Here is a 56,071-nt window from a genome sequence, read left to right as displayed (position 1 = left end):
CCTTGGTCCGACGCTCGGGTGCAATAGGCTGCGTAGATTTCTTCGCGCAGGGCGCGGTCCTGGGCGTAGGTCATCACCGCGTAGTAGCTGGGGAATTCCAGGGTGATCAGCCAACCGTCGAGGCCTTTGGCCTGGGCCGCGGCGGCCATTTGCGCCTTGGCCGAGTCGGTCAGGCCGGCGAGGGTGGCTTCATCGGTGACGTGTTTGGTCCAGGCCTGGGTCGCGTCCAGCAACTGGTTGGAGAACTTGCTGCCCAGTTCGGAAAGCTTGCTTTGCACTTCGGCGTAGCGTTTTTGCTGTTCGGGCGGCAGGTCGATACCCGACAGGCGGAAATCGCGCAGCGAGTGTTCCAGGATGGTTTTTTGCGCCACGTCGAAACCGCCGGCTTCCGGGCTGCTGGCCAGGGCTTCGAAGGCCTGGAACAGTTCGCGGTTCTGGCCCATCTCGGTGGAATAAGCGCTCAACGCCGGCAGACATGCCTCGTAGGCTTCGCGCAGTTCGGCGCTGTTGCACACGGCATTGAGGTGGCTGACTGGGCTCCAGGCGGCGCCCAGGCGATCATTCAGCTCATCCATGGCGAGGACCAGGCCGGCCCACGTCGGATTTTTCCCCTGGCTTTGCAGGATGCCTTCGATGGCAAGCCGGTTGTCGGCGAGGATCTGTTCGATGGCCGGCTGAACGTGCTCGGCACGGATCGCCGAGAACGGCGGCAGGTCGTAGGGCTGCAGAAGAGGGTTGTTCGCGCTCACGGTTGGCACCTTGGCTGAAGAAACATGTAAGAACAAAGATGGGGCCATCTTAATTACAATCAACGTCCACCGCAGCTATCAGCAGAAGAGAGAGAGGCTATCGTGACCCTTCGCACCTATCAGAACCACACGCCAACCCTGGGCGCCGGGGCTTTTGTCGATATTTCGGCGGTGGTGATCGGCGATGTCGAAATCGGCGACGACAGCTCGGTTTGGCCGCTGACGGTGATCCGCGGCGACATGCACCGCATCCGCATCGGCGCGCGCACCAGCGTGCAGGACGGCTGCGTGCTGCACATTACCCACGCCGGGCCGTTCAATCCCGATGGTTTTGCGCTGCTGATCGGCGACGACGTGACCATCGCCCACAAAGTCATGCTGCACGGCTGCACCGTCGGCAATCGCATCCTGATCGGCATGGGCAGCATCGTGATGGACGGCGCCGTGGTCGAAGACGACGTGATCATTGGTGCCGGCAGCCTGGTGCCGCCGGGCAAGAGACTTGAAAGCGGCTTCTTGTACGTCGGCAGCCCGGTTAAACAGATCCGCGAACTGACTGACAAGGAACGCGCGTTTTTCACCTACAGCGCAGCGAACTACGTGAAGCTCAAGGACCTGCACCTGGCCGAGGGATTCGATCAATGACTCTGCACCATCAAACCGTACTGTTCGATCTGGACGGCACCCTGACCGACCCGCGCGAGGGCATTACCCGTTCGATCCAGTACGCCCTGGGCAAACTCGGTATCGATGAGCCGGACATCACCCAACTGGAACATTTCATCGGCCCGCCGTTGCTGCAAGCCTTCATGCAGTTCTACGACTTCGACGAAGCCAAGGCCTGGGAAGCGGTGAATTTCTACCGTGAACGCTTCAAAGTCACCGGTTTGTATGAAAACCGCGTGTTCGACGGGGTGATGCCGCTGCTCGAAGCCCTCAACAGCCAAGGGCGCCAGCTGTACGTGGCCACCTCCAAGCCGTGGGAATTTGCCCGCGAGATCGCCCGTCATTTCGATTTTGCCAAGCACTTCAAGGTGATCTACGGCAGCGAACTGGACGGCACGCGCACCAACAAGGTCGAGCTGATCGCTCACTTGATGCGCGAAGAACGCCTGGACCCGGCCACCACCTTGATGATCGGCGACCGCAAGCATGACTTGATCGGGGCGCGCAGCAATGGGCTGGATTCGGCGGCGGTCGGGTATGGGTTCGGCAGTTTCGAAGAGCTGAGTGCCGAAGCGCCGACCTGGCATTTCGAGACGTTGGCGCAGATGCATCAGGCGTTTTTGCAGCGGCCTTGAGGGCGCTATCGGGAGCAAGCTCCCTCCCACATTTTGATCCGTGTACGCAGGCCAAATGTGGGAGGGGGCCTGCTCCCGATGAGGCCCTACCGGCCAACACCTTCCAACTGCCTCAACGCCGCCTTACGCTGTGCCACCGGCAGTTGGCCCATCCGCTCCACTGCCGCATAGAACTTCAGCCAATCCCCGCCTTCCTGCCGGAACAACGCCGCAAACGCCGGCACCCACTGGTCATACAGCCCGAACGGTAAAAGCCGCGCATTGTTCATCGGCAGGTTCATCCAGGCGTCATAACGCTTGTCGCCGCCCCACTGACTGTCCCGCACCCGCCGGTAGTCGCTGCGCAAACGCTCGAATTCAGCCGCCTTGGCCCGCCGCATCGCATCGGCCGCCAAGGGCTGGGCGTAGAGTGTTTCCAGACGTTTGCGAGTATCGAGGAGCAACTGGGTAAATTGGTCACGCTGCTGCAGCGCCGCGCTGCCGATCGGCGCCAGGCCCCGGGCGGCGCGCCATTGGCGCGTGCCTTCCTGCTCGACAAAGGTGGCAAAGGACTCGTTGAACTCGGTGTCGTCCTTCACGTAAAAGCGTTGGTGCGCCAGCTCGTGAAAAATCAACGTGGCCAGCCGCTCGTCGCCCCAGCCCAGCATCGAACTCATGATCGGGTCATTGAACCAACCCAAGGTGGAATAGGCCTCGACGCCGCCAATCGACACATCCATGCCTTGTTGCTTGAGCAACGCCGCCTCACCCCGCGCCGCGCCCTGGCTGTAATAACCGCGATAGGCGACACAGCCAGCGATGGGAAAGCAGTGATTTTGCGCCGACAAGGAAAATTCCTGCGTGGCAAAAACATTCCAGACCACATAAGGCCGGCCAATATCGGCGTACAACCGGTAACTCTGATTGTCAGGCAGGTGCAACTGCTCGCTGGCGAACGTGCGCGCCTTTTGCGATCGCACCAAGTGCTCACGTAACTGTTGCGGCCGCGCCGGGTCGGCAATCACCTTGGCCACCGGCTCCCGAGCCTGCAGCAACTGCCACTGGCCGCTGGCCAATTGGCCGTAGTAATCGACGCTGGAACAACCGCTGAGCAGCACCCACCACAACCCTGGAAGAAAACGCCTGATCATGCCGCGACTGCTCCTGGGTAATTGGCTCGCCAGCCTATCGTGACTGCCCGGCGTTTTTCCATGGCGTAGCGCGTTTATACTCAAGGCTCTCCTTGTGTTGAGTGCCCGCCATGCGCCAGCTAGTGCTTTCCATCGCCGCCCTGTTGCTCAGCGCCTGTGCTTTACCACCCATCCCGCCGATGGACGCGCAACAGGCCTGGGTCGATTTCGCCACCCCGACACCGGGGGCCAAGCTGGTGATGGCCCAACGTCTGGATGGGAAAAACCTCAACGACGGGCGCTTCTTCCAGGTCCCGCCGGGCAGTCACGAGTTGATGGTGCGGTTTGATTTCGAAGTGCCGACCGGCGGCAGCTTTGGCGGGTTGTCGCAGACCCAGGACCGGACCTGCTTCATGACCTTGCAGTACGACCACTTCGAGGCAGGCCAGCGTTATCGCCTGGAGGGGCGCTCGTTGTCCTACACACCGAATATCCGGCTGTACAACGCCGCGCGTCAGTTATTGGCGCAGGAGCGCAGCGTGAACTGCATCTGATCAGTCATTGTTCTTCTGGTAGATGATTGCCTTGGTACCGTTCTCACACGTGCCTACGACCATGGCGACATCGTGCTTGTCGGCTTCTTCCTTGCTGACGATTTCCAGGGTGTAGGACGGAATCGCCTTGGCCTGGATCTTCACTTCGATCTCTTTCCTGAGTTCTTCGCAGTCTTTGGGCGCGGCCACAGCCGATGTGGCCAATACACCGCAGATGATCGCCAAGACAAAACGTTTCATGTGTGAAGCTCCCTGAATGCACGCGCACGAATGTGCGCCTATGGCTGCATAGGCTATAGGACCACATCGGGGAAACACGAGTTCTGATTTAACGCACAACTGAATGTGGGAGGGAGCAAGCCCCCTCTCACCTAAGGCTGTGTCAGTCGACGAGGGTGGCGTCCAGGCTGATTTTCGCGTTCAGCACCTTGGACACTGGGCACCCTTCCTTGGCCTTTTTGCTCAGCTCATCGAACTGCGCCTGGCTCGCGCCGGGAATCTTGGCGTTGAGGATCAGGTGTACAGCGGTGATCGCAAAACCACCGTCGACCTGGTCCAGGGTCACTTCGGCCTGGGTGTCGATGCTGTCAGCCTTGAGCCCGGCGTCGCCGAGAATCATGGAAAACGCCATGGAGAAACAGCCAGCGTGGGCCGCACCGATCAACTCTTCAGGGTTGGTGCCCTTGCCGCCCTCGAAACGGGCCTTGAAGCCGTAGGGCGCTTCGCGCAGCACGCCGGTTTCCGTGGAGATGGAACCCAGGCCTGTCTTCAGATCACCTTCCCAATGCGCGGATGCTTTTTTAACGATACTCATAGCAGTCTCCTCAAACGATGGTTTTGCGTCAGTAAGGGTTCTGAGGATAGATGCTTTGGCAAAGTTCACTTGTAAGAGAAACCTAGCAACAAAGTAGGAAATTTCGCACGACCTATTGAATCTCGGGTATATGCCCTCATTGCATAGAACATGCACATGAAGCGGCAGGTTTTGGTTCGTCTAAGAAACCTGCGCCCTTATTGGAGAAGCAGGCTTATGAAATCGCTGTCCGACGTGAAGTTCTCGACCCTCGACCTGGTGCCCGTGCGGGCCAACGGCAGCGCCGCGCAGTCGTTGCGCAATTCCCTGGACCTGGCCCAGCATGTGGAAAAGTTTGGCTACAACCGCTTCTGGGTGGCGGAACACCACAACATGGACGGCATCGCCAGCTCGGCCACCTCGGTATTGCTCGGTTACCTGGCCGGCGGCACTTCGACCATCCGCGTCGGCTCCGGCGGCGTGATGCTGCCCAACCATGCACCGCTGGTGATCGCCGAACAATTCGGCACTCTGGAAAGCCTGTACCCCGGCCGGATCGACCTGGGCCTGGGCCGTGCGCCCGGTTCCGACCAGATGACCGCCCGCGCCCTGCGCCGTGAGCGCTCCGGCAGCGCCGACGACTTCCCCGAAGACGTGGCCGAATTGATGGCCTACCTCGGCCCGCGCACGCCCGACCAGCGGGTGATCGCGGTTCCCGGCACCGGCACCAACGTCCCGGTGTGGCTGCTCGGGTCCAGCCTGTTCAGCGCACAGTTGGCGGGGGAGCGCGGCTTGCCCTACGCCTTTGCCTCGCATTTCGCACCGCGCTTGATGCATGAGGCGATTCGCGTGTACCGCAATCACTTCAAGCCTTCGGCCGTTCTGGACAAGCCTTACGTAATGCTCGGCCTTCCGTTGGTCGCGGCGGATACCGACGAACAGGCCGATTACCTGGCCACTTCCGTCTACCAACGCATCCTGGCGCTGATGCGCGGGCAGAGCCTGGTGCAGCGTCCGCCGGTGGAAAGCATGGACGGCCTGTGGCTGCCCCATGAAAAAGACGCGGTGGGCAGCTTCCTCGGCCTGGCGATGGTCGGCAGCCCGGCGAAGATCCGCGCCAAACTGGAAGTACTGGTCGAACAGACCGGCGCCGACGAGCTGATCTTTACCTGCGACCTGTACGAACACGCCGACCGGATTCATTCCTACGAACTGCTCGCGCAGTTGATGAAGGGCTAAATCTGGCAGGCGAAAAAAAACCGACGCGCGCGTCGGTTTTTTATGTCTGCAACGCGCGATTAACCGCGCTTGTAGACGATTTCCTTGGTGCCGCCTTCACAGGTGCCAACCACCTTGCCGTCAGCCGCAGCGCCTTTAGCCACCACTTCCAGCGAATAACCCGAAGCACCCTTGGCGTCGATTTTCGCGGCAATTTCGCTTTTCAGCTCTTCACACGGCTTGCCCGCCGCCAGCACGGTGCCCGCCATGCTCAACAAACCTACTGCTAACAAGAACTTCTTCATCCGTCACTTCCCTTGCGCTGATCGAAACGAGCGTGCCGACGCTGGTCGCATCGGCCCCCATTGGTTGTAGCGCAGGTTATGGCAATCGGCCAGCCGGCAAGTTCAACGGTTTCGATCAACTACTGGCAATTCGGAACCCCACCTTCAACGTAACCTGGAAGTGCGCAGCCTTGCCGTCCTTGATATGGCCACGGGTTTCGGTCACCTCGAACCACTCCAAATGCTTGATGCTCTTGCTGGCTTCAGCCAGGGCGTTGTTGATCGCCTCTTCGATGCTGGTGGTGGACGAACCCACCAATTCGACTTTCTTGTAAGTGTGATGATCAGACATGGCGTTTCTCCTGAGGGTCGTCAATAAAGCCTAGCAGTCAAAGCTCATACTGCTTCTGGCGACCGTTCCTACTCGAAAGTTCAGATTTACTGCACTTTCTGAAATGGCCGTAGTCGGTATCTACACACGCCACCTAATCACTTCAGGAGAGTCCACATGGCCAACACCTCTTTACGCAAAGCGTCGCTGGAAAGCATGGAAGCCGAGATTTCGAGCCTGCTCAAGTCTCTTGAGAGCCTCAAGGACGACGCATCCGATGAGTCGCTCAAGACTCTGAAGGCCCTGAAAAGCAATGCCGAGAACGCGCTCAAGCATTCTCGTCACCTGATCAGCGACGCCTACGAAGAAAGCAAAGTCAAAATCCGCGAAACCGGCGTGGCGACCCGGGACTACGCACAAGAACACCCATGGACTACCGCCGGCGTTGCCGTTGGCGCGCTGGGCCTGCTGGCGGCTTACCTTTTGTGCAAACGCGGTAACTGATCTGCCGGCTATACCGGCTGGCGCGACAGCTCAGCCTTGAGCCATTGCGCCAATTGCCGAGCGCGCCCGTCCGCGGCGCGCTTGGGTAGCCACAACGCCAGGTGCGCCGGGGTTTGCGTGAAACCCCACGGCGCCACCAGGCGACCGGCGCGCACATCCTCCGCCACCAGCGGCTCCGGCGCGATCGCCACACCCAGCCCCGCAACCGCCGCTTCCAGCAAGTAATACAAATGCTCAAACCCCTGGCCGAGTTTTAACGCACCGGGTTCGATCCCGTGTTGCTGCGCCCAGCTGGGCCAGGCCTGCGGGCGAGACGTGGTGTGCAACAGCGCTTCGTCGCACAGCGCCGTGGCCGGGGCGTCGCGCAGACGTTCGTAACCGGCGAAACGCGGGCTCATGACCGGGCCGATGCGTTCGCTGGCCAGCTCGTACACCTGCATATCCGCCGGCCACGGCGGTTCGGCGAACAACAGCAGGGCATCCAGGCCGGGACGGCGCGGGTCCAGATCACCTTCACCCGCCGACAGGTGCAAGCGCAGATCGGGCAGGTCGGCATTCAAGCGGCCCAGGCGCGGAATGAACCAGCGCGCCAGCAAACTGCCCGAACAGCCGAGGACGAACGGTGCATCGGCGCTGCTTTGGGTAATTTGCGCGCACACCTCCCTTAACCGCTCGAACGCCTCGGCACTCGCATCGCGCAGACGCACGCCGGCATCTGTGAGTTTGAGGCCGCGCCCTTCCTTGACGAACAGGCTGACCCCCAAATGTTCTTCCAGCACTTTAAGCTGGCGGCTCACGGCGCCATGGGTGACGTGCAACTGCTCAGCCGCCTGGCTCACGCTGTTGAGGCGGGCCGTGGCTTCGAAGGCGCGCAGGGCGTTAAGGGGCGGGAGGTCTCGGCTCATCTGTGAGTTTTCCTGACAGGTTGTAGCGATCTTATCGGTTTTCAGCCCTGAGCGTCAGGGGTAGAGTGAGCGTCATTGCTTCCCACCCGAATTCTTTTCCTGGAGCGTCCCATGACTCAGTCCCAGACCGATCTACGCAACGGCCCTGACGCCAACGGCCTGTTCGGCGCATTCGGCGGCCGCTACGTCGCCGAAACCCTGATGCCGTTGATCCTCGACCTGGCCCGCGAGTACGAAGCGGCCAAGATTGATCCTGCGTTCAACGAGGAATTAGCCTACTTCCAGCGCGACTACGTCGGTCGACCAAGCCCGCTGTATTTCGCTGAGCGCCTGACGGAGTTCTGCGGCGGCGCCAAGATTTACCTCAAGCGCGAAGAGCTGAACCACACCGGCGCGCACAAGATCAACAACTGCATCGGTCAGATCCTGCTGGCGCGGCGCATGGGCAAGAAACGCATCATCGCCGAGACCGGCGCCGGCATGCACGGTGTGGCCACCGCCACCGTGGCCGCGCGTTTCGGCCTGCAATGCGTGATCTACATGGGCACCACTGACATCGAGCGCCAACAGGCCAACGTATTTCGCATGAAGCTGCTGGGCGCTGAAGTGATCCCGGTGGTCGCCGGCACCGGCACCCTCAAAGACGCGATGAACGAAGCTCTGCGCGACTGGGTGACCAACGTCGACGACACGTTCTACCTGATCGGCACCGTTGCCGGCCCGCACCCTTATCCTGCGATGGTGCGCGACTTCCAGTCCGTGATCGGCAAGGAAACCCGCACCCAGCTGCAAGCCCAGGAAGGCCGTCTGCCGGACAGCCTGGTGGCGTGCATCGGCGGAGGGTCCAACGCCATGGGCCTGTTCCACCCGTTCCTGGATGACAGCAGCGTCGAGATCATCGGCGTCGAAGCCGCAGGCTTTGGCATCGAAACCGGCAAGCACGCCGCCAGCCTCAACGGCGGCGTACCGGGCGTACTGCACGGCAACCGCACCTTCCTGCTGCAGGACGACGATGGCCAGATCATCGACGCCCACTCGATTTCCGCCGGCCTCGACTACCCCGGCATCGGCCCTGAGCACGCCTGGTTGCACGATATCGGCCGCGTCCAGTACACCTCGGTGACCGACCACGAAGCGCTCGACGCCTTTCACAAATGCTGCCGCCTGGAAGGGATTATTCCTGCACTGGAAAGCGCCCACGCCCTGGCCGAAGTGTTCAAACGCGCGCCGACCCTGCCGAAGGAACACCTGATGGTGGTCAACCTGTCCGGCCGTGGCGACAAAGACATGCAGACCGTGATGCACCACATGGAACAGTCCCAGCAGGAGAAACACTAAATGAGCCGCCTGCAAACCCGCTTTGCGCAACTCAAGCAACAAAACCGCGCCGCCCTGGTGACCTTCGTCACCGCCGGCGACCCCGGTTACGACACCTCGCTGGCGATCCTCAAGGGCTTGCCCGCTGCCGGTGCCGACGTGATCGAGCTGGGCATGCCCTTCACCGACCCGATGGCCGACGGCCCGGCCATTCAACTGGCCAACATCCGCGCGCTGAGCGCCAAGCAGAACCTGGCGAAAACCCTGCAGATGGTGCGCGAGTTCCGCAAGGACAACAGCGACACCCCGCTGGTGCTGATGGGTTACTTCAACCCGATCCACAAATACGGCGTGCCGGCCTTTATTGCCGACGCCAAGCAAGCCGGGGTCGACGGCCTGATCGTGGTCGACCTGCCGCCCGAACATAACGGCGAGCTGTGCGACCCGGCCCAGGCGGCAGGCATCGACTTTATCCGCCTGACCACGCCGACCACCGACGACGTGCGCCTGCCGACCGTGCTCAACGGCAGCTCGGGCTTTGTGTACTACGTGTCGGTAGCCGGTGTGACTGGTGCCGGTGCCGCCACCCTGGAACACGTCGAAGAAGCCGTGGCCCGCCTGCGTCGCCATACCGACCTGCCGATCAGCATCGGTTTCGGTATCCGCACGCCGGAACAAGCGGCCGCCATCGCGCGCTTGGCCGATGGTGTGGTGGTGGGTTCGGCGCTGATCGATCACATCGCCAACGCCAGCAACGACCAGCAAGCCATCGACGGCGTGCTGAGCCTGTGCGCGGCGCTGTCGGAAGGTGTCCGTAACGCACGTAAGTAAGCGCCTCGTATGCGGTAGGTAAAGTTCCTGATACACAGGAATCAACCGGCAACACCGTGGCCTAAACAACAAGACCAAGGGATTTCGAACCGTGTTCGCAATCCCTTTTTTTGTATGTGTGCCCCGAGGAATTCCCGATGAAAATGCGCAAATCCGTGATTGCTGGTTGTGGCGTCCTGGTGCTTGCCGCCAGCGCCCTGGTGCAAGCCGCGCCGCCTGACCAGCGCGGTGACGACCGTGGCGGCCCACAAGACCAGCACGAGCAACGTGGCGACGACCATCGCGGCCCGCAGGACAACCATCGCGGCGGCCCGCCCCAGGACTTCGGCCCGGTGCGCCAGATCATCCACGACAACCACGGCCAATTCGGCCGTGGCGCGCCGCCGCCGCCGAATGTGCGCCTGGTCCGTGGCCGGCCGCTGCCCCACGGCTACTACGGCGAACGCCTCGACAACCGCGCCCTGGCGCGCCTGCCGTACTACGAGGGTTACGAATGGCGCCGTTCGGGCCCGGACGTGGTGCTGATCGCAGTGGGCACCGGCATCGTCTATGAGATTCTGGAAGGCGTGTTGAACTGACGCCACGGTTCCGCGATTTCTTCCGCTAGGCTTAAGGGGCGAACCGTTCGTTCCCCCTTAACGCACTTCATGCCTATTGCCGTCTAACCACCTCAGCAAGCCCCGGTATTTCTTGCGCTCCCGGTCGTTAAGTTAGCCGCATCAGAAGTCATTCTTGGCTCTATGGAGTACATCATGGCATTTGATCTCATCACCGAATCGGACCGCCGTCACGCCACCTTGCAAAAAGGCTTCAACCTGCGCTGGCCGTTGGGCAACGTGCAGGGCCAATCCTCGCCCAACGGCGCCAACCTGATTTACCTCTGTTACAGCCCCCAGGACATCATCGACGCCGCGGCGCAGGCCCTGGCCGTTGCCAATGGCCGGATTACCGTGCGCAGCGGCGGCCACTGTTACGAAGGTTTCGTCGCCAACAAGATGCCCGACAACCCCAATGAGGTATTGGCGATTCTGGATATCGGGCAAATGAAGCAACTGGACTACGATGCCGACGGCCAACTGCACTCCCAGTTGATACCGACCTTGCCCTATCGCTACCGCTTTCGCCTGGAAGCCGGCGGGCAGAACTGGGACGCCTACGTCGCACTGTACACGTTGGCCAACAAGACCCTGCCCGGGGGTTCGTGTTATTCGGTGGGCCTGGGCGGGCACATCTGCGGTGGCGGCTACGGCTTGCTCTCGCGCAAACACGGCCTGGTGTGCGACTGGCTGTCCGGTGTCGATATTCTGGTGCCCAACGCCCAGGGCAACGGCCTGACAGCGCGTCATGTCTGCCGGGAGAGCACCGACCCGGACGAACTGGACCTGTTTGCCGCGTGCTGCGGTGCCGGCGGCGGGCAATTCGGGATCATCACCAGTTATTACTTCAAGGACCTGCCGGACGCCCCCAAGGAGGTGCTTTGGCTGGTACTGGAATGGGACTGGGCGATGCTGACCAAACCGGCGCTCGACCGATTGCTGGTGGCCTATCAAGCCTGGTTCGCCCGACATCAGGCCGACCCGGACACCTGGGGCCTGGCGACCAAGCTGGAAATGCGCCACCAGCACACCGGCAACGTCACGCTGGGCATTCACTACGTGGACAAAGACGGCGAGTTGAACGATCAGGCGCCCTTCAACGATTTTGTCACGACGATGCTGGACGCCATCGGCATTGCCGCCAGCGAATCGGTGACACCGTTTCACGTGATCCACCTGCCGCGAAGCAACCCCACCGGGCGTGTCATCAACTCCTTGAGCACGGCGCAGGCCGTCGTGCGCCGTCTCGACTGGCTGCCGTGCCAGCAAACCCTCAACGGCTCCGGCGACAACCAGCGCGGGCGCTATAAGTCGGCCTATCAGAAAGGCATTTTCACGCCGCAGGTGTTATCCGCGATCTGGACCACACTGACCTGGCCCGACCCGGCGAACGTGTTGACCCAAAGTCTCATACAGATCCAGTCGTTCGGCGGGCGCATCAACCAGCCAGATCCGGCGGTGCGGCGCGAATCGTCTGCGGCCCAGCGCGGCTCTTTCCTCAAGTGGCAACCGCAGTGTTATTGGCGCGATGCCAGTGCCGCCACCGACCAGGCACATGCCGATTGGATTCAGGGGCTGTTTTTCAACGCCTTCGCCAACGATCAAGGCGTGCCGCTCAACGCGGAGTTCGAGGGCTGCTACATCAATTACCCCGACCTCGACATGACGCACCTCGGCGGCAACCCGGCGAACGCCAAGAACCCCCAGTGGTACACGGTTTTCTTCCCCGACCTGATCATCGAAAGCCGCCTGCGGCGTACCAAGCAGCGCTGGGACCCGCTGAATATATTCCACAACGAAATGTCGGTGCCGTAAGCCGCAAATAAAAACGGGCGACCCCAAGGTCGCCCGTTTTTTTACAACTCGATCCGTTCGACCTTGCCCACCAACAAGATGTAGGAAAGCGCCCCGAGCAACGCCAGCACTGCGATATAGGTGATCGCCGGTGCGAACGAATCGCCGCTGGCCAGGAAGCCAATCACGATCGGCGTGGCAATCGCCGCCAGGTTGCCGATGAAGTTGAACACGCCACCGGTCAAGCCGAGCAAGCGAGCGGGTGCCAAGGTCGACACCAGCGACCAGGTGATCGACGCAAGGCCATTGCCGAAGAACGCCACTGCCAGGAACGCAATCACCCAGGCCGTCGAATCCACGTAGTTGGCGCCAATGATCGCGGTGGAAATCAACAGCCCGCCGATGATCGGCAACTTGCGCGCAAAACCCACTGATGCGCCGCGGCGAATCAACCAGTCGGAAAAAATCCCGGAGCACAGCACGCCGACAAACGCCGCGAGGAAGGGCAGGGAAGCGAGCAGGCCGGATTTGATGAAGTCCATCCCGCGATATTTCACCAGATAGGTCGGGAACCATGTCAGGAAGAACCACAGCGTGGAGTTCAGGCAGAACTGCCCCAGGTAGATGCCCCAGAGTTTGCGCTTGCTCAGCACGATGCCCAGGTCGACCCAACTGAACGGTGCCTTGGCGGTTTGCGCCTGCATGTCCACCAGCCCGCCGCCGGCACGGATCAGTTCGATTTCAGCGGCGTTGGCGCCTTTGAAGTCCTTCGGCTCGCGGTACACCGCGTACCAGATCAGCGCCCAGAGGATGCCGACGCCGCCGGTGGTGACAAACACCATGTGCCAGCCGTAGTGGTGCTGTAACCAGGCCAGCACCGGGGTGAGAAACGCCAGCCCGACGAACTGGCCGGAGGTGTAGAAGCCAATCGCCGTGGCGCGCTCACGCTCGGGGAACCACGTGGTGACCACGCGGCTGTTGATCGGATAGGCCGGCGCTTCCAGGGCGCCCACCGCCATGCGCAGGACAAACAGCGCGATGAAGCTGGCCGCAAAGCCGAGCATCACAGTGGCGATGGACCACAGCAGCAGGGCCACGGTGTAGAGGATGCGCGGCGGCACCCGGTCGACCAGCCAACCGCCGGGGATTTGCATGGCGGCGTAGGTCCAGCCGAACGCCGAGAAAATCAGCCCGACATGCACCGGGTCGATGCCCAGGTCACTGGTCAGGGCCGGGGCCGCGATCGACAGGTTGCTGCGGTCGAGGTAGTTGATCACCACGGTGATAAACAGCAGCACCATGATGAAGTAGCGCTTTCTGCTAGGCGTGACTAAAGAAGCCTGCCCGGTGAGGGATTCAGGGTGCATGGGGTTGTCTCTTCTTATGTTTATTGAGGACGGACTTACTGACCAAACCAGCTCAAATGTGGGAGGGGGCTTGCCCCCGATAGCGGTGAACCAGCCGCCGAAGATGTCGACTGACACTCAGCTATCGGGGGCAAGCCCCCTCCCACATTTTTTGCCACATTTTTTCAGGCAGACATCACCACTCGGCAAAACTTCCGTCGGCATGGCGCCAGATCGGGTTGCGCCAGCGATGGCCGATGGCCGCGCGTTCGATCACGTATTCCTCGTTGATCTCGATGCCCAGGCCCGGCCCGTTGGGGATCTTCACGAAGCCCTGGTCATAGTCGAACACGCCCGGGTCGCGCACGTAGTCGAGCAGGTCGTTGCTCTCGTTGTAGTGAATGCCCAGGCTTTGCTCCTGGATAAACGCGTTGTAGCAGACCGCGTCCAGCTGCAGGCAGGCGGCCAGCGCGATCGGACCCAGCGGGCAGTGCAGCGCCAGGGCCACGTCGTAGGCTTCGGCCATGTTGGCGATCTTGCGGGTTTCGGTGATACCGCCAGCGTGGGAAGCGTCCGGCTGGATGATGTCGACGTAGCCTTCGCTGAGCACGCGTTTGAAGTCCCAGCGCGAGAACAGGCGCTCGCCCAGGGCAATCGGGGTGCTGGTCAGCGGTGCGAGTTCTTTCAGCGCTTCGTAGTTTTCGCTGAGTACCGGCTCTTCGATGAACATCAGTTTGTACGGGTCCAGCTCTTTCATCAGCACCTTGGCCATGGGCTTGTGTACGCGGCCATGGAAGTCGACGCCAATGCCCACGTTGGGGCCGACGGCATCGCGCACGGCGGCGACGTTGGCCAGCGCCAGGTCGACTTTTTCGAAGCTGTCGACGAACTGCAATTCTTCCGTGCCGTTCATTTTCACCGCAGTGAAGCCACGGGCCACGGCCTCTTTGGCGGCGCGGGCGGTGTCGGCGGGGCGATCGCCGCCGATCCACGAATACACGCGAATCTTGTCACGCACCTGGCCGCCCAGCAGGTCGCTGACCGACACGCCCAGGGCCTTGCCCTTGATGTCCCACAGCGCCTGGTCGATGCCGGCCAGCGCGCTCATGTGCACGGCGCCGCCGCGATAGAAACCGCCGCGATAGAGCACAGTCCAGATGTCTTCGATATTGCGTGGGTCTTTGCCGATCAGGTAATCGGACAGTTCCTCGACCGCAGCCGCCACCGTGTGGGCGCGGCCTTCGACCACGGGTTCGCCCCAGCCGGTGACGCCCTGGTCGGTCTCCACTTTGAGGAAGCACCAGCGCGGTGGGACGATGAAGGTAGTCAGTTTGGTGATTTTCATCTTCTTATCTCTCTTGTCGATGCAGCGCCCAAGGCGCCAAGCTTGCGATCAGTTCAAGGCGTTCCAGGCCGCGACATACGCCTGGGCACTGCTCGCCACCTCGGCCACGGACATGCCCGGCTTGAACAATCCGGACCCCAGGCCGAAGCCCCTGGCGCCGGCGTCGAAATACACCTGCATGTTGGCCGGGCTCACGCCGCCGACCGGCAGCAACAGCGTGCCCGCCGGCAACACCGCCAGCCACGCCTTGATCACCGCCGGGCCCATTTGCTCGGCGGGGAACAGTTTCAATACGTCGGCGCCTTCGGCCAGCGCGGCGAACGCCTCGGTCGGGGTGGCCACACCTGGCGACAGGTACAGGCCGGCGGCTTTCGCGGCACGCAAGACCTTGGCATCGCTGTGGGGCATCACGATCACCTGGCCACCGGCGGCCTTGACCTGCTCGACCTGCGCCGGCGTCAACACCGTGCCGGCGCCGATCAGGCAATCGGCGGGCAGGCTGTCACGCAGGGTGCGGATGCTGGTGTAAGGGTCCGGCGAATTGAGCGGGACTTCGATCACGCGAAAACCGGCGCGGTACAGCACCTGGCCAATTGCCTCGGCTTCGTCCGGGCGCACGCCGCGCAGGATCGCGATCAAACCGTTTTGCGTGAGTGCTTGCTTGAGCATGTCAGGCCTCCATTGCTGGTTGAATGAGCCCGGCGGCCTGGGCCAACTGCCAGAGGCCGCGTTCGCTGGCCTCTTGCGCCAGGCTGACGTGGGCGAAGCCGCAGAGGCCGAGGGCACGCTGGTAACGTGTACAGAGCGGTGCGGCGCCGACCAGGATGATCGGCTTATGTTGGGCGGCACCGGGCAAGCCGGCGAGTTCATGGCCGATCAACAGACCGGAAAGGTAGTCGGGCTGCTGGTCCGGGGCGAGTTCGCCGGTCAAGCCCAGGGTGCGTGCGCTGAACAGCGTCGACAGCACGCCGCGCTGGCCGTCTGCCGACAGCGCCACGCGCACGCCGCGGTCGAAAGCCGCCGCCTGGAAGCGTTCGGCGGGTTGTTGGGTGCGCCCGAGCAGGCTGTGCTTGCTCAGCACCGCGAACAGCTCGCCGGTCATGAAGGTGTCGAAATGGGTGATACAGCCATCGACCACCTCGACCCATTTGGAATGGCTGCCGGGCAGGCCGATCAAGACCTCGGCGCCAAGGCCTTGCAGCACGCCGAGTACCTGGGTTTCTTCGCCGCGCATCACGTTGGGCAAGCCGACCTGCTCGATCACGCCGGGCACGATATGCACATCGACGCCGCGCACACTGCGCACGCGGTGCAACGCTTGGCCGAGGCTGGCGACGTCGACCGGGGTGTTGCGGTAGGCCGCTTCGCTCCAGCCCTGGGCGCTGCCGACCATGCCGCAGGCGATCACCGGCAAGCCCGGTTGCGCGTCGAGCCAATCGCCACAGGCCGCGTCGAACGCCAACTCGAAGCCATCGCTGCAGCAAACGCCGGCAATCTCCCGGGGCTGGCTGGGCAGGTGCATGATCCCCGACGCCAACGCACGTTGTTCCAGCACCACGCCTGCGGGGCCGAGTTTATAAGCACGAAGGGAACTGGTTCCCCAATCGAGCGCGATCAATTGCGCCGGCATCGCTTCACCTGAAATGAGTGGGTGCTGAAAAAAGCAGATGGGCGAATATAAACCTATGCTCGGCGATATCTCAATATATAAATATCAATCCCATATATTGGAATGAATCGAGATAAATCCTACAGCCACTCCGCCTTTTACTGCGGGAACGGCCAGGCTTTATCTGATAAGAGAGGTTAAAAAACCGACAGATTCAGTTCGCGTATCGCACCCATCCAGATCGCGTACTCGGTGTGGTCCTTCAGGTCGTCGCCCCCTAGACCGCAATCGACGGCAGGGCCAGCCCGGTCAGCGACTGTGCACTGCGCGCCTGCTCCGCCACCAGCCAGTCGACGAACCGCTCGACCAACTGCCCCCGCCGTTTGCGCTGCGGCTGCACCACGTAGTAGCCGAAGCGTGAGATCACCGTGTCGCTGATCGGCCGGCACAGCCATTTCTGTTCCAGCAGGTTGTCCACCAAGTGGCGCCAGCCGATGGCCACGCCCTGGCCGGCAATCGCCGCCTGGATCAACAGGGTGTAGTTATCGAAGCGCAGTTGGCCGGGGGTCGGCGTGCTGGTAATGCCCAGTTCGCGGAACACGCCGCTCCAGTCGAACCACTGGCTGGTGTGTTCCTGGCGCAGGTGCAGCAAGGGGCAGTCGGGCAAGGTCTGCACGGTCAGCGGCGTGGCCTGGTCCTTGAGCCATTGCGGACTGCACACCGGGAACACTTCCTCATTGAACAGCCACAGGCTGTCGCCCTGCTTGAAACGGCCGTCGCCAAACAGCACCGCCACGTCGATATCGCTGCGCAACGTGGCGTGATTGCGCTCGCTGGTCACCAGGCTGACGTCGACCTGGGGGTTGGCCGCATGGAAGCGATGCAGGCGCGGCATCAGCCAGTAGGCGGCGAAGGCGAAGTCGGTGGCCACTTGCAGCACTTCGTGCTGGTCCTGCTGGGTGATCGCGCTCAGGCCCTGGTTGATGGTCTGCAAACCGCCCTGGACATGTTCGAACAGCAGCGCGCCGGCGTCGGTCAGCTCGATGCCACGGTAGATGCGATCAAACAGGCGGATCGCCAATTGCTCTTCGAGGCGCTTGATCTGCTGGCTGATGGCCGGTTGGGTGGTGCCCAGCTCCATCGCCGCAGCGGTAAAACTGCGGTGGCGCGCCGCCGCTTCGAACGCCCGGAGCAAATCGAGGGATACGTCGCCGAAGGCTTTATACATAAGCTGTACTTATCCTAGACATTGCATTTCATGGGCTTTACCCCATTTTCCATGGGCTGCATGCTCATTCGCATAAACACCGCCTATGGAATGCCGAAGACCCATGAAGCGCAAGAACATTCTTTTCATCATGGCCGATCAAATGGCCGCGCCGATGCTGCCGTTCTACGGACCTTCCCCGATCAAGTTGCCGAACCTCAGTCGCCTCGCCGCACAAGGCGTGGTGTTCGACGCCGCCTACTGCAACAGCCCGCTGTGCGCGCCGTCGCGCTTTACCCTGGTCAGCGGCCAGTTGCCGAGCAAGATCGGCGCTTACGACAACGCGGCAGATTTCCCCGCCGATGTGCCGACGTATGCCCACTACCTGCGTCGTCTTGGCTACCGCACCGCGCTGTCGGGCAAGATGCATTTCTGCGGGCCAGACCAGTTGCACGGTTACGAAGAGCGCCTGACCAGCGACATCTACCCCGCCGACTATGGCTGGGCGGTGAACTGGGATGAGCCGGACGTGCGCCCCACCTGGTACCACAACATGTCCTCGGTGCTGCAAGCCGGGCCGTGCGTGCGGACCAACCAACTGGATTTCGACGAAGAGGTGGTGTTCAAGGCCCAGCAGTACCTGTTCGACCACATTCGCGAGGGCGGCGACCAGCCGTTCTGCCTCACCGTGTCGATGACCCATCCCCACGACCCGTACACCATTCCCAAACCGTTCTGGGATCTGTACGACGACAGCGACATCCCGTTGCCCACAACCCCGGCCCAGGGCGATCTCGACCCGCACTCCCAGCGCCTGCTCAAGGTCTACGACCTGTGGGACAAGCCGCTGCCAGTGGACAAGATCCGCGATGCGCGCCGCGCCTACTTCGGTGCCTGCAGTTACATCGACAGCAATGTCGGCAAGCTGCTGCAGACCCTGGAAGACACCGGCCTGGCCGACGACACCTTGATCGTTTTCTCCGGCGACCATGGCGACATGCTCGGCGAGCGCGGCCTCTGGTACAAAATGCACTGGTTCGAAATGGCCGCCCGCGTGCCACTGCTGATCAGCGCGCCGGGGCAGTTCGCGGCGGGCCGTGTGACCCAGGCGGTCTCCACCGCCGACCTGTTGCCGACCCTGGTGGAACTGGCCGGCGGCGAACTCGAACCGCACTTGCCCATGGACGGCCGCTCGCTGGTCCCGCACCTGCAAGGGCAGGGCGGGCACGACGAAGTGTTCGGCGAATACATGGCCGAAGGCACCCTCAGCCCACTGATGATGATTCGCCGTGGCGCCTACAAATTCATCTACAGCGAAGACGACCCCTGCCTACTGTTCGACATACACAACGACCCGCGCGAGCAGGAAGAACTCAGCCAATCGCCGCAGCATCGGGCGCTGTTTGCCGCCTTTCTGCTTGAGGCGCGGGCCAAATGGGACATCCCGGCGATCCACCAGCAGGTGCTCGCCAGTCAACGCCGTCGCCGCCTGGTCTACCAAGCGCTGACCCAGGGCAAGCTGAAGAGCTGGGATCACCAGCCGCTGGTGGACGCCAGTCAGCAATACATGCGCAACCATATCGACCTCGACGACCTGGAGCGCAAGGCACGTTATCCACAACCCTGCCAAAACCAATAAAACAGAGGGAAGGCCATGCAAAAATTGACTGTGGTGCTGGGCGTAATGGGCATGGCGGCGTTGAGCAGCGCCACCGTGTACGCAGACGCCGGTTGTGAGACGGTGAGGATGGCCGATCCTGGCTGGAGCGATATTGCCGCCACCAATGCCGTCGCCGGTTTTCTGCTGACGGGCATGGGTTACAAGCCCAAGGTCGACACCCTGGCGGTGCCGATCACCTTCGGCGGGCTCAAGGACGGCCAGGTGGATGTGTTCCTGGGTAACTGGATGCCGGCGCAGCAAGGTTTCTACGACAAATTCGTGGCCAACGGCGATGTGGTGCAGTTGGCGAAAAACCTCGTCGGCACCGAATTCACCCTGGCTGTGCCGGACTATGTGTGGGACGCCGGGGTGCATGACTTTGCCGACCTCAACTCATTCGCCGACAAGTTCGACAAGAAGATCTACGGCATCGGCTCCGGCGCGCCGGCAAACCTCTCGCTGCAGGAGATCATCAAGAAGAACGACTTCGACCTGGGCCAATGGAAGCTGATCGAGTCCAGCGAACAGGCGATGCTCGCCGAAGTCTCACGGGCGGTGAAGAAACAGCGCTTCATCACCTTCCTCGGCTGGACCCCGCACCCGATGAATGTGCAGTTGAAAATGCATTACCTCAAGGGCGGCGAGAAGTACTTCGGCGACACCGGCAGCGTGTATACCCTGACGCGCAAGGGTTATGCACAAGCCTGCCCGAACGTAGGAAAACTGCTGACCAACCTGAGTTTCACCCAAGCGATGGAGAACAGCATCATGGCCGCGGTGGTCAACAACAAGGTCAGCAACGCGGATGCGGCGAAGGCGTGGATCAAGGCCAACCCGGCGGTACTGGAGCAGTGGCTCGACGGCGTGAAAACCGTGGACGGCCAGGATGCATTGGCGGCCGTAAAAGCCAAGCTCTAAAGCCCACCACTATCCAAATGTGGGAGGGGGCTTGCTCCCGATAGGTGAGTGTCAGTCGACATCTTCGGCGGCTGGTTCGCCGCTATCGGGGGCAAGCCCCCTCCCACAAAAAGCTGGTGTGTACTGATACCCTGAGCCAAACCTTTCAGCCCGAGTTTGCGATGCCCCGGCCCAACCGCCACACACTCTTCCCCTTCCTCAGTTGGCTGCCGCGCCAAACCCGCGCCAGCGTCGGCCGGGACGTGATCGTCGGCCTCAGCGGCGCGGTGCTGGCCTTGCCGCAGTCGATTGCCTACGCGCTCATCGCCGGTCTCCCACCGGAATACGGCCTGTACGCCGCGATCATCCCGGTGCTGATCGCGTGCCTCTGGGGTTCGTCCTGGCACCTGATCTGCGGCCCCACGGCGGCGATATCCATCGTGCTCTACGCCAGCGTCAGCCCCCTGGCCGTGCCGGGTTCACAGGACTACATCACCTTGATCCTGCTGCTGACCTTCCTCGCCGGGGTGTTCCAGTGGTTGCTCGGCCTGCTGCGCTTCGGCGCGCTGGTGAATTTCATCTCCCATTCGGTGGTGCTGGGGTTCACCCTCGGCGCCGCCGTGGTGATTGCCCTCGGCCAACTGCCCAACCTGTTGGGCCTGGATTTGCCGAGCCAGGCCACGGCGATCAACAGTCTGATGACACTGATCGAGCACGGCGGCGAGTGGGACCGCGCCTCACTCGCCCTGGGGCTCGGCACCTTGCTGGCGGGCGCGCTGCTCAAGTACCTGCTGCCGCGCTGGCCGACGCTGTTGATCACGCTGGCGCTGGGCAGCCTGGCCGCCTGGCTGTGGCCGGCGATATTCGGGCAGGTGGCGCTGGTCAGTGCGTTTATCGGCAAGCTGCCGCCATTCAGCCCGTTGCCGCTGGACCTGGACATGCTCTTGCGCCTGCTGCCCAGCGCCGTGGCGGTGGGTATGCTCGGGCTGGTGACCAGCCTGTCGATCGCGCGCTCGCTGGCGGCGCGCTCACAGCAATTGCTCGACGCCAACCAGGAAGTTCGAGCGCAGGGTTTGTCCAATATCGTCGGCGGATTTTTCTCCGGCTACCTGTCGGCCGGTTCCTTTACGCGCTCCGGCCTCAGCTACGAAGCAGGCGCCTGCTCGCCGCTGGCGGGGGTGTTTTCCGCCCTGTGGGTGGCATTGTTCGCACTGTTTGGTGCAGCGCTGATCGCACATATACCGATCCCGAGCATGGCCGCGAGCATCCTGCTGATCAGTTGGGGCCTGGTGGATCATCGGGGCATTCGCGCGTTGTTCCGGGTCAGTCGCGCCGAGTTTGTGGTGATGAGCCTGACCTGCATCGCCACGTTGCTGCTGGAGCTGCAAACCGCGATTTACGCCGGAGTGCTGGCCTCGCTGTTTTTCTACCTCAAGCGCACCTCGCAGCCGCGGGTTCAGCAATGGCGCGACGGCGAGGAAGAGGTGTTGCGGGTCGGTGGCTCGATCTTTTTCGGCGCCAGCCATTACCTGCAGGTTCGCCTGCAAAGCCTGCAGAGTGAGCGGGTGGTAATCGAAGCGCAGCAGATCAACTTTATCGACTATTCCGGGGTGGAGATGCTGCACCAGGAAGCGCGTCGATTAAGGGCGATGGGCCGTAGCCTGACCTTGCGCCGGGCCAGGCCGCAGGTCGTCGAGGAGTTGAAAAAGCTAGAAGGCGCCGACAATTGCCCCATCCATTTCGAAGACTGAATGCGGTCAAACAGGTGGGAGGGGGCTTGCTCCTCCCACCTTTCGAGTTGCTTCAAGCCAATTGGCGGCGCAGTTCAGCCAACACCGGCGCCGAATCCGGACGCACGCCGCGCCACAGGAAGAACGCTTCCGCGGCCTGCTCCACCAGCATGCCCAGACCATCCATCGCCACCGCCGCGCCGTGTTCCGTGGCCCAGCGGCAGAATGCGGTCGGTTCCTTGGCATACATCATGTCGTAGCAAAACGTTTTGCCCGGCGCGATCAAGCTGCCTGCAATCGGCGGTACATCGCCTGACAGGCTGGCGGAGGTGGCATTGATGATCACGTCCACCGGCTCACACAGCCAGTCGAAACCACTGGCAGACACCGGGCCCAAATCGTCGAACAACTCGGCGAGCATTTCGGCTTTTTCCACGGTGCGGTTGGCGATGATCAGCGACGCCGGCCGCTCGGCCAGTAACGGCTCCAATGCCCCGCGCACTGCGCCGCCAGCGCCGAGCAAGAGGATGCGTTGCCCTTGCAGGTGCAGCCCGGCATTCACCGTCAGGTCGCGCACCAGGCCGGCGCCGTCGGTGTTATCGCCCAGCAGGCTGCCATCGGCCAGCTTGCTCAGGGTGTTCACCGCCCCGGCGCGCTCGGCGCGTGCGGTGAGGGTGTCGGCCAGGCGGTAGGCGTCTTCCTTGAACGGCACCGTGACGTTGGCGCCACGGCCTTGTTGAAAAAACTCACGGGCAAACCCGATGAAATCCTCGAGCGGCGCAAGCAGAGCGCTGTAGTCCAGTTGCTCGCCGGTCTGCTCGGCGAACATGCGGTGGATCAACGGCGACTTGCTGTGGCCGATGGGGTTGCCGAACACCACATAACGGTCCATCAGACCGCCGCCTTGGGCGCAGCCACGCCGAGCCAGTCGCGGTCTTGCAGGAAGTAGTCGGTGAGGCGCGCTTCTTCGCTGCCGGCCTCGGCTTTCCAGTCGTAGCTCCAGCGCACCTGGGGCGGCAGCGACATCAGGATCGACTCGGTACGCCCGCCCGACTGCAGGCCGAACAAGGTGCCACGGTCGTAGACCAGGTTGAATTCAACGTAGCGACCACGGCGGAATTCCTGGAATTCGCGCTGCTGTTCGGTATAGGCCTGGGCCTTGCGGCGCTGCACGATCGGCAGGTAGGCGTCGATGTACGCATCGCCGATGGCACGGATGAAGGCGAAGCAGGTGTCGAAGTCCCACTCGTTCAAGTCATCGAAGAACAGGCCGCCGATGCCGCGCGGTTCGTTGCGATGCTTGATGTAGAAGTAGGTGTCGCACCAGGCCTTGTAGCGCGCATAAACGTCGGCGCCGAACGGCGCACAGGCCTGTTCGGCCACGCGGTGCCAGTGGATGCAGTCTTCTTCGTTGGCGTAATAGGGCGTGAGGTCGAAGCCGCCGCCGAACCACCACACCGGCTCTTCACCTTCTTTTTCAGCGATGAAAAAGCGCACGTTGGCGTGGGAAGTCGGTACATGCGGGTTGTGCGGGTGAATCACCAGCGACACCCCCAGCGCTTCAAACCCACGCCCGGCCAGCTCGGGGCGATGCGCGCTGGCGGACGGCGGCAGGCCGCTGCCAAACACGTGGGAAAAGTTGACGCCGCCTTTTTCGATCACCGTACCGTTTTCAATCACACGGGTGCGACCGCCGCCGCCGGCTGGCCGGGTCCAGGCGTCTTCGATAAAGCGAGTGTCCGTCTCGAAGGTTTCCAGGGCGCTGCAAATACGGTCTTGCAGATCAAGCAGATAGGCTTTAACAGCCTCGGTGCGGGTAGTCATGGCATCACCTTGAATCGGGCAAAGCTACGCGAGGCCATTGGGCGTCGGCGGCAAATGGGCGCACAGGATACCACCGCACTCAACTCCGTCGCAGTTGACGAAGATCAAGCTTAGGAGTCCGATAGGGGGCTACCCGAATTCGAACCCAGGAGAAGTGCAGATGGCCAAACGTATCCAGTTCAGCGCCCATGGCGGCCCCGAGGTGCTTGAGTATGTGGACTACACGCCAGCAGAACCTGGCCCACAGCAGGTTCGGGTGCGCAACGCGGCCATCGGCCTGAACTTCATCGACACCTACTATCGCAGCGGCTTGTACGCGCCGCCGGCCTTGCCGTCGGGCCTGGGCGCCGAAGGTGCCGGTGTGGTCGACGCCGTGGGCAGCGAGGTCAGCCAATTCAAGGTCGGCGACCGCGTGGCCTACGGCAGTGGGCCGTTGGGTGCCTACAGCGAACTGCACGTGTTGCCCGCAGCCAACCTGGTTCACCTGCCGGACGACATCAGCTTCGAACAAGCCGCTGGCGCGATGCTCAAGGGCCTGACCGTGCAATACCTGCTGCGCCAGACCTATGAGTTGAAGGGCGGCGAAACCATCCTGTTCCACGCCGCAGCCGGTGGCGTGGGCTCCCTGGCCTGCCAGTGGGCCAAGGCCCTGGGCGTGAAGCTGATCGGCACGGTCAGTTCGCCGGAAAAAGCCGCCGTGGCCAAATCCCACGGCGCCTGGGCAACCATCGACTACAGCAAGGAAAACGTCGCACAGCGCGTGCTGGAATTGACCGACGGCAAGAAATGCCCGGTGGTGTACGACGGCGTCGGCAAGGACACCTGGCTGACCTCGCTGGACTGCGCAGCGCCCCGGGGGTTGGTGGTGAGTTTCGGTAACGCCTCGGGCGCGGTGGACGGGGTGAACCTGGGGATTCTGGCGGCCAAGGGCTCGCTGTACGTCACCCGGCCGACCCTGGCGACCTACGCCAGCAACCCCAAGGACTTGCAGGCCATGGCCGATGATCTGTTCTCGATGATCCAGAGCGGCAAGGTACGCATCGATATCAACCAGCGCTTCTCGCTGGCGGAAGCGGCCAAGGCACAGACCGAGCTGTCGGCGCGGCGCACGACCGGGTCGACCATTCTGTTGCCGTAAGGCTTGGGATTTCGGCGTGGCTAAGGGCGCCATCGCGGGCAAGCCCGGCTCCTACATTTGACCGTGTTGTCATGACGGACACCGATCGAATGTGGGAGCCGGGCTTGCCCGCGATAGCCACGCCGCGGTCTCAGGACGGCCGCACAACCTCACCCGTCACCAGATCGCGAATCAGGCTCGGGTTCTTGCGCCCACCGAGGGCGCCACCCAACACCAGATCGACCTGGCCACGGAAGTACTGCTCGACGCGAATCCGCGTGCGGGCGGCCGGGCGGCCCTGGGGGTTGGCCGAGGTGGAAATCAATGGCCCGACCAATGAGCACAAGTCGCGCACCAGCGGATGGTCGCTGACCCGCAGCGCCACGGTGTCATGCTCCCCCGTGACCCATTCCGGCAACAGGTCCTGATGAGGCACCAGCCAGGTGTTCGGCCCCGGCCAGGTACTGGCCATGCGGTCGATCCAATCCTGCGGGAAGTCTTCGAAGAGAAAATCGAACTGGCGGATAGTATCCGCGACCAGGATCAGGCCCTTATCCACCGAGCGGTTCTTGATCGCCAGCAGCCGGTCCACCGCCGCTTCGTTCCACGGGTCACAGCCCAGGCCCCAGACCGCCTCGGTCGGATAGGCAATCACCGCGCCTGCGCGAATTTCTCGTGCGGCTTCCAGCACACGCCACCTGTTGACCATTACTCACTCTCCGGACTAAAGCTCTGCGCAGTTTACCGATCTTCCCTGCAAAACCTAGCAGCGCGCGAGCCAACGCCCGCTTTCGCAGATCACCTGGCCTTCCAGCTCCAACTCGGTGAGGCTCGCCAGCACCTGGGACAACGGCCGCCCGCTGGCAATCGCCAGGGCTTCGCTGGTGTGGGGCGCCGCATGCAGCAGTGCGACCAGCGGATGAGTCGCCGGCAGCGGCACCGGACACGGCAGCGCCTGCCAGCCGCGCAAGCCTTCAAGAATGTGCTCGATGGTTTCCACCAACACCGCGCCGTCGCGGATCAGCTGATGACAACCCTTGGCTGCGGGATGATGGATCGAGCCTGGAATCGCGTACACCTCGCGCCCTTGCTCGGCGGCGAGCCGCGCGGTGATCAGCGAACCGCTGGCGATGCCGGCTTCCACTACCAGCACGCCCAGCGACAGACCACTGATGATGCGGTTGCGCCGGGGGAAATTGCCGGCCTGGGGCGCGGCGTCCAGCGGAAACTCGGAAACCACCGCGCTGCCCTGGGCAATCATCGCGGCCGCGAGGCGTCGGTGGCGCTGTGGATAAAACTTTTCCAGGCCGGTGCCGAGTACGCCGATGGTCTGCCCGCCGACCTCCAGGGCCGCTTGATGCGCCGCGCCGTCAATGCCCAGGGCCAGGCCGCTGGTGATGACAAACCCAGCACTCGCCAGGCTGCGGGAAAAGGCGGCGGCGGTGTCCATGCCGGGGCGCGATGCGCGGCGGCTGCCGACCATGGCCAACTGGGGTTTTTCCAGGATCGCAGGGTCGCCGGCGACGAATAACAACGGCGGTGCGTCATCGATCTGGGCCAGCAGTGCGGGGTACTCAGGCTGGTCCCACATCAGCAAATGCTGGGCCGGACGCGCCAGCCAGGCCAATGCGACACTCGCGCCCTCGCGGACTTCATGGCTGCGCCGGGCCTCGGCGCTGACGGCGGGCAAGCCGAGCGAACGCCAGGCGCTGGCCGGCGCGCTGAGCGCCTTCGAGGCGCAGCCGAACGCGTCGATCAACCGGCGAAAACGCTTCGGGCCCAGTTCCGGCAGCCTGTGCAAGCGTAGCCGGGCTTCCAGTTCTGCCGGGGAAATTTCACTGCTGTTTATCGGATACATCTGATCATCCTTGACCGGAACAAGCTGTGGATAACTCTGTTGGTAACTTATTTAGCAGCCTATTTATTGCGTTTGACGGGCCGTCTCGAAACGGTCCATCACCGCCAGTGGCCGCGAGGCATTGAGGACCAGGCCGTAACTGAGTTTTTCGTAGGTGCGAAACACCAGCAGCATGCCGCCGTATTCATCGGCCAGCTTCACCGGAGCGCCGCTGAGAGCGTCGCGTACCGTGGCGCCGGTCTTGATCACATTCAGCCGTTGGCCGTCGACCAGGCCGTCGCGGCGGCCTTTATTCAGGGTCACGGCATCCAGCACGCCGATCTGCGTCACGCCCTTGGGCACGTCGATGATGCGCCCTTCGATAAACGGCGCGGCCTGCGGGCCTTCCAGGCTGGCCAGCGCAACCGGCGGTTCGGCACGCAGCAAGCGGTCGCCGGGACGCACTTCCTGGGTAACCCGTTGTACGGCAAGGGTGGTCAGGTCGCCGGCCATCACCCAGTGCGCGGTGCCGATGTCGTCGGCGTGGATACCCAGTAGCTCCTGGGTTTTGGGGTCGGTGTAGACCTTGCCTCGGCGGAAAATCCCATAGCTTGGCTGAGCCGGGTCCAGGACGCCGCGGGCATGCACGCGCTCGCCATTGGCACCCAGCACGCGCCCGGCCTCTGCCGCGACAACGTAGGGCGCGTTATCGAGATCGAGGGGCGAATCGAGGATGCGATTGTGTAACAAAAATCGCTGGATGGCCTGTTGCGTCGGTTGATCCAGGCGCGGGCCGGGCGATGGAAGCAGGGCCTGGGCGAACGGCGCCCAGAGCAGCAAGACGAGTAGCGATTTCCTCATGGGGTGAATCTCCTTTATTATGTACGTTCGCGTGAAACGCCATAGCCTTCGCGGCTTCCGAGCGTTCCACACCGGCCGTGCGGGTCCATCCCTACGCCGATTTGCCTTTACCTCACATGTGCAGCAATTACGCTTATGGCTATTTTGAACATCCTCGAATTCCCCGACTCGCGCCTGCGCACGATCGCCAAACCGGTGGCCGTAGTGGACGATAAGGTTCGTCAGTTGGTCGATGACATGTTTGAAACAATGTATGAAGCCCCGGGCATCGGCCTCGCCGCGACCCAGGTCAACGTGCATCAGCGTGTCGTGGTGATGGACCTGTCCGAAGATCGCAGCGAACCACGGGTGTTCATCAACCCCGAGTTCGAAGCGCTGACCGACGAAATGGGCGAATACCAGGAAGGCTGCCTGTCGGTGCCGGAGTTCTACGAGAACGTCGAGCGCCCGGTGCGCGTGAAGATCAGGGCCCTGGACCGCGACGGCAAGCCCTTCGAGCAGGTTGCCGAAGGCCTGCTGGCGGTGTGTATCCAGCACGAATGCGACCACCTCAACGGCAAGCTGTTTGTCGATTACCTGTCCACGCTCAAACGTGACCGGATCAAGAAGAAGCTGGAAAAAAAGCACCGCCAGCAAGCTTGATGCCCTTCTTCCAAAGGCTTGCTGCGGCAAGCCTTTTTCTTTTGTGACTGCTTTTAACCGAGAACGCCCATGACCGAGCCACTGCGCATTGTTTTTGCCGGCACACCCGAATTTGCCGCCGAACACCTCAAGGCCCTGCTCGCCAGCCCTTATGACATCGTCGCGGTGTACACCCAGCCGGATCGCCCGGCCGGTCGCGGGCAAAAACTGATGCCGAGCCCGGTCAAGCAACTGGCGCTGGAGCACCACATTCCCGTGCTGCAACCGCCGACCCTGCGCAACGCCGAGGCCCAGGCCGAGTTGGCCGCGCTGAAACCGGACCTGCTGGTGGTGGTGGCCTACGGCTTGATCCTGCCCCAAGTCGTCCTGGACATCCCGCGCCTGGGTTGCATCAACAGCCATGCCTCGCTGCTGCCACGCTGGCGCGGTGCGGCGCCGATCCAACGCGCCGTGGAAGCGGGCGACAGCGAAAGCGGCGTGACCGTGATGCGTATGGAAGCGGGCCTGGATACCGGCCCGATGCTGTTGAAAGTCAGCACCCCGATCACCGCCGAGGACACCGGCGGCAGCCTGCACGATCGCTTGGCCGAGATGGGCCCGCCGGCCGTGATCCAGGCGATTGCCGGGCTCGCTGCCGGCACCCTCGAAGGCGAGGTGCAGGACGACAGCCTGGCGACCTACGCGCACAAACTGAACAAGGACGAAGCACGCCTCGACTGGAGCCGCCCGGCCGTGGAACTGGAGCGCCTGGTGCGCGCGTTCAACCCGTGGCCGATCTGCCACAGCACCCTCAACGGCGAAGCCTTGAAGGTTTTGGCTGCCACCCTGGCCGACGGCAAGGGCGCCCCTGGTGAAATCATCGGTGCCAGCAAGGACGGCCTGCTGGTCGCCTGCGGTGAACAGGCGCTGTGTCTGACGCGTCTGCAATTGCCCGGTGGCAAGGCGCTGAATTTCAGCGATTTGTTCAACAGCCGTCGTGAGAAATTTGCCGTAGGCACGCTTCTCGGGGTGGCCGCCCAATGAACCCGCGTCTGGCCGCCGCCAAGGCCCTGGCCGCCGTGCTCAACGGCAAGGCTTCGCTGAACAGTTCGCTGCCGACCCAGTTGGATAAGGTCGAAGACCGTGATCGCGGTTTCACCCAGGACCTGGCCTTCGGCACTGCGCGCTGGCAGCCACGGCTGTCGGCGCTGGCAGCCAAGCTACTGCAAAAGCCGTTCAAGGCGGCCGATGCCGATGTAGAAGCGCTGCTGCTGGTAGGCCTCTATCAATTGCTCTACACCCGCGTGCCGGCCCACGCCGCCATCGGTGAAACCGTCGGCTGCGCCGAAAAGCTGAAAAAGCCCTGGGCCAAAGCCCTGCTCAACGCCGTGCTGCGCCGCGCCCAGCGCGAAAGCGAAGCGCTGCTGGCCGAGCTGGAACATGACCCGGTGGTGCGTACCGCTCACCCGCGCTGGCTGCAAAAATCCCTGAAAGCCTTCTGGCCCGAGCAATGGGAAGCCATCTGCGCGGCCAACAATGCACACCCGCCGATGATCCTGCGGGTCAACCGTCGCCATCATCGCCGCGATGCTTATCTGCAATTGCTGACCGATGCGGGCATCGCGGCCGCGCCGTGCGTGTACAGCACCGATGGCATCGTGCTCGAAGCCGCCACCGACGTGCGCAGCCTGCCGGGCTTCGCCGAGGGCTGGATCAGCGTGCAGGATGAAGCCGCGCAACTGGCGGCCGACCTGCTCGACCTGGCCCCAGGCCAGCGGGTGCTGGACGCCTGCTGCGCCCCCGGCGGTAAGACGTGTCACATCCTGGAGGTCGAAAAAGACCTGGCCGGCGTCGTCGCCGTCGACCTGGAAGCCAAGCGCCTGGTGCGCGTGCGGGAAAACCTCGCACGCCTGGGCCTGAGCGCCGAGCTGATCGCCGCCGATGGCCGCGACACCGCCACCTGGTGGGACGGTAAGCCGTTCCAGCGCATCCTGCTCGACGCGCCGTGCTCCGCCACCGGCGTGATCCGTCGCCACCCGGACATCAAGCTGACCCGCCAACCCGACGACATCGCCGCCCTGGCCGTGCTGCAAGGCGAACTGCTCGACGCGTTGTGGCCGACCCTGGAAGTCGGCGGCATCCTGCTCTACGCCACCTGTTCCACCTTGCCCACCGAGAACACCGAGGTCATCGAAGCCTTCCTCGCCCGTACCAGCGGCGCGCGCGAGCTGGACCTCGCCACCGCAGCCGGCATCAAGCAGCCCCACGGGCGCCAATTGCTGGCGCAGGAAGGCGGACACGATGGCTTCTACTACGCCAAACTGATCAAGATCGCCGCCGCACGCGGCTGAACGGTTCAAAGGGAGTGACCGGATGAAAATCATCATCCTCGGGGCAGGGCAGGTCGGTGGCACGCTGGCCGAGCATTTGGCCAGCGAATCCAACGACATCACCGTGGTCGACACCGATGCCGAGCGCCTGCGCAACCTCGGCGACCGCCTGGACATTCGTACCGTGCAGGGCCGTGCGTCGTTTCCTACGGTGCTGCGTCAGGCGGGTGCCGACGATGCCGACATGCTGGTGGCCGTAACCAACAGCGACGAGACCAATATGGTCGCGTGCCAGGTCGCCCACACGCTGTTCCACACCCCGACCAAGATCGCCCGGGTGCGTGAAGCCGCCTACCTGACCCGCGCCGGCCTGTTCGACAACGACGCGATCCCGGTGGACGTGCTGATCAGCCCGGAGCAGGTGGTCACCCACTACATCAAGCGCCTGATCGAGATTCCCGGCGCGTTGCAGGTGATCGACTTCGCCGACGGCAAAGCGCAACTGGTCGCCGTGAAGGCCTATTACGGCGGGCCGTTGGTCGGCCAGCAACTGCGCCAACTGCGCGAACACATGCCGAATGTGGAAACCCGCGTCGCGGCGATTTTCCGGCGTGACCGGCCGATCCTGCCCCAGGGCGACACGGTGATCGAGGCCGACGACGAAGTCTTCTTCATCGCCGCCAAAGCGAATATTCGTGCCGTGATGAGCGAAATGCGCCGTCTCGATGAGACGTATAAACGCATCGTCATCGCCGGTGGCGGGCAGATCGGCGAACGCTTGGCCGAGGCCATCGAAAGCCGCTACCAAGTGAAGATCATCGAGATGAGCCCGGCGCGCTGCCGGCATTTGTCCGACACCCTCGACAGCACCGTAGTCCTGCAAGGCAGCGCCTCGGACCGCGACCTGTTGATGGAAGAAAACATCGCCGACGCCGATATCTTCCTGGCCCTGACCAACGATGACGAAGCCAACATCATGTCATCGCTGCTGGCCAAGCGGCTGGGGGCGAAGAAGGTGATGACCATCATCAATAACCCAGCGTATGTCGACCTGATCCAGGGCGGCGATATCGACATCGCCATCAGCCCGCAGTTGGCGACTATCGGCACCTTGCTCACCCACGTGCGCCGTGGCGATATCGTCAGCGTCCACTCCCTGCGCCGCGGCGCGGCGGAAGCCATCGAGGCGATCGCCCATGGCGACTCGAAGTCGAGCAAGGTGATCGGCAAGGCCATCCGCGACATCGGCTTGCCGCCGGGTACCACCATCGGTGCGATCATTCGCGATGAAGAAGTGATCATTGCCCACGACGACACGGTAATTGCCACCGGTGACCATGTGATCCTGTTCCTGGTGGATAAAAAACATATCCGCGATGTGGAGAAGCTGTTCCACGTGGGGTTGAGCTTTTTCTGATCAAACGGAGTACACCGACATGCTCGAATCCCTGGAGAAAATGCTGGCCAAGGGTGTGGATAACGCCCTGCTGCGCTTTGGGCTGGGCAAGGGTTATCTGGACCTGAAGGACAACGCCAAGGCCGCCGAGCATCTGCACAAGTGTGTCGAGTTTGATCCGAAGTATTCGGCGGCGTGGAAGTTGTTGGGGAAGGCGCACGTCGGGCTGGGCGATCAGGCTGCCGCGCGGCTGGCCTGGGGGAAGGGCATTGAAGCGGCCCAGGCCCATGGCGACAAGCAGGCCGAGAAAGAAATGACGGTGTTCCTGAAAAAACTCGACCGCAAGGCCTAAGCGGAACTCAAATGTGGGAGGGGCGGTGCGACGATTCGACTTGCCCCCGATAGCGGAGGTTCAGTCAAATATGCATTGGCTGACACACTGCTATCGGGGGCAAGCCCCCTCCCACATTGGTTTTGGGTTGCCTTTGAGTCAGTACCACCGCGCCTCACCCGGCGGGCGTTTCTTGAAGCGCTTCATGCTCCACATGTACTGGCTCGGGTAGGCGCCGACATAACGCTCCACCACCTTGCTCATCGCCGCGCAGGAGGTGGCGGTGTCGGTGCTGTACATGTCTTCCGGCGCTGCTTCCAGGATCACTTTGTAGCCTGAACCGTCCGGCAGGCGCAGGGCATGCAGGAATACGCCGACCGCCTTGTGGCCCGCGAGCATGTTCGGCACGAACTTGCTGGTCAGCGCCTGGGTGGCGAAGAACGGCACGAAGATCCCCGCCGATTCAGCCGGCTCCGGGTCGGCCGGAATGCCCACCTGGCCGCCCTTGCGCACTTCCTTGATGACACTGAGGATGCCTTCCTTGGTGGACGCCGCCACGCGGTTGCCCAGTTGCACGCGTTGCTTGCGCAGCAGGTCATCCACCGCCTTGAGCTTCGGCGGGCGGTAGAAAATGATCGGTTTGCACTGGCTGCAATAGAAGTGGTTCAACACTTCCCAGTTGCCCAGGTGGCTGGTGATACCGACCACGCCTTTGCCCGAGGCCAGGGCTTCGTGGAGGACTTCCAGGCCTTCGACTTCGCGCACCAAGTCGATGGAGCGCTGGGCCGGCCAGATCCAGGCGCAGGCGCTTTCGGTCAGGGACTTGCCGATGTCCATCAGGCTGCGGCCCACCAGGCGCTCGCGCTCGGCCGGGTCCATGTCCGGGAAGCATTTTGAGAGGTTGATCCGCACCGTGTCGCGGGAGCGGTTGGGGGTTTTCCACATGATCCAGCCAATCGCTGAACCTACGGCTTGCACGGCGCGCCAGGGCAGCAGGGCAAACAACCGGAGAGCGCCTACCAGCAAGGCGCCTTTAAACTTTTCCACAGGTCACTCCTGATCGTGTGTGGTGCGCAAAGCACGCATTCTAACCGGCGTTGGCCAAGTCCGCGTAACGGTCGCAGTCCTGAGTGTGGTCCATGACCATGCCCGAGGCCTGCATGAACGCGTAGCAAATAGTCGGCCCGACGAAGGTGAAACCGGCTTTTTTCAGCGCGCGGCTCATGGCCTCGGCTTCGGCGGTAATCGCCGGGACTTCGCTGCGGTCCTTGAAGTGATTGACCTTGGGCACGCCGCCGACAAACGACCACAGCAGCCCCACCGGGTCCTCCAGCGCCAACCAGGCCGCGGCGTTGCGGCGGGTGGCGTTGAGCTTCAGACGATTGCGCACGATGCCTGGGTCGAGCATCAACGCTTCGATCTCGGCATCGCTCAGCCGCGCCAGGCGCTGTGCATCAAAACCGAACAAGACCTTTCGATAATGCTCGCGTTTGCGTAAAACGGTGATCCAGGACAGGCCCGCCTGGAACCCTTCGAGCAAAAGTAACTCGAACAAACCCTGCGCATCGCGCAGCGGCGTTCCCCACTCCTGATCGTGATAAGCCATGTACAGCGGATCTTCAGAACACCAAAAGCAGCGTGGCATAAGGCTCCAGGGGATGGTGGCGCGGCCGAATCGGGTATACTCCCGCTCTTTAAATCGCAGCCCAAGTAACAGGTGAATTTCGTGAGCCAGCCTACGCCAGCCGTGCGTACCTTCCAAGACTTGATCCTCGCCCTCCAGCAGTACTGGGCCGAGCAAGGTTGTGTGGTACTTCAGCCCTACGATATGGAAGTAGGCGCCGGCACTTTCCACACCGCTACATTCCTGCGGGCCATCGGCCCGGAAACCTGGAACGCCGCTTATGTGCAGCCCAGTCGGCGCCCGACTGACGGCCGCTACGGCGAAAACCCGAACCGTCTGCAGCATTACTACCAGTTCCAGGTGGTATTGAAGCCGAACCCGGACAACTTCCAGGAGCTGTACCTCGGCTCGCTGAAACATGTCGGCCTCGACCCGTTGGTCCACGACATCCGTTTCGTCGAAGACAACTGGGAATCGCCGACCCTGGGCGCCTGGGGCCTGGGCTGGGAAGTCTGGCTGAACGGCATGGAAGTCACGCAGTTCACCTACTTCCAGCAAGCGGGCGGCATCGAGTGCTACCCGGTGACCGGCGAGATCACCTACGGTCTCGAGCGCCTGGCCATGTACCTGCAAGGCGTGGATTCGGTCTACGACCTGGTGTGGGCAGACGGCCCGTTCGGCAAAGTGACCTACGGCGATGTGTTCCACCAGAACGAAGTGGAGCAGTCGACTTATAACTTCGAACACGCCAACGTCGAGAAGCTGTTCGAACTGTTCGACTTCTATGAAAGCGAAGCCAAGCGCCTGATCGAACTGGACCAGCCGCTGCCGTTGCCGAGCTATGAAATGGTGTTGAAGGCGTCCCATACCTTCAACCTGCTGGACGCCCGCCGCGCCATCTCGGTGACCGCGCGCCAGCAATATATTCTGCGTGTTCGCACCCTGGCGCGTTCCGTCGCCCAAGCCTACCTGCTGGCTCGCGCCAAGCTGGGCTTCCCGATGGCAACCCCGGACCTGCGTGATGAAGTGTTGGCTAAGCTGGAGGCTGCACAATGAGTGCTCAAGATTTTCTGGTTGAACTGGGCACCGAAGAGCTGCCACCCAAGGCACTGAACACCCTGGCCGATGCGTTCCTGGCCGGTATCGAAAAAGGCCTGCAAAGCGCCGGCCTGAAGTTCGAGGCGAAAAAAGTCTACGCCGCGCCGCGTCGCCTGGCGGTGTTGCTGACCGCGCTGGAAACCCAGCAGCCGGATCGCAGCATCAACCTCGACGGCCCGCCACGCCAGGCCGCTTTCGACGCCGAAGGCAACCCGACCCAAGCAGCGCTGGGTTTTGCCAAGAAGTGTGGCGTCGAGCTGAGCGAGATCGACCAGAGCGGCCCGAAACTGCGTTTCAGCCAGGTCATCAAAGGCAAGCCGACTGCCAGCTTGTTGCCGACCATCGTCGAAGACTCCCTGAACGACCTGCCGATCCCCAAGCGCATGCGCTGGGGTGCGCGCAAGGAAGAGTTCGTGCGTCCGACCCAGTGGCTGGTGATGCTGCTCGGTGACCAGGTCATCGATTGCACCATCCTTGCCCAGAAAGCCGGCCGCGATTCCCGTGGTCACCGCTTCCACCACCCGCAAAGCGTGCGTATCACCGCGCCGGCCAACTACCTCAACGACCTGCGCGCCGCCTATGTGCTGGCCGACGCCAACGAGCGTCGCGAGCTGATCAGCAAGCGCACCGAAGAGTTGGCCCGCCTGCAGGAAGGCACCGCCATCGTGCCGCCAAGCCTGTTGGACGAAGTGACCGCCCTGGTTGAATGGCCGGTGCCGCTGGTGTGCTCGTTCGAAGAACGCTTCCTCGATGTACCGCAAGAAGCGCTGATCTCCACGATGCAGGACAACCAGAAGTACTTCTGCCTGCTGGACGTGGACGGTAAGTTGCTGCCGCGCTTCATCACCGTGGCCAACATCGAAAGCAAGGACCCGCAGCAGATCATCGCCGGTAACGAAAAAGTCGTGCGCCCGCGCCTGACCGACGCCGAGTTCTTCTTCAAGCAAGACAAGAAGCAGAAGCTCGAAGACTTCAACCTGCGCCTGCAAAACGTGGTGTTCCAGGAAAAACTCGGCAGCGTCTACGACAAGGCTGTGCGCGTTTCCAAACTGGCCGCCTACATTGCCCCGCGCATTGGCGGTGACGCTGCCTGGGCTGCGCGCGCAGGCCTGCTGTCCAAGTGCGACCTGGCCACCGAGATGGTCGGCGAGTTCCCGGAAATGCAAGGCGTTGCCGGTTACTACTACGCCCTCAACGACGGCGAGCCGGACGATGTCGCCCTGGCCCTGAACGAGCAGTACATGCCGCGCGGTGCTGGCGCCGAATTGCCGACCACCCTGACCGGTGCGGCCGTGGCCATTGCCGACAAGCTGGATACCCTCGTCGGGATCTTCGGCATCGGCATGCTGCCTACCGGCAGTAAAGACCCGTATGCCCTGCGCCGTGCGGCCCTGGGCGTGCTGCGGATCCTGATCGACAAGAAGCTCGACCTCGACCTGACCCAGGCCGTGGTGTTCGCGGTCGGCCAGTTCGGCGGCAAGGTCAAGCAAACCGGCCTGGCCGAGCAAGTGCTGGAGTTCGTGTTCGACCGCCTGCGTGCGCGTTACGAAGACGAAGGCGTGGACGTTTCGGTGTACCTGTCGGTACGTGCCCTGCAACCGGGTTCGGCGCTGGACTTCGACCAACGCGTGCAAGCCGTGCAGGCCTTCCGCAAACTGCCGGAAGCCGACGCCCTGGCTGCCGTGAACAAGCGCGTGTCGAACCTGTTGAGCAAGGCCGACAACCTCGGCAATGCCGATGTCGACCCAGGCCTGTTCGCCGATGCCAAGGAGTTCTCGCTGAACTCGGCCATCGCCAAGGCGGAAAATGCGGTGAAACCGCTGATCGCCGAACGCAACTACGCCGAAGCACTGGCGCGCCTGGCCACCTTGCGCGAGCCGGTGGATGCGTTCTTCGAAGCGGTGATGATCAATGCCGAAGATGCCGGCGTGCGGAAAAACCGCTACGCCATGCTGGCGCGTCTGCGCGGTCTGTTCATCAACATCGCTGACATTTCCGTATTGGGCTGATCATGTTGAAACTGCTGATTCTCGATCGGGACGGGGTGATCAATTACGACTCCGACGCTTACATCAAGTCGGTGGAGGAATGGATCCCACTGCCCGGCGCGATCGAGGCCATCGCGCAGTTGAGCAAGGCCGGCTGGACGGTGGCCGTCGCCACCAACCAGTCCGGCATCGCCCGCGGCTACTACGACATCGCTACCCTGGACGCCATGCACGCGCGCTTGCGCACGTTGGTGGCGGAGCAGGGCGGTGAGGTGGGGCTGGTGGTGTACTGCCCCCACGGGCCGGATGAGGGCTGCGATTGCCGCAAACCCAAGCCTGGCATGTTGAAAACTATTTCAGAACATTACAACGTGCCCCTGGCTGGGCTATGGTTCGTCGGGGACAGCCTCGGTGACCTGGAGGCGGCCAAAGCCGTCGACTCTCAGCCAGTTTTGGTAAAGACCGGGAAAGGCGAAAAGACCCAGGCGAAAAACCTGCCGGTAGGCACCTTGATTTTTGACGATCTGGCGGCGGTTGCCGCAGAACTTATCAACAACTAGCCGCCCTCGACTGCCTGACCAAGGACTGTTCGGGAGTGCGCCTTCAACAGGCGGGCTGTGTCCCGCAACGGTAAATGCCGCCATGTCGATTTTGCAGGCCATCAGAACCTTCTTCTTTTACCTGCTGTTGGGCACCAGTTCGTTTCTCTGGTGCACCCTGAGCTTTTTTATCGCGCCTTTTCTGCCGTTCAAGGCGCGCTATCGCTTCATCAACGTCTATTGGTGCCGCTGCGCGCTGTGGCTGAGCAAGGTGTTCCTGAACATCCGCTTCGAGGTCAAGGGCGCGGAAAACGTCCCGGATCAGCCCTGCGTGATTCTGTCGAACCACCAGAGCACGTGGGAGACGTTCTTCCTCTCGGCGTACTTCTCGCCCCTGAGCCAAGTGCTCAAGCGCGAGCTGCTGTATGTGCCGTTCTTCGGCTGGGCGATGGCGATGCTGCGCCCGATCGCCATCGACCGCGACAACCCCAAGGCGGCGCTCAAGCATGTGGCCAAAAAGGGCGACGAGCTGCTCAAGGACGGCGTCTGGGTGCTGATCTTTCCGGAAGGTACGCGTGTGCCCTACGGCACCGTCGGCAAGTTCTCACGTGGTGGCACGGCATTGGCCGTCAACGCCCACCTGCCTGTGTTGCCGATTGCACATAATGCCGGCAAGTACTGGCCAAAAACCGGTTGGGCAAAACGTGCAGGCACCATCACCGTGGTGATCGGGGAACCGATGTACGCCGAAGGTGAAGGGCCGCGTGCAATTGCCGCACTGAATGACCGCGCCGCCGCCTGGAATGAAGCCCAGCAACGCGCCATGGGTTCGCTGCCGCCGGAGCCGGTGGCGGTGGACACGCCGGTGGCCTGATCATCTGTGGATAACCTGTGTACGGTTTGTTGGCAAAATGGCATTTTCTCTTCATAACAAGATGATTTTATTAGATATTTCCTGAACTCATAAAAATACTAAAAACGTGCATAAGTTTTTTTCGGATAAAAAAACCGGTCCTTGAGACCGGTTTTTTATACACAGCGCAAAAGCACGTGTTGTCAGTCTTCCAACTGGGGCAGCTGCAGGGTGAATGTGGTGCCCTTGCCCACCACGCTTTCGCAACAGATACGGCCACCGTGCCGCTCCACAACGGCCTTGACCATGGTCAGGCCCAACCCAAGGCCTTCGCTGCCCTGGGCAGAATCGAAGCGGCGGTACTGGCTGAACAGTTCCGGCAAGTCCTTTGCCGCAATGCCCGGGCCCTGGTCGCTGATGCGACACTCCAGCCAACCTTGCGCGCTGCCGTGGCTCAACCTCACGGTGGTGCCGGCCGGCGAGTATTTGATCGCGTTCTCCAGCACGTTGAACAACGCGCGGGTGAGCAGGGATTGATCGGCCGACACCATGCCTTCATCCGCTTCATCCAGGTCGTGGATCAACTGGATACCCTTGAGCTGCGCAATCACCGCCACCTGATCGAACGCATCCATCACCAGCATGGCAAACAGGCTTGGCTGGAAGTGGTAGCCGTCAGCCTCGGCTTTCGCCAGTTGTACGAATGATTCGGTGAGGCTCAAGGCGCGTCGAACCTGCTGCTCGATCTGGGCAAACACCGGCGACTCCGCGTTATGCACATCCACTAACGCGAGGATCGCCGAGTGCGGCGCGCGCAGGTCGTGGGACAGGAAGCGCAGCATGGTTTCGCGGTGTTGCTGGGCTTCGCGCTCCTTGCTCAAGTCGGTCAGGCTGAGCAGCCAGCCGAGGGCGACATCGCCTTCGGCGGGCAGCAAGGGTGCGATTTCCATGCGCAGGCTGCGTTGGTGGATGTCCCGGAACTCGACGATTTCCAGGGCGGACAAGGCAGGGCGCACGCCGTTATGCAGGGGTGGATAACCCAGGTCGGCGAGCTGTTCGAGCAGGTTTTGGTTGACCAGGTCATTGCCGAATACTTCACGGGCAATGCGGTTGGCCAACAGGATGTTGCCACGCGGGTCGGTGATCAGGGTCGCCACCGGCAGGCATTCGAGGCCATCGGCCATGAAGCGTCGGGTGTCACGGGTGCGGCTGACGGCCTGCTCCAGGGCAAAGATGCGCCCTTGCAACACATCGCCTTTGTTCGCGGGCGCTCGGCGGCGTTCGGGCAGCACCTTGGGTTCGTTGTCCAGGCGCGCCAGTTCCCAGCCAAAGTAGGCAAGGATCACGCTCAGGCGGCGCCAGTTCCAGATCAGGTAGCTGAGCAACATACCGATCAGGCAGGCCGCGGGCGACCACCAATGGCCAAGGCGTAACAGCGCCCACGCGCCGAGCAACGCGCCGGCCATGCAACCCAAGGTCATCCACAGCGCGTAACGTGGGCGGTACAGCAAAAGGCCGAGCAACAACGCCACCCAGGCCGTGGCGATCAGTGCCGCGAGCCAGCCGGGGAGGTCGACAATGCTGCGCTCCTGCAGCAACCCGTTGAGCACATTGGCCTGGATTTCCACACCGGCGGTGGTATCCGGAGTGGAGGAGAGCGGCGTCACAAAACGGTCCCCCAGCCCATAGGCGCTGGCGCCCACCAGGATCAGGCGGTCGCGCAGCAATTCGGCCGGCACTTCGCCGTGCAATACGCTGGCGTAGGACACACTGGGAAACCCATGCGGCTCAGACGTGGACGGGACGCGAACTCTATATTCCCGATGCCAGCGCTGACTGTTGGGTTGTTCGCTGCGTCCCGGCATTTGCGCGGTTTGCCCGCTCAACGTATACGCCAGCCATGCCAACTGCGGCAGCGTGTTCCCAGGCGGGCCTTCACGCAGATACAGGCCGCGGACGGCACCGTCGCTGTCTGCTTCGACGTTGATATGGCCCAGCCCCTTGGCGCAATTGAGCAGCGGCAACAGCTGTTCGCCCGGCTGGCTCGCGCCGCCATCGCGTTCCAGGGGAAGCAAAACATTCCCGGCGTTGCACACGGCATTGGCCAGGCGCTGGTCATCCGTGGCGTTGCGCGGCTCACTGAAGATCACATCGAACAAGATACCCGCGGGTTGGGCAGCGCTCAGACGGTTGATGACGTCGGCATGCAGGCTGCGCGGCCATGGCCATTGGCCGAGCTTTTTCAGGCTCTGGTCATCGATGGTCACCAGCAAAATGCGCGGATCGACCGGCAGAGGGGTCAGGCGGCGCAGGCCGTCATACAGCGGGTTATTGAAGGCCAGGCCCGCACTTGAGGACAAATATGCAGTAAAGGGCAGCAACACCAGGCCAATCCACAGCCACTCCCGAAACAGGCCATGGAACAACAACTGCGCCTGGGTGGGCTGGCGTTTTTCGGCCTTGCGCCACAGCATCACAGGGCGACCGCCAGGAACCCGCACCGCTGCTGAAAATGGACAGTTGAAGATGTCATAGACCCGGTTTCTCCCTCCAGGTGGTGCGCGGTGTGGTGCTGAACCCAGTGAAGCTCATTTTGATCGCCCCGGGGTTTTTCCTGAATGCGTTCGTTGAAACATACCGTACATCGGGGCGCAGTATCAGCTACCCGCACGGCTATGCAATGCCAGCGGCACTGATCCTTTTCCTTACGCACGGGAGTCGGTATCTTTCCCCCTGAGTCGCATGGTTTTTCAAAGCGTTAACGGCCCTTTGATATCAGCGTACCGAGAGATCCAAAGGGTCGTTGAATCTGAGCACAATTCTTCAGATTCAATGACTGGCATCTGCGCAGCAAGGACGCCCGCTCTTCGACCGGCCGACAGCTGAAATATTTCCAAGTAGAAAGGACCCACCCATGCGTGTCGCAATACTGGATGACGAACCCGCTGAATTGCAGCGGGTGGAACAGACACTGCGACAGATCCCCAGCAACCTGGAACAGCCCTGGTCTGTGCATTGCTTCGAACGCGGTGAAGACCTGCTGCGCCAACTGCGCCGGGAAACCTTCGACCTGCTGATCCTCGACTGGCAGCTGCCCGACATCAGCGGCATCGCCTTGCTGCGCTGGACCCGTGAACACATGGAATCGCCCCCGGCGGTGATCATGCTCACCAGCCGCGATGCCGAGAGCGATATCGTCACCGCCCTGAACAGCGGCGCCGACGATTACGTCAGTAAACCCTTTCGCCCGAATGAACTCAAAGCCCGGGTCAACGCCGTCCTGCGCCGCCACGGTCTGCAAAAGTCGGCGACGTCTGAAGTGCAAAGTTTCAACGACCTGACCTTTGACGACGCCGAACTGACCGTCACCCGTGCGGGCAAACCGATCAACCTGACTGAACGCGAATACCGCCTGGCCAGTTGCCTGTTCGCCAACCTGGCGCGGCCGTTGTCTCGCGAGTATCTGTATGAGCGGTTCTGGAGCCATGAAGAAATGGTCTCGTCTCGGCCGCTGGACACACATATCTATCGGCTGCGGAACAAACTGGGGTTAACCGCGGATCGGGGTTGGCAGTTGTTGACGATCTATGGATACGGCTACCGGTTGGAGAGTGTGGCGGCCGCTTCAGCGGGTTAAAAATGCCGATGTTCCACGTGGAGCATTTGGCTTTATTGATGCAGAGAGACGTGGCGGCTATCCATATACGGCCGCATCAATGCCTCGAACCACTCGTGGAACACATCCAGTCGCTGCGAACGCTGCCGGCGGTGCGGGTAGAGCAGGGATACCGGCATCGAAGCGGCACAGTAACTCGACATGACCTCCACCAGTTGTCGTGAGTCCAGCAGGTGTTGGACGTCGAAGCGCGGGATCTGGATCAACCCCAACCCTGCAAGGCAGCAAGCGATATAGCTTTCGGCATTGTTCACGATCACCCGGCTCGGCACGTCGAACCGCTGCACGCTGCCGTCGCCGGACAGGTATTCCCAAGGCAGTTCCTTGCCCGACTTCGGCGACGCATAGCCGATGGTCCAATGTCCGTCGAGTAGCTGCGCAGGCTGCTGAGGCTCTCCATGCTCAAGCAGATAGGCCGGGCTCGCACAATTGATCAAGGCAATCTGACCCAGCGGCCGCACCACAAGACTGCTGTCATGCAGCGCGCCAACGCGCACCGCGCAGTCCACACCTTCCTGCACCAGATCGATGGCCCGGTCAGTCGAACCCAAAATCAATTGAAGCAGGGGATGACAACGCAACAGGCCGGGCAGCGCTGGCGCAATGACGCGGCGGGCAATGCGGCTGGGCACATCGATGATCAGCCGGCCGGAAACTTGCCGCTGGCTGGCCTGGAATAACTGGTCGATGTCTTCGACGTTGCACAACACCGGGCGCACACGGCTGAGCAATTGCTCCCCATCGGGTGTCAGCCGTACCTGCCGCGTCGTGCGATGCAGCAGGCGCACGCCCAGTTGAGCCTCTAACTGCTGGATGGCCGCAGACACCGACGCTCGTGGCATCTCCAGCGCGTTGGCAGCTTTGATGAAGCTGCCCATCTCGGCCACTTTGGCGAATACGCGGTACTGGTCGAATCTGTCCATGTATCTGCCCTGCCGATGGTCCCGACGTCAGCCTGCCCAGGAGCGCCTGCTCTGCGTCGATTGTACGGCGCCCCAGCAGCGGATGGCGACGAAGATCACACTGCGGATAATGGATTTACTTGGTGGTGTACCCGCCATTGATGAGAATGGTCTGGCCGGTGATCCACCAGCCGTCACTGACCAGATGGCGAATGAAAGGCACCACATCCTCGATGTCGGTCAGGCCTGTTTTGCTGAACGGCGAGAGCGCGGCGGCGGTCTTGTGATAGGCCACCGCGTCGGCGCCTTCGGCCGGGTAGAAGAACGGCGTATCCATCGGCCCCGGACCGACCGCTGTCACCGAAACACCGCGCGCGCCCAATTCCTTGGAGGCCGCTCGGGTGTAGTGTTCGACCGGCGCCTTGGTGCCGGCATAAGCGGCATAGAACGGCGTGAAGGCGCCCAGCAGCGACGTCACTATCGTGCAGATCTTGCCATGGTCGTTGAGGTGCTTGCCCGCCTCCTTGAGGAAGAAGAAAGCGGTCTTGGAGTTGACCGCGCTCATCTCGTCGTATTCGGCTTCACTCACCTCGGCCATCGGCTTCTTGAGCACCTTGCCAACGGTGTTGATGGCTATGTCGGGTGTGCCGACCGCGGCGATGGTATCGGCGAACAACCTCTCGATGGCGCCGGCCGTCGTCAGATCCCCCTGCAGCGCGACGGCCTGTGCGCCGCTGGCCTGAACGGCGGCAACCGTGGCATCGGCATCAACCTTGGACGCGGCGCTGTTGTAATGGATCGCGACAGCCTTGGCACCCTGTGCGGCCATATCACGGGCGATGAGACCGCCAAGGTTCTTCGCGCCACCCGCGATGAGAACGACTTTGCCTTTAATGGAATGGTCTGCCATGGAGAATCTCCTTCACGAATCGATGGAGAATCGAGATTAGGCCGCTTCAACGCGGCGATAAACCGTGGATGACTGGATGAATAATCCAGAAAAACCCCCCAATCAGGCAGATTGGAGCGGGGAAGGTCACGTAATAAAAACCCGGATCGAATGCAAAAAAAGCCCGCGATTTGGCGGGCTCTTTTCGTGATGTTCAGCTAATCGGTGAGGATTAGCCGAACCATCTATGTGTGCAACTCCACGGAGGGCCTGGAATGCTTGGGAAGACGCAGACGGGAGCCACTTACTCCTCAGATGCCACCAGTCGCACACCTTTACGCGTGACCTGTTGCCCGACTTCAAAACGCCCATTGGGTGAGCGCACCGTACTAATCTCGCCTTGCGCGTTTTTCACTTCATAAGCGGTTTCAGACTTGCCAATGCCTCCTTGCACCGCACTGCCGGCGAAAAATCCGCCAGCTGCGCCGACTAATGCTCCAATCGGGCCACCTACCGCGCCAACCATCATTCCGGTCAAAACGCCGACCCCCTTGCCGGCGGTTGTGTCGGGGACTACACGGATTATCTGGTCTGCCTGGCATAGCGGAGACAGCAGTGTACACAGGGTGAAACTGAGCGCGATGGTACGAGTCATGAGATTGTCCCTTTGGGGTTTGCGTTAAGTTCATTACCTAATACACAAACCGGGCCAACAATTTTATTGTTTAATATCAACTAGTTAAATAACAACACTGTCATTATGACCTAACTCTAAAAAGGTCATAATGACAAAGGAATAGTCAATATGACTTCCTATCGCCAGTTGAGGCAATTTGTTGAAGGGAGGGGTTGAACAGTGCTCAACGCTCTACAGAGCCGCTTTGCGTCATGAGCGAAGATCGAGTTGTTGCACTTGAGATAGCGTTGAAACGGTGATGGCGATCGACAGAAATAATGGAATTGATATTGATCAACTATGCAGACAATCAATTGGCGCGATAATCGCAGCGGCGCAATGACCTGGGCTCTAACGTTCAAACCCCACATTGAGGGCCCAGGTTATCTGGAATCAAAAAGGCAGCGGCAGGGGGAGGGCAACGGCATTCAGATGGCCCAGGAAGAGAAAGCCCGAAACCAATACCGCGTTGATCGACCAGGCCACCGTGAGGAAACGAGCGATCTGACCGTAGAGGGGGTCACTGACATTATCCGCATTGCGCCATACCGCATTGAGCATGCACGCGGTGTAGGCCACAAAACCCAGCAGCATTAGACCAAACAGGGAGGGTGCAACTTTGTTGAAGGCGACCAGAATCAGGCCAAACAGTACATTGCTGAGCACTACCCCGTAGAGCCAGAACACCACCCACAGCGCAGTGCTGCCCTGCGAGTTTACCCACTGCTGAAGCTTACTCATCACAACCCCCTGGCTAGCTAATAGCCGATTTTCCCTATAAGCCCGTACAGACTTCACCCAAGTGATGCCGACGTAGGGACGTCGTGCATGGTTTCAGTCTAGCGGGTATTTCCTACATGTCCCGACCGAGTACAAGTAGGCCGACAAACCTTGCTTCCTTGTTTCCGGGTTCTCAGCGGGACGGGTTTATGGAGTAAACGATGGACAAGAAATCGCTACCGGATTGGGATCCCAGGTCTGAAGCCGTATTAAAGGATCAGACGGCAGCCTATGACGACATGCGCCACCGTTGCCCGGTCGCACACAGTCAATATGGCTATACGTCGTTATTCAGGCATGCGGATGTGCTGCGCGTACTTAACGATCATGAAACCTTCAGTAATGCCGTCTCGCGTTTCCCCGCGGTCCCCAACGGAATGGATCCGCCCGAACATACGGCGTACCGGAACCTCATCGAGCGTTATTTCAGCCCGGAGCCTATGGATGCCTTTGCGCCGACGTGCCGTGATATAGCGGTTCGTCTGGTGCAGGCATTACCGGATGAAGGCCGTGCAGAACTGATCGGCGAATTTGCCCAGATCTTTGCGTTGCAGATCCAGTGTGCCTGGCTGGGTTGGCCGGCGGATTTTCATGAACCGCTGCGCCTGTGGACGCTGAAGAATCACTCGGCCACGCTGTCCCGAGACGAGGCGGCCCTGAGTGCCGTGGCCCTTGAGTTTGACGGTTACATCAAGGATCTGCTGGACGTGCGCCGTACCGCTGGCGCTGCTGCATCGCATGACATCACGACCCTCTTGCTACGCGATCAGTCCTTGGGAAGGCCCCTGACGGACGACGAGATCGTCAGCATTCTACGTAACTGGACAGTCGGCGAACTCGGAACCATTTCCGCCTCGGTCGGCATTCTTGCGCACTATCTGGCGACCAACTTCGCGTGGCAGCAGCGATTGCGCGAACAACCCGCGCTGTTACCTGTCGCCATTGATGAAATACTGCGTATTCATGCACCACTGATCATGAACCGTCGGGTGACTACGAAAGAGGTCACGCTGGGCGGGCGCACGCTGGCGAAGGGTTCGCGTATTGCCCTCAACTGGGCGTCTGCCAATCGGGACGAAGCGGTCTTTGGAGATCCCGATGAATTGCGCCTCGATCGCGATCCCGAGCTGAACCTGCTCTATGGCGCCGGCATTCATGTCTGCCCCGGTGCGCCGCTTGCCAGACTGGAGCTACGGATCGTAATGGAGGAACTGCTTGGACGCACCAGCCGGATTACACTGGCGCCGGATAAAGAACCAGTGAACGCGTTTTTCCCTGCCGGCGGGTTTTCTTCTCTACACCTGCAGATTCAGAAACCGCCGTCCCAACCGCTGGGCGCCGGCCTTCCCCCCGAGATCCGATAGCGTTTTATGCTGGACAGCTTGGCGGCGAGGGCGACATGTGGGTCAGCATGACTGACCTGCATTGAGCCCTGATCGGCCGCGAGTGTTATTTCAAACCGAGCCGCTTCGCCAGTCGGTGCAGGTTGGCCACATCCATATCGAGCATTCGCGCACAGGCAGACCAGTTATCTGCGCAATTTTTCAGCGTGCTTTCAATCAGCTGACGCTGGAAGCTATCCGTCGCGTCCCGTAGGCATTGGCCAACGCTGCTGGAAGGAACATCCACAGCAACAGGCAGTATCGCCAGCTGTTCTGGGACTTGATTGAAATGCTGTGCTTCCAGCAGCAGCTCTTCACTTTGCTGGGTCGCACGAGCAAGGATTGTCGCTCGATAAACAGCATGTTCCAGTTCGCGAACGTTTCCTGGCCACGAGTACTGCTTGAGCAACGACAGGCAACCGGCAGCCAGCGCCACCCGTTGCAATCCCATGCGTACCCGGCTCTGCTCGCAGAAAAAACCCGCTAGCAATGTGATGTCCTGCCCACGCTCACGCAGTGGCGGCACATGCACAGGGAACACGCTTAAACGGTGGAACAGGTCGACCCGGAAGCGATTGTTCAGCACCTCCTGCTTCAGGTCACGATTGGTCGCGGCAAGCACCCTTACGTTGACCCGCAAGACGGTATCGTCACCGACCCGTTGCAGGTCGCCGTATTGCAATACCCGTAGCAGTTTTGCTTGCAGGCTCAGCGACAGTTCACCGATTTCGTCGAGGAACAGTGTGCCGTTATCGGCCATTTCGAACTTCCCGGTGCGATGATGGATCGCCCCGGTGAAGGCACCTTTGACATGGCCGAACAACTCACTTTCAGCCACTGACTCCGGCAGCGCAGCGCAGTTTAGATAGACCACAGGGTGACTGGCGCGTGATGAACCTTCATGTATCGCCTTGGCGACCAGTTCCTTGCCGACCCCGGTTTCTCCAGTGATCAAAACGTTCAGGTCGGAACCTGCCACCATTTCGATCTCTCTTTTCAACTGTTGCATGACCTCGCTGAGCCCGACCATTTCGGTGCCGGGTTTGCCCGCCGGGACATGACTGATGGAGAGAGGTGTAATGGTCTGACTCTCGAGTTGCTCGACCAGCAACGCATTGGTCAAGGCAGCAGAAGCGAGGGCGCCCACCAGTCGCAGCTCTTCGTCGCTGAAGTGATCAAACTGCGCCGGGTCCATGCCATCGATCGTCAGCGCGCCAATCAGTGTCTGGTCCGCGAACAACGGTAACCCGATGCAGGCATGTACTTTGAGGTCCTGCCGGCTGGGGATCAGGCCGTCATAGGGATCAGGCAAATGACTCTCTGCCGGAAAGCGCACCACGTCACCGGCGCGAGCGATGGCTTCCAGACGCGGATGTGCATCAAGGCTGAAGCGGCGCCCCAGAACATCCGGTGCCAGGCCGTCGATCGCCAGTGGACGGAACAGTCGCTGTTCATAACGTAACAAGGCAGAGGCGTCGCAACCCAGCAATTGGCGCAGGGTATTGATCAGACGTTGAAAGCGATCCTGATGGGAAATGCCGCTTTGCAGCTCAATAGCGATGCGTGCCAGGGATTCAACGGAGAGACTCATGGTTTGTCACTTTGACAATGAATTAGTCATAAAGACAATAGTCGGGCAATGTCATATTGACAATCACTGTTTTATTTTTCCTTTAAAATCAATGATTTATTATGTGGCACGAAGGTTGCCATCTTCGGTGTAGAACATCATTTCTATACCGAGGTAGGTCATGTCAATTCACGTCAAAAACAACATTCATTGGGTCGGTCAGCGCGATTGGGAAGTGCGGGACTTTCATGGCACAGAATACAAATGCCACAAAGGTAGCAGCTATAACAGCTACCTGATCCGTGAAGAAAAGACCGTACTGATTGATACGGTTGATCACAGGTTCAGTCGGGAGTTCATACAGAACCTGGCGATGGAAATCGACCTGAACACGCTGGACTGTATCGTCATCAACCATGCGGAAGAGGACCATGCAGGGGCGCTGACAGAGTTGATGTCGCTGATCCCGAATACGCCGATCTATTGCACCGCCAATGGCGTGGACTCGATCAACGGTCATCACCATCATCCCGAATGGAATTTCCACGTCGTCCATACCGGCGACACCCTGGATGTCGGCAATGGCAAACAGCTGGTTTTCGTGGAAACCCCGATGCTGCATTGGCCGGACAGCATGATGACGTACATGACCGGCGATGCCGTTCTGTTCAGTAACGACGCCTTTGGCCAGCATTACTGCGACGAACACCTGTTTAATGATGAAGTGGATCAAAACGAACTGTTCGAACAGTGCCAACGCTACTACGCCAATATCCTCACCCCATTCAGTCGCCTGGTCATTGCCAAGATTACCGAGATCCTCGGTTTCAACCTGCCGGTCGATATGATTGCCACCGCTCATGGCGTGGTGTGGCGTGATAATCCGACGCAGATCGTGCACCGCTATCTGGAATGGGCGGCGGACTATCAGGAGGATCGCATCACCCTGTTCTACGACACCATGTCGAACAACACCCGCATGATGGCCGATGCTATCGCTCAGGGTATTCACGAAGTCGATCCAGGTGTGGCGGTGAAGATTTTCAACGTCGCGCGCCACGACAAGAATGAGATTCTGACCAACGTGTTCCGCTCAAAAGGCGTTTTGGTGGGCTCGTCCACCATGAACAATGTGATGATGCCGAAAGTCGCCGCGCTGCTGGAGGAAATAACCGGGCTGCGTTTTCGTGACAAAAAGGCTTCGGCGTTTGGCAGTTACGGCTGGAATGGCGGGGCGGTAGACCGTATCCAGACGCGCTTGATGGACGCTGGTTTTGAAACCACATTGGCGCTCAAAGCCAAGTGGCGGCCGGACGGCGAGGCGCTTGAGGTTTGCCGGGCTCATGGCCGCGAAATCGCTCGGCAATGGGCGCTGCATCCATCGACGGCTGCACATGTCGCACCCGCTGCAGCCACCGCAACTGCCCAGGCAGACCCCATCGCGGACAACGGCCTGCGCATGCGCTGCAGTGTTTGCCAATGGATTTACGACCCCGCGATCGGCGAGCCGATGCAGGATGTGCAGGCCGGTACGGCCTGGTGTGATGTGCCTGATTACTTCCTGTGCCCTGAATGTTCAATGGGTAAATCGGTATTCGATGAGCTGCCTTCGGAGGCGACATGAACCGGGAAATCGTCATTGTGGGCTCCGGCTTCGCGGCTCGTCAGGTGGTCAAGAACTTGCGCCGGCTCGATGCGGCGGTGCCCATTCGATTGATCGCTGCAGACAGTTGCGATGAGTACAACAAGCCCGACCTGAGTCACGTCGTCAGTCTTAATCAGACCGCAGACGACATGACCCGCCAGCCTGCGGCAGAGTTTGCCGAGATGTATCGGTTGACCCTGAACTCGTGCTGCCAGCTCACTGCGATTGATCGCGAAAACCAGCGTGTTAGCACCGGGAATGAGGCATTCAGCTACGACCAACTGATTCTCGCCACGGGGGCGCAAGCCATGGTTCCGCCGATTCCCGGGCGGGAGTGGATGGTGACTCTGAACAGCCAGCAGGAATACCGTCATGCACAACATGCACTGCGGGCTGCACAGCGCGTACTGATCCTCGGGGCCGGCTTGATTGGCAGTGAACTGGCGATGGACATCAATCGTGCCGGAAAGCAGGTGGTGCTGATGGACAAGTCCTGCAGCCTGCTCGCATCGTTGCTTCCTGTTGAGGTGAGCAGCCGCCTGCAGCACCGCTTATGCCAGATGGGTGTGGAGATGCTGTTTAACCAGGCGTTGGTATCCATTGAAAAGAGAAACGATGGCCTGTTGGCGACGTTGTCCAACGGCCGACACCTCAGCGCCGATGTGATCGTTGCCTCAATTGGGTTGAAACCCGATACGACGTTAGCCACACAGGCTGGCTTACGAGTGGACCGTGGCATTGAAGTTGATGAACGCATGTGCACCTCTGACCCACGCATATTCGCCGTTGGCGATTGCGCGCAAATCCAGGGCAAGCTACTGCCGTTTCTGCAACCTATCCAGGTAAGCGCCATGACCCTGGCGCGTAATGTGCTGGGTGGGAATGAGGAAGTTAAGTTCCCGGCGATGCTGGTGAAGGTCAAGACTCCGGAAATGCCGCTGCACCTGGCCGGAGAAACCAGCCGCAAGGACTTGCAATGGCAGATCAGCCTTGAGGCACAGGGGCTGATAGCCAGAGGCATGGATATGGCAGGGCAGCTACGTGCGTTCGTCGTCAGTGAAGACCAAATGAAGCAGGCCTTTACGTTACTACGGCAACTCTCGTTGTGAATCCAATTGGCAGAGCTCTCGCGCGTTCCTGGACATACGGGCAAAAAAAGGCCAACCCGCAGGGGTTGGCCTTTTTGTAGCGCGCATAGGGTGAAGTTCAGCTGCTTTTGTAAGTTCCTACACCCGATCAGAAATCCAGGTTAGACACCGCCAAAGCATTGCTCTCGATGAAGTCACGGCGAGGCTCGACCGCATCACCCATCAGGGTGTTGAAGATCTGGTCTGCGCCAATGGCGTCTTCGATGGTCACGCGCAGCATACGGCGCTGAGCGGGGTCCATGGTGGTTTCCCACAGTTGATCCGGGTTCATCTCGCCCAGACCTTTGTAGCGCTGGATGGTGTGACGCTTGGTGCTTTCGGCCATCAGCCAGTCAAGGGCTTCCTTGAATTCCCTGACCTGCTTCTTGCGTTCGCCACGTTGGATATAAGCGCCGTCGTCCAGCAGGGTGCTCAGTTGTGCGCCCAGGGTGACCACGGTTTTGTAGTCGTTGCTGCCGAAGAAGTCGCGGTTGAAGGTGACGTAGTTGGACAGGCCGTGGGAGATCAATTCGACCTCGGGCAGCCACACGTTACGTTCACGGTCTTCGCGCAGGCTGGCTTTGTACACCAGGCCGGATTTCTCGACGGTGCGCAGACGCACTTCGTACTGGGCCAGCCAATCCTGCATCGCTGCGTGATCGCCCAACTGCTCCAGGCTCACGGCCGGCAGGTAGATGAAGTGCTCGGTCAGTTCCTGAGGGTACAGGCGCGACAGACGCTTGAGCGTCTTCATGACCATGCGGAAGTCGTTGACCAGACGCTCCAGCGCCTCACCGGAAATGCCCGGTGCTTCTTCGTTCAAGTGCAGGCTGGCGTCTTCCAGGGCCGACTGCGTCATGTACTCTTCCATGGCGTCGTCGTCTTTGATGTATTGCTCTTGCTTGCCCTTTTTGACTTTGTACAACGGCGGCTGGGCGATGTAGATGTAGCCGCGCTCGATCAGCTCCGGCAACTGACGGAAGAAGAAGGTCAGCAGCAGGGTACGGATGTGCGAACCGTCGACGTCAGCATCGGTCATGATGATGATGTTGTGATAGCGCAGCTTGTCGATGTTGTATTCGTCGCGGCCGATACCGCAGCCCAACGCCGTGATCAAGGTGCCGACTTCCTGGGAGGAAATCATCTTGTCGAAGCGTGCTTTCTCGACGTTGAGGATCTTACCCTTCAACGGCAGGATGGCCTGGGTGCGACGGTTACGGCCCTGCTTGGCGGAACCGCCAGCAGAGTCACCTTCCACCAGGTACAGCTCGGAGAGGGCAGGGTCCTTCTCCTGGCAGTCAGCCAGTTTGCCCGGCAGGCCGGCGATGTCCAGCGCGCCTTTGCGGCGGGTCATCTCACGGGCTTTACGCGCGGCTTCACGGGCACGCGCTGCGTCGATCATCTTGCCGACAACCAGCTTGGCTTCGTTCGGGTTTTCCAGCAGGAAGTCGGAGAAGTACTTGCCCATCTCCTGTTCCACGGCGGTCTTCACTTCGGAAGACACCAGCTTGTCTTTGGTCTGGGAGCTGAACTTAGGGTCCGGTACTTTCACCGAAATAATCGCAGTCAGACCTTCACGCGCATCGTCACCGGTGGTGGCAACTTTGTGCTTCTTGGCCAGGCCTTCGGCTTCGATGTAGGTGTTCAGGTTACGCGTCAGCGCGGAACGGAAACCCACCAGGTGAGTACCGCCGTCGCGCTGCGGAATGTTGTTGGTGAAGCACAACAGGTTCTCGTTGAAGCTGTCGTTCCACTGCAGGGCGATTTCCACGCCGATGCCGTCTTCACGCTGGACGTTGAAGTGGAACACCTGGTTGACCGGAGTCTTGTTGGTGTTCAGGTATTCAACGAACGCACGCAGGCCGCCTTCGTACTTGAACAGCTCTTCCTTGCCGCTGCGCTCATCCTTGAGGACGATGCCGACACCGGAGTTGAGGAAGGACAGTTCACGAATCCGCTTGGCCAGAATGTCCCAGCTGAAGTGGATGTTCTTGAAGGTTTCGTCAGAAGGACGGAAGTGAATCTGGGTACCGGTAGTTTCGCTTTCGCCAACAACCTTCATCGGTTCCTGCGGAACACCGTGAACGTAGGTCTGCTCCCAAATCTTGCCGCTGCGACGCACGGTCAGCACCAGCAATTCGGAGAGGGCGTTTACTACGGAAACACCTACGCCGTGCAAACCACCGGATACTTTGTACGAGTTGTCGTCGAACTTACCGCCAGCGTGGAGCACGGTCATGATGACCTCTGCCGCCGAAACGCCTTCTTCTTTATGCACGTCTACCGGAATGCCACGACCGTTGTCGCGCACGGTGATGGACTCATCCGGGTGAATGATAATGCTGATGTCGTCGCAGTGACCGGCGAGAGCTTCGTCGATGGAGTTGTCGACCACCTCGAACACCATGTGGTGCAGACCGCTACCATCATCGGTGTCGCCAATGTACATACCGGGACGTTTGCGTACGGCATCCAAACCTTTCAGCACTTTAATGCTGGTCGAGTCGTACGTGTTTTCTTCGCTCATGCCTTCACTCCCGATGGTCGTGGGTCTGGGTGATACGGCCTTGTTCCACGTGGAACAAAGCGACTGGCGTTTCCGTCTGCCAGCCTTCCCTCAATAATTCGTGGTCTACACAGGTGATAAACACCTGGCAGCGTAAGTCTTCCAACAAGCGGCATAACGCTCGGCGGTGTTGCTCGTCGAGTTCTGACGGCAAATCATCCACCAGATAAATACATTGACCGCGCCGGACCTGGCTAACCAAATGCCCTTGGGCGATACGCAATGCACATACCACCAGCTTCTGCTGGCCGCGGGACAAGATATCCGCGGCATTATGTGCGCCTAACCTAAGACGCAAATCAGCGCGCTGGGGGCCGGCCTGGGTGTGGCCGATTTGCTGATCCCGCTGCAAGGACGTGGCGAGCACTGCACTCAGTTCACGCTCTTTGTCCCAACCGCGGTAGTAGCTCAGCGTCAGCCCTTCGAGGTCCAACAACTCACTCAAGGTCTGCTCAAAGACTGGTTTCAAGGCTTTGATATAGGCGCGGCGGTATTCATCTATTTCGTCGCTGGCCAGGCACAGTTCCCGGTCCCAGGCTGCTTGCGACGCGGCGTCAAGTGTACCATGCCGCAGCCATGAGTTCCGCTGCCGCAAGGCCTTCTGCAGGCGCTGCCAAGTGGCCATGAAGCGCGGTTCCACGTGGAACACTCCCCAATCGAGGAACTGCCGACGGATTTTCGGCGCGCCTTCGAGCAAACGGAAACTGTCGGGGTTGATCAGTTGCAGCGGCAGGATTTCCGCCAACTGCGCCGCGCTGCGAGCATTTTGCCCGTCGATGCGGATCTGAAACTCGCCCCCGCGATCACGGGATATCCCCAGGCTGCTATGGCCACCTTCAGCCAACTCGACCTGGCCAAACACCGTACACGCCAGTTGTTCGTACTGAATCACCGGCAACAGGCGGGCACTGCGGAAAGATCGGGCAAGCCCCAACAAATGGATGGCTTCCAGCACGCTGGTTTTGCCACTGCCGTTGGCGCCGTGGAGGATATTGATGCGGGGGGAGGGGGAGAAGGTCACCGGGTGCAGATTGCGCACCGCGGTGACCGAGACGCGACTGAGGGACATCTAGCTTCTGCTGAGCATGATTACAGACGCATCGGCATAACAACGTAAGCCGAGTCATCGTTGTCGGATTCTTGCACCAGCGCACTGCTGTTGGAGTCGGACAGAATCAGGCGAACCTGTTCGGTGGTCATCACACCCAGCACGTCGAGCAAGTAGCTCACGTTGAAGCCGATTTCCAGCGAACCGCCGTTGTAGTCGACGCCCACTTCTTCTTCCGCTTCTTCCTGTTCCGGGTTGTTGGCCTGGATTTTCAGTTGGCCGTTGGCCAATTGCAGGCGAATACCCCGGTACTTTTCGTTGGACAGAATCGCAGTACGGCTGAACGCCTCACGCAGGGCCTGACGATCACCGACCACCAGCTTGTCGCCACCCTTAGGCAGTACACGCTCGTAATCCGGGAACTTGCCGTCAACCAGCTTGGAGGTGAAGGTGAACTCGCCGGTGGTGGCGCGGATGTGATGCTGGCCCAGGACGATGCTGACGATACCGTCCGGCTCGGTGAGCAGACGCGCCAGTTCAAGGATACCTTTGCGCGGCACGATCACCTGATGACGGTCCGGCTGACCGATATCGGCCTTCATCGAACACATGGCCAGGCGGTGACCGTCGGTGGCCACGGCGCGAATAATGCCTTCCGACACTTCCAGCAACATACCGTTGAGGTAATAGCGCACGTCCTGCTGGGCCATGGCGAAGCTGGTGCGCTCGATCAAACGACGCAGTTTGCTTTGCTCCAGGCTGCAGGTCAGCGAACCCGGGCCTTCTTCCACAGTCGGGAAGTCATTGGCCGGCAACGTCGACAAGGTGAAGCGACTGCGGCCGGCCTTGACCACCAGCTTCTGCTCATCGACCTTGATGTCGATCAGCGCGTCGTTGGGCAAGCTTTTGCAGATATCCATCAGCTTGCGCGCGGGCACGGTGATCTCGCCAGGTTCAGCGGGCTCTTCCAGCTGAACGCGACCCACCAGTTCGACTTCCAGGTCGGTGCCGGTCAAGGACAATTGCTGGCCCTCGACAACCAGCAATACGTTGGAAAGCACCGGCAAGGTCTGTCGGCGCTCGACGACGCCTGCGACCAGTTGCAGGGGTTTCAACAGGGCTTCGCGTTGAATGGTGAAGTGCATGGTCTAGTCCCTTGCCTTAATAAGCTGCGCTGGTGTCATCAAGTAGTCAGTGTACGCAGCAGGTTCTTGTAGTCCTCGCGAATATCCGCGTCGGATTCCTTAAGCTCGTTGATCTTGCGGCATGCGTGCAAGACCGTGGTGTGGTCGCGACCACCGAAGACATCGC

55 protein-coding genes and 1 pseudogene (2 of these 56 only partly in view) are annotated in these 56,071 nt (G+C 61.1%); 26 read left to right on the top strand and 30 right to left on the bottom strand.

Annotated elements, in window-relative coordinates; all coding sequences use genetic code 11:
* On the bottom strand, window positions 1-797 hold the start of the coding sequence (gene prlC / locus ACP7E3_RS03610; RefSeq protein ID WP_169881584.1) for an oligopeptidase A. It extends 1,303 nt beyond the left edge of the window; 797 of the gene's 2,100 nt are visible here — the first part of the coding sequence; its start codon is at window positions 795-797; its stop codon lies off the left edge, out of view.
* 54 nt (window positions 798-851) lie between these two features.
* On the opposite strand from prlC, the gene ACP7E3_RS03605 reads away from it, so the two are divergent.
* Together ACP7E3_RS03605 and ACP7E3_RS03600 are read left to right on the top strand one after the other, a co-directional pair.
* On the top strand, window positions 852-1,394 hold the full coding sequence (locus tag ACP7E3_RS03605) for a gamma carbonic anhydrase family protein (RefSeq protein WP_017848994.1): 543 nt from the start codon (window positions 852-854) through the stop codon (window positions 1,392-1,394).
* On the top strand, window positions 1,391-2,050 hold the full coding sequence (locus ACP7E3_RS03600) for an HAD family hydrolase (RefSeq protein ID WP_079442550.1): 660 nt from the start codon (window positions 1,391-1,393) through the stop codon (window positions 2,048-2,050). Before ACP7E3_RS03605 ends, ACP7E3_RS03600 begins: the two co-directional genes overlap by 4 nt.
* Before the next feature lie 86 nt (window positions 2,051-2,136).
* Here ACP7E3_RS03600 and ACP7E3_RS03595 read toward each other — a convergent pair whose 3' ends face one another.
* A complete protein-coding gene (locus ACP7E3_RS03595; RefSeq protein ID WP_426122292.1) occupies window positions 2,137-3,180 on the bottom strand; it encodes an aminopeptidase in 1,044 nt (347 codons plus the stop codon).
* Window positions 3,181-3,290: 110 nt separating this feature from the next.
* Here ACP7E3_RS03595 and ACP7E3_RS03590 point away from each other — a divergent pair, with 110 nt between their 5' ends.
* Window positions 3,291-3,713 (top strand): hypothetical protein, encoded by a 423-nt coding sequence (locus ACP7E3_RS03590; protein ID WP_108525754.1) that lies wholly within the window; start codon window positions 3,291-3,293, stop codon window positions 3,711-3,713.
* Here ACP7E3_RS03590 and ACP7E3_RS03585 read toward each other — a convergent pair whose 3' ends face one another.
* The gene (locus tag ACP7E3_RS03585; protein ID WP_017848990.1) at window positions 3,714-3,953 is read right to left on the bottom strand and encodes a DUF1161 domain-containing protein; all 240 of its coding nucleotides are present in this window, start codon (window positions 3,951-3,953) and stop codon (window positions 3,714-3,716) included.
* 142 nt (window positions 3,954-4,095) lie between these two features.
* Window positions 4,096-4,527 (bottom strand): OsmC family protein, encoded by a 432-nt coding sequence (locus ACP7E3_RS03580; protein WP_017848989.1) that lies wholly within the window; start codon window positions 4,525-4,527, stop codon window positions 4,096-4,098.
* Between the two features lie 216 nt (window positions 4,528-4,743).
* On the opposite strand from ACP7E3_RS03580, the gene ACP7E3_RS03575 reads away from it, so the two are divergent.
* Entirely contained in the window at window positions 4,744-5,745 is a 1,002-nt protein-coding gene (locus ACP7E3_RS03575) for an LLM class flavin-dependent oxidoreductase (protein WP_017848988.1), read from the top strand.
* Between the two features lie 59 nt (window positions 5,746-5,804).
* Here ACP7E3_RS03575 and ACP7E3_RS03570 read toward each other — a convergent pair whose 3' ends face one another.
* On the bottom strand, window positions 5,805-6,029 hold the full coding sequence (locus ACP7E3_RS03570) for a DUF1161 domain-containing protein (RefSeq protein WP_017848987.1): 225 nt from the start codon (window positions 6,027-6,029) through the stop codon (window positions 5,805-5,807).
* A gap of 115 nt (window positions 6,030-6,144) precedes the next feature.
* A complete protein-coding gene (locus ACP7E3_RS03565; protein WP_017848986.1) occupies window positions 6,145-6,360 on the bottom strand; it encodes a dodecin in 216 nt (71 codons plus the stop codon).
* Between the two features lie 156 nt (window positions 6,361-6,516).
* Here ACP7E3_RS03565 and ACP7E3_RS03560 point away from each other — a divergent pair, with 156 nt between their 5' ends.
* The gene (locus ACP7E3_RS03560; protein WP_010565821.1) at window positions 6,517-6,843 is read left to right on the top strand and encodes a DUF883 family protein; all 327 of its coding nucleotides are present in this window, start codon (window positions 6,517-6,519) and stop codon (window positions 6,841-6,843) included.
* An 8-nt stretch (window positions 6,844-6,851) separates the two neighbouring features.
* Here ACP7E3_RS03560 and ACP7E3_RS03555 read toward each other — a convergent pair whose 3' ends face one another.
* The gene (locus tag ACP7E3_RS03555; RefSeq protein ID WP_128192140.1) at window positions 6,852-7,748 is read right to left on the bottom strand and encodes a LysR family transcriptional regulator; all 897 of its coding nucleotides are present in this window, start codon (window positions 7,746-7,748) and stop codon (window positions 6,852-6,854) included.
* Between the two features lie 111 nt (window positions 7,749-7,859).
* On the opposite strand from ACP7E3_RS03555, the gene trpB reads away from it, so the two are divergent.
* The 4 genes from trpB (at window position 7,860) to ACP7E3_RS03535 (ending at window position 12,307) form a co-directional block, all read left to right on the top strand.
* Window positions 7,860-9,086, top strand: coding sequence for a tryptophan synthase subunit beta (trpB, locus tag ACP7E3_RS03550; RefSeq protein WP_017848984.1), 1,227 nt, complete (start codon window positions 7,860-7,862; stop codon window positions 9,084-9,086).
* Entirely contained in the window at window positions 9,087-9,896 is an 810-nt protein-coding gene (trpA, locus tag ACP7E3_RS03545) for a tryptophan synthase subunit alpha (protein ID WP_046381551.1), read from the top strand.
* A gap of 137 nt (window positions 9,897-10,033) precedes the next feature.
* Window positions 10,034-10,474 carry an anti-virulence regulator CigR family protein gene (locus ACP7E3_RS03540; protein WP_057004935.1) on the top strand — a complete coding sequence of 147 codons (441 nt, stop codon included), beginning with the start codon at window positions 10,034-10,036 and terminating at the stop codon, window positions 10,472-10,474.
* 174 nt (window positions 10,475-10,648) lie between these two features.
* The gene (locus ACP7E3_RS03535; RefSeq protein ID WP_426122286.1) at window positions 10,649-12,307 is read left to right on the top strand and encodes a BBE domain-containing protein; all 1,659 of its coding nucleotides are present in this window, start codon (window positions 10,649-10,651) and stop codon (window positions 12,305-12,307) included.
* A gap of 41 nt (window positions 12,308-12,348) precedes the next feature.
* Here the strand turns inward: ACP7E3_RS03535 and ACP7E3_RS03530 are convergent, their stop codons facing one another.
* The 6 genes and pseudogenes from ACP7E3_RS03530 to ACP7E3_RS03505 form a co-directional block, all read right to left on the bottom strand.
* A complete protein-coding gene (locus tag ACP7E3_RS03530; protein ID WP_046484398.1) occupies window positions 12,349-13,653 on the bottom strand; it encodes an MFS transporter in 1,305 nt (434 codons plus the stop codon).
* A 175-nt stretch (window positions 13,654-13,828) separates the two neighbouring features.
* A complete protein-coding gene (gene dgoD / locus ACP7E3_RS03525; RefSeq protein ID WP_003170741.1) occupies window positions 13,829-14,977 on the bottom strand; it encodes a galactonate dehydratase in 1,149 nt (382 codons plus the stop codon).
* 48 nt (window positions 14,978-15,025) lie between these two features.
* Window positions 15,026-15,646 (bottom strand): 2-dehydro-3-deoxy-6-phosphogalactonate aldolase, encoded by a 621-nt coding sequence (locus ACP7E3_RS03520; RefSeq protein ID WP_017848979.1) that lies wholly within the window; start codon window positions 15,644-15,646, stop codon window positions 15,026-15,028.
* A gap of 1 nt (window position 15,647) precedes the next feature.
* Window positions 15,648-16,607 (bottom strand): 2-dehydro-3-deoxygalactonokinase, encoded by a 960-nt coding sequence (locus ACP7E3_RS03515; RefSeq protein WP_426122284.1) that lies wholly within the window; start codon window positions 16,605-16,607, stop codon window positions 15,648-15,650.
* A gap of 176 nt (window positions 16,608-16,783) precedes the next feature.
* A pseudogene (locus ACP7E3_RS03510) lies at window positions 16,784-16,861 on the bottom strand (DOPA 4,5-dioxygenase family protein); the annotation flags it as partial.
* Between the two features lie 2 nt (window positions 16,862-16,863).
* Window positions 16,864-17,814, bottom strand: a complete 951-nt coding sequence (locus ACP7E3_RS03505; RefSeq protein ID WP_017848977.1) for a choline sulfate utilization transcriptional regulator — start codon at window positions 17,812-17,814, stop codon at window positions 16,864-16,866.
* A 103-nt stretch (window positions 17,815-17,917) separates the two neighbouring features.
* Here ACP7E3_RS03505 and betC point away from each other — a divergent pair, with 103 nt between their 5' ends.
* The 3 genes from betC to ACP7E3_RS03490 all read left to right on the top strand — a co-directional run bounded on the left by betC (window position 17,918) and on the right by ACP7E3_RS03490 (window position 22,101).
* Window positions 17,918-19,432, top strand: a complete 1,515-nt coding sequence (gene betC / locus ACP7E3_RS03500; RefSeq protein WP_128192138.1) for a choline-sulfatase — start codon at window positions 17,918-17,920, stop codon at window positions 19,430-19,432.
* A gap of 15 nt (window positions 19,433-19,447) precedes the next feature.
* Window positions 19,448-20,371 carry a choline ABC transporter substrate-binding protein gene (gene choX, locus ACP7E3_RS03495; protein WP_046381557.1) on the top strand — a complete coding sequence of 308 codons (924 nt, stop codon included), beginning with the start codon at window positions 19,448-19,450 and terminating at the stop codon, window positions 20,369-20,371.
* 161 nt (window positions 20,372-20,532) lie between these two features.
* Complete coding sequence (locus ACP7E3_RS03490) at window positions 20,533-22,101, top strand: SulP family inorganic anion transporter (RefSeq protein ID WP_046381558.1); 1,569 nt, start codon at window positions 20,533-20,535, stop codon at window positions 22,099-22,101.
* A 52-nt stretch (window positions 22,102-22,153) separates the two neighbouring features.
* Here ACP7E3_RS03490 and aroE read toward each other — a convergent pair whose 3' ends face one another.
* Together aroE and hemF are read right to left on the bottom strand one after the other, a co-directional pair.
* A complete protein-coding gene (gene aroE, locus ACP7E3_RS03485) occupies window positions 22,154-22,972 on the bottom strand; it encodes a shikimate dehydrogenase (protein WP_017848973.1) in 819 nt (272 codons plus the stop codon).
* Window positions 22,972-23,904: an oxygen-dependent coproporphyrinogen oxidase gene (gene hemF / locus ACP7E3_RS03480; RefSeq protein WP_017848972.1), complete on the bottom strand. Its 933-nt coding sequence runs from the start codon at window positions 23,902-23,904 to the stop codon at window positions 22,972-22,974. Before hemF ends, aroE begins: the two co-directional genes overlap by 1 nt.
* Window positions 23,905-24,064: 160 nt before the next feature.
* Between hemF and ACP7E3_RS03475 the strand changes: the two genes are divergently transcribed.
* On the top strand, window positions 24,065-25,042 hold the full coding sequence (locus ACP7E3_RS03475; RefSeq protein WP_057004928.1) for an NADPH:quinone reductase: 978 nt from the start codon (window positions 24,065-24,067) through the stop codon (window positions 25,040-25,042).
* A 130-nt stretch (window positions 25,043-25,172) separates the two neighbouring features.
* Here the strand turns inward: ACP7E3_RS03475 and ACP7E3_RS03470 are convergent, their stop codons facing one another.
* From ACP7E3_RS03470 to ACP7E3_RS03460, 3 genes are all read right to left on the bottom strand, one after another.
* Complete coding sequence (locus tag ACP7E3_RS03470; RefSeq protein WP_017848970.1) at window positions 25,173-25,730, bottom strand: L-threonylcarbamoyladenylate synthase; 558 nt, start codon at window positions 25,728-25,730, stop codon at window positions 25,173-25,175.
* A 54-nt stretch (window positions 25,731-25,784) separates the two neighbouring features.
* Window positions 25,785-26,879 carry a DNA-processing protein DprA gene (gene dprA, locus ACP7E3_RS03465; RefSeq protein ID WP_057004927.1) on the bottom strand — a complete coding sequence of 365 codons (1,095 nt, stop codon included), beginning with the start codon at window positions 26,877-26,879 and terminating at the stop codon, window positions 25,785-25,787.
* A 63-nt stretch (window positions 26,880-26,942) separates the two neighbouring features.
* A complete protein-coding gene (locus ACP7E3_RS03460) occupies window positions 26,943-27,719 on the bottom strand; it encodes a hypothetical protein (protein ID WP_057004926.1) in 777 nt (258 codons plus the stop codon).
* A 135-nt stretch (window positions 27,720-27,854) separates the two neighbouring features.
* On the opposite strand from ACP7E3_RS03460, the gene def reads away from it, so the two are divergent.
* The 5 genes from def to ACP7E3_RS03435 all read left to right on the top strand — a co-directional run bounded on the left by def (window position 27,855) and on the right by ACP7E3_RS03435 (window position 32,418).
* Window positions 27,855-28,361, top strand: a complete 507-nt coding sequence (gene def / locus ACP7E3_RS03455; protein ID WP_017848967.1) for a peptide deformylase — start codon at window positions 27,855-27,857, stop codon at window positions 28,359-28,361.
* Window positions 28,362-28,430: 69 nt separating this feature from the next.
* The gene (gene fmt, locus ACP7E3_RS03450) at window positions 28,431-29,384 is read left to right on the top strand and encodes a methionyl-tRNA formyltransferase (protein ID WP_046381561.1); all 954 of its coding nucleotides are present in this window, start codon (window positions 28,431-28,433) and stop codon (window positions 29,382-29,384) included.
* Window positions 29,381-30,691, top strand: coding sequence for a 16S rRNA (cytosine(967)-C(5))-methyltransferase RsmB (rsmB, locus tag ACP7E3_RS03445; RefSeq protein WP_017848965.1), 1,311 nt, complete (start codon window positions 29,381-29,383; stop codon window positions 30,689-30,691). The genes fmt and rsmB overlap by 4 nt, the downstream gene beginning before the upstream one ends.
* A 22-nt stretch (window positions 30,692-30,713) precedes the next feature.
* Complete coding sequence (gene trkA / locus ACP7E3_RS03440) at window positions 30,714-32,087, top strand: Trk system potassium transporter TrkA (RefSeq protein ID WP_046381563.1); 1,374 nt, start codon at window positions 30,714-30,716, stop codon at window positions 32,085-32,087.
* Between the two features lie 19 nt (window positions 32,088-32,106).
* Window positions 32,107-32,418 carry a hypothetical protein gene (locus tag ACP7E3_RS03435; protein WP_057004925.1) on the top strand — a complete coding sequence of 104 codons (312 nt, stop codon included), beginning with the start codon at window positions 32,107-32,109 and terminating at the stop codon, window positions 32,416-32,418.
* A 138-nt stretch (window positions 32,419-32,556) separates the two neighbouring features.
* On the opposite strand, the gene ACP7E3_RS03430 is transcribed toward ACP7E3_RS03435, so the two are convergent.
* Window positions 32,557-33,444: a lysophospholipid acyltransferase gene (locus tag ACP7E3_RS03430; RefSeq protein ID WP_017848962.1), complete on the bottom strand. Its 888-nt coding sequence runs from the start codon at window positions 33,442-33,444 to the stop codon at window positions 32,557-32,559.
* Between the two features lie 40 nt (window positions 33,445-33,484).
* Window positions 33,485-34,042 carry a DNA-3-methyladenine glycosylase I gene (locus ACP7E3_RS03425; RefSeq protein WP_017848961.1) on the bottom strand — a complete coding sequence of 186 codons (558 nt, stop codon included), beginning with the start codon at window positions 34,040-34,042 and terminating at the stop codon, window positions 33,485-33,487.
* An 81-nt stretch (window positions 34,043-34,123) separates the two neighbouring features.
* On the opposite strand from ACP7E3_RS03425, the gene glyQ reads away from it, so the two are divergent.
* The 4 genes from glyQ (at window position 34,124) to ACP7E3_RS03405 (ending at window position 38,520) form a co-directional block, all read left to right on the top strand.
* On the top strand, window positions 34,124-35,077 hold the full coding sequence (gene glyQ, locus ACP7E3_RS03420) for a glycine--tRNA ligase subunit alpha (RefSeq protein ID WP_003213601.1): 954 nt from the start codon (window positions 34,124-34,126) through the stop codon (window positions 35,075-35,077).
* Window positions 35,074-37,128: a glycine--tRNA ligase subunit beta gene (glyS, locus tag ACP7E3_RS03415; RefSeq protein WP_426122275.1), complete on the top strand. Its 2,055-nt coding sequence runs from the start codon at window positions 35,074-35,076 to the stop codon at window positions 37,126-37,128. The genes glyQ and glyS overlap by 4 nt, the downstream gene beginning before the upstream one ends.
* Entirely contained in the window at window positions 37,128-37,667 is a 540-nt protein-coding gene (gmhB, locus tag ACP7E3_RS03410) for a D-glycero-beta-D-manno-heptose 1,7-bisphosphate 7-phosphatase (protein ID WP_169850580.1), read from the top strand. Before glyS ends, gmhB begins: the two co-directional genes overlap by 1 nt.
* Before the next feature lie 82 nt (window positions 37,668-37,749).
* The gene (locus ACP7E3_RS03405) at window positions 37,750-38,520 is read left to right on the top strand and encodes a lysophospholipid acyltransferase family protein (RefSeq protein ID WP_046381565.1); all 771 of its coding nucleotides are present in this window, start codon (window positions 37,750-37,752) and stop codon (window positions 38,518-38,520) included.
* A gap of 182 nt (window positions 38,521-38,702) precedes the next feature.
* On the opposite strand, the gene ACP7E3_RS03400 is transcribed toward ACP7E3_RS03405, so the two are convergent.
* A complete protein-coding gene (locus tag ACP7E3_RS03400; RefSeq protein ID WP_426122271.1) occupies window positions 38,703-40,976 on the bottom strand; it encodes a CHASE2 domain-containing protein in 2,274 nt (757 codons plus the stop codon).
* 437 nt (window positions 40,977-41,413) lie between these two features.
* Here ACP7E3_RS03400 and ACP7E3_RS03395 point away from each other — a divergent pair, with 437 nt between their 5' ends.
* The gene (locus ACP7E3_RS03395) at window positions 41,414-42,136 is read left to right on the top strand and encodes a response regulator transcription factor (RefSeq protein WP_017848955.1); all 723 of its coding nucleotides are present in this window, start codon (window positions 41,414-41,416) and stop codon (window positions 42,134-42,136) included.
* Between the two features lie 32 nt (window positions 42,137-42,168).
* Here the strand turns inward: ACP7E3_RS03395 and ACP7E3_RS03390 are convergent, their stop codons facing one another.
* The 4 genes from ACP7E3_RS03390 to ACP7E3_RS03375 all read right to left on the bottom strand — a co-directional run bounded on the left by ACP7E3_RS03390 (window position 42,169) and on the right by ACP7E3_RS03375 (window position 45,383).
* Window positions 42,169-43,098, bottom strand: a complete 930-nt coding sequence (locus tag ACP7E3_RS03390) for a LysR family transcriptional regulator (protein WP_128192134.1) — start codon at window positions 43,096-43,098, stop codon at window positions 42,169-42,171.
* Between the two features lie 115 nt (window positions 43,099-43,213).
* Entirely contained in the window at window positions 43,214-43,987 is a 774-nt protein-coding gene (locus ACP7E3_RS03385; protein WP_426122268.1) for an SDR family oxidoreductase, read from the bottom strand.
* A gap of 283 nt (window positions 43,988-44,270) precedes the next feature.
* Window positions 44,271-44,621 (bottom strand): hypothetical protein, encoded by a 351-nt coding sequence (locus ACP7E3_RS03380; RefSeq protein WP_046381569.1) that lies wholly within the window; start codon window positions 44,619-44,621, stop codon window positions 44,271-44,273.
* A gap of 414 nt (window positions 44,622-45,035) precedes the next feature.
* Complete coding sequence (locus ACP7E3_RS03375; RefSeq protein WP_017848951.1) at window positions 45,036-45,383, bottom strand: hypothetical protein; 348 nt, start codon at window positions 45,381-45,383, stop codon at window positions 45,036-45,038.
* A gap of 200 nt (window positions 45,384-45,583) precedes the next feature.
* Here ACP7E3_RS03375 and ACP7E3_RS03370 point away from each other — a divergent pair, with 200 nt between their 5' ends.
* Entirely contained in the window at window positions 45,584-46,786 is a 1,203-nt protein-coding gene (locus ACP7E3_RS03370; RefSeq protein ID WP_128192133.1) for a cytochrome P450, read from the top strand.
* An 85-nt stretch (window positions 46,787-46,871) separates the two neighbouring features.
* Here ACP7E3_RS03370 and norR read toward each other — a convergent pair whose 3' ends face one another.
* Window positions 46,872-48,395 (bottom strand): nitric oxide reductase transcriptional regulator NorR, encoded by a 1,524-nt coding sequence (norR, locus tag ACP7E3_RS03365; RefSeq protein ID WP_046381570.1) that lies wholly within the window; start codon window positions 48,393-48,395, stop codon window positions 46,872-46,874.
* Window positions 48,396-48,555: 160 nt separating this feature from the next.
* On the opposite strand from norR, the gene norV reads away from it, so the two are divergent.
* Window positions 48,556-49,998, top strand: a complete 1,443-nt coding sequence (norV, locus tag ACP7E3_RS03360; protein ID WP_017848948.1) for an anaerobic nitric oxide reductase flavorubredoxin — start codon at window positions 48,556-48,558, stop codon at window positions 49,996-49,998.
* Window positions 49,995-51,128, top strand: a complete 1,134-nt coding sequence (gene norW / locus ACP7E3_RS03355; RefSeq protein WP_426122264.1) for an NADH:flavorubredoxin reductase NorW — start codon at window positions 49,995-49,997, stop codon at window positions 51,126-51,128. Before norV ends, norW begins: the two co-directional genes overlap by 4 nt.
* 127 nt (window positions 51,129-51,255) lie before the next feature.
* On the opposite strand, the gene gyrB is transcribed toward norW, so the two are convergent.
* The 4 genes in view from gyrB to dnaA are tightly spaced (at most 38 nt apart) and all read right to left on the bottom strand, a layout consistent with a single transcriptional unit that may run on beyond the window.
* Window positions 51,256-53,673 (bottom strand): DNA topoisomerase (ATP-hydrolyzing) subunit B, encoded by a 2,418-nt coding sequence (gyrB, locus tag ACP7E3_RS03350; protein WP_017848946.1) that lies wholly within the window; start codon window positions 53,671-53,673, stop codon window positions 51,256-51,258.
* A 4-nt stretch (window positions 53,674-53,677) separates the two neighbouring features.
* A complete protein-coding gene (gene recF / locus ACP7E3_RS03345) occupies window positions 53,678-54,781 on the bottom strand; it encodes a DNA replication/repair protein RecF (protein WP_406956329.1) in 1,104 nt (367 codons plus the stop codon).
* Window positions 54,782-54,801: 20 nt separating this feature from the next.
* Window positions 54,802-55,905, bottom strand: a complete 1,104-nt coding sequence (gene dnaN, locus ACP7E3_RS03340) for a DNA polymerase III subunit beta (protein WP_017848945.1) — start codon at window positions 55,903-55,905, stop codon at window positions 54,802-54,804.
* Window positions 55,906-55,943: 38 nt separating this feature from the next.
* Window positions 55,944-56,071, bottom strand: partial view of a chromosomal replication initiator protein DnaA gene (dnaA, locus tag ACP7E3_RS03335; RefSeq protein ID WP_026140277.1) — the 3' portion only. Its footprint extends 1,390 nt past the window's final position; 128 of the gene's 1,518 nt are visible here — the last part of the coding sequence; its start codon lies off the right edge, out of view — the gene reads right to left on this strand; its stop codon occupies window positions 55,944-55,946.

The organism is Pseudomonas sp. PSPC2-3 (assembly GCF_049898265.1).
Classification (GTDB): Bacteria; Pseudomonadota; Gammaproteobacteria; order Pseudomonadales; family Pseudomonadaceae; genus Aquipseudomonas; species Aquipseudomonas veronii.
The sequence above is the reverse complement of the archived record's forward strand: the minus strand, read 5'-3'. Positions and strand labels throughout refer to the sequence as shown.

Coding starts and splice junctions, on each gene's coding strand:
- ACP7E3_RS03600 (WP_079442550.1), top strand. CDS start 1,391: ATGACTCTGCACCATCAAACCGTACTGTTCGATCTGGACGGCACCCTG.
- ACP7E3_RS03595 (WP_426122292.1), bottom strand. CDS start 3,180: ATGATCAGGCGTTTTCTTCCAGGGTTGTGGTGGGTGCTGCTCAGCGGT.
- ACP7E3_RS03590 (WP_108525754.1), top strand. CDS start 3,291: ATGCGCCAGCTAGTGCTTTCCATCGCCGCCCTGTTGCTCAGCGCCTGT.
- ACP7E3_RS03585 (WP_017848990.1), bottom strand. CDS start 3,953: ATGAAACGTTTTGTCTTGGCGATCATCTGCGGTGTATTGGCCACATCG.
- ACP7E3_RS03580 (WP_017848989.1), bottom strand. CDS start 4,527: ATGAGTATCGTTAAAAAAGCATCCGCGCATTGGGAAGGTGATCTGAAG.
- ACP7E3_RS03575 (WP_017848988.1), top strand. CDS start 4,744: ATGAAATCGCTGTCCGACGTGAAGTTCTCGACCCTCGACCTGGTGCCC.
- ACP7E3_RS03570 (WP_017848987.1), bottom strand. CDS start 6,029: ATGAAGAAGTTCTTGTTAGCAGTAGGTTTGTTGAGCATGGCGGGCACC.
- ACP7E3_RS03565 (WP_017848986.1), bottom strand. CDS start 6,360: ATGTCTGATCATCACACTTACAAGAAAGTCGAATTGGTGGGTTCGTCC.
- ACP7E3_RS03560 (WP_010565821.1), top strand. CDS start 6,517: ATGGCCAACACCTCTTTACGCAAAGCGTCGCTGGAAAGCATGGAAGCC.
- ACP7E3_RS03555 (WP_128192140.1), bottom strand. CDS start 7,748: ATGAGCCGAGACCTCCCGCCCCTTAACGCCCTGCGCGCCTTCGAAGCC.
- trpB (WP_017848984.1), top strand. CDS start 7,860: ATGACTCAGTCCCAGACCGATCTACGCAACGGCCCTGACGCCAACGGC.
- trpA (WP_046381551.1), top strand. CDS start 9,087: ATGAGCCGCCTGCAAACCCGCTTTGCGCAACTCAAGCAACAAAACCGC.
- ACP7E3_RS03540 (WP_057004935.1), top strand. CDS start 10,034: ATGAAAATGCGCAAATCCGTGATTGCTGGTTGTGGCGTCCTGGTGCTT.
- ACP7E3_RS03535 (WP_426122286.1), top strand. CDS start 10,649: ATGGCATTTGATCTCATCACCGAATCGGACCGCCGTCACGCCACCTTG.
- ACP7E3_RS03530 (WP_046484398.1), bottom strand. CDS start 13,653: ATGCACCCTGAATCCCTCACCGGGCAGGCTTCTTTAGTCACGCCTAGC.
- dgoD (WP_003170741.1), bottom strand. CDS start 14,977: ATGAAAATCACCAAACTGACTACCTTCATCGTCCCACCGCGCTGGTGC.
- ACP7E3_RS03520 (WP_017848979.1), bottom strand. CDS start 15,646: ATGCTCAAGCAAGCACTCACGCAAAACGGTTTGATCGCGATCCTGCGC.
- ACP7E3_RS03515 (WP_426122284.1), bottom strand. CDS start 16,607: ATGCCGGCGCAATTGATCGCGCTCGATTGGGGAACCAGTTCCCTTCGT.
- ACP7E3_RS03505 (WP_017848977.1), bottom strand. CDS start 17,814: ATGTATAAAGCCTTCGGCGACGTATCCCTCGATTTGCTCCGGGCGTTC.
- betC (WP_128192138.1), top strand. CDS start 17,918: ATGAAGCGCAAGAACATTCTTTTCATCATGGCCGATCAAATGGCCGCG.
- choX (WP_046381557.1), top strand. CDS start 19,448: ATGCAAAAATTGACTGTGGTGCTGGGCGTAATGGGCATGGCGGCGTTG.
- ACP7E3_RS03490 (WP_046381558.1), top strand. CDS start 20,533: ATGCCCCGGCCCAACCGCCACACACTCTTCCCCTTCCTCAGTTGGCTG.
- aroE (WP_017848973.1), bottom strand. CDS start 22,972: ATGGACCGTTATGTGGTGTTCGGCAACCCCATCGGCCACAGCAAGTCG.
- hemF (WP_017848972.1), bottom strand. CDS start 23,904: ATGACTACCCGCACCGAGGCTGTTAAAGCCTATCTGCTTGATCTGCAA.
- ACP7E3_RS03475 (WP_057004928.1), top strand. CDS start 24,065: ATGGCCAAACGTATCCAGTTCAGCGCCCATGGCGGCCCCGAGGTGCTT.
- ACP7E3_RS03470 (WP_017848970.1), bottom strand. CDS start 25,730: ATGGTCAACAGGTGGCGTGTGCTGGAAGCCGCACGAGAAATTCGCGCA.
- dprA (WP_057004927.1), bottom strand. CDS start 26,879: ATGTATCCGATAAACAGCAGTGAAATTTCCCCGGCAGAACTGGAAGCC.
- ACP7E3_RS03460 (WP_057004926.1), bottom strand. CDS start 27,719: ATGAGGAAATCGCTACTCGTCTTGCTGCTCTGGGCGCCGTTCGCCCAG.
- def (WP_017848967.1), top strand. CDS start 27,855: ATGGCTATTTTGAACATCCTCGAATTCCCCGACTCGCGCCTGCGCACG.
- fmt (WP_046381561.1), top strand. CDS start 28,431: ATGACCGAGCCACTGCGCATTGTTTTTGCCGGCACACCCGAATTTGCC.
- rsmB (WP_017848965.1), top strand. CDS start 29,381: ATGAACCCGCGTCTGGCCGCCGCCAAGGCCCTGGCCGCCGTGCTCAAC.
- trkA (WP_046381563.1), top strand. CDS start 30,714: ATGAAAATCATCATCCTCGGGGCAGGGCAGGTCGGTGGCACGCTGGCC.
- ACP7E3_RS03435 (WP_057004925.1), top strand. CDS start 32,107: ATGCTCGAATCCCTGGAGAAAATGCTGGCCAAGGGTGTGGATAACGCC.
- ACP7E3_RS03425 (WP_017848961.1), bottom strand. CDS start 34,042: ATGCCACGCTGCTTTTGGTGTTCTGAAGATCCGCTGTACATGGCTTAT.
- glyS (WP_426122275.1), top strand. CDS start 35,074: ATGAGTGCTCAAGATTTTCTGGTTGAACTGGGCACCGAAGAGCTGCCA.
- ACP7E3_RS03405 (WP_046381565.1), top strand. CDS start 37,750: ATGTCGATTTTGCAGGCCATCAGAACCTTCTTCTTTTACCTGCTGTTG.
- ACP7E3_RS03395 (WP_017848955.1), top strand. CDS start 41,414: ATGCGTGTCGCAATACTGGATGACGAACCCGCTGAATTGCAGCGGGTG.
- ACP7E3_RS03390 (WP_128192134.1), bottom strand. CDS start 43,098: ATGGACAGATTCGACCAGTACCGCGTATTCGCCAAAGTGGCCGAGATG.
- ACP7E3_RS03385 (WP_426122268.1), bottom strand. CDS start 43,987: ATGGCAGACCATTCCATTAAAGGCAAAGTCGTTCTCATCGCGGGTGGC.
- ACP7E3_RS03380 (WP_046381569.1), bottom strand. CDS start 44,621: ATGACTCGTACCATCGCGCTCAGTTTCACCCTGTGTACACTGCTGTCT.
- ACP7E3_RS03375 (WP_017848951.1), bottom strand. CDS start 45,383: ATGAGTAAGCTTCAGCAGTGGGTAAACTCGCAGGGCAGCACTGCGCTG.
- ACP7E3_RS03370 (WP_128192133.1), top strand. CDS start 45,584: ATGGACAAGAAATCGCTACCGGATTGGGATCCCAGGTCTGAAGCCGTA.
- norR (WP_046381570.1), bottom strand. CDS start 48,395: ATGAGTCTCTCCGTTGAATCCCTGGCACGCATCGCTATTGAGCTGCAA.
- norV (WP_017848948.1), top strand. CDS start 48,556: ATGTCAATTCACGTCAAAAACAACATTCATTGGGTCGGTCAGCGCGAT.
- norW (WP_426122264.1), top strand. CDS start 49,995: ATGAACCGGGAAATCGTCATTGTGGGCTCCGGCTTCGCGGCTCGTCAG.
- gyrB (WP_017848946.1), bottom strand. CDS start 53,673: ATGAGCGAAGAAAACACGTACGACTCGACCAGCATTAAAGTGCTGAAA.
- recF (WP_406956329.1), bottom strand. CDS start 54,781: ATGTCCCTCAGTCGCGTCTCGGTCACCGCGGTGCGCAATCTGCACCCG.
- dnaN (WP_017848945.1), bottom strand. CDS start 55,905: ATGCACTTCACCATTCAACGCGAAGCCCTGTTGAAACCCCTGCAACTG.